General features: G+C 41.5%; 50 protein-coding genes, 1 pseudogene and 1 riboswitch (1 of these 52 running past the window's edge). Of the genes and pseudogenes, 15 read left to right on the top strand and 36 right to left on the bottom strand.

The annotated features are described in order from the left end of the window. Both E4T79_RS07125 and E4T79_RS07120 read left to right on the top strand, forming a co-directional pair. On the top strand, positions 1-261 hold the 3' end of the coding sequence (locus E4T79_RS07125; protein ID WP_135029001.1) for a hemolysin III family protein. Its footprint begins 390 nt before the window's first position; the window shows 261 of its 651 coding nt (coding positions 391-651); the start codon falls outside the window, past its left edge; it ends in the stop codon at positions 259-261. Between the two features lie 390 nt (positions 262-651). Further along, on the top strand, positions 652-1,917 hold the full coding sequence (locus tag E4T79_RS07120; protein WP_135029021.1) for a PLP-dependent aminotransferase family protein: 1,266 nt from the start codon (positions 652-654) through the stop codon (positions 1,915-1,917). 686 nt (positions 1,918-2,603) lie between these two features. On the opposite strand, the gene E4T79_RS07115 is transcribed toward E4T79_RS07120, so the two are convergent. The 3 genes from E4T79_RS07115 to E4T79_RS07105 form a co-directional block, all read right to left on the bottom strand. After that, positions 2,604-3,029, bottom strand: coding sequence for a GNAT family N-acetyltransferase (locus E4T79_RS07115; protein ID WP_135028999.1), 426 nt, complete (start codon positions 3,027-3,029; stop codon positions 2,604-2,606). Positions 3,030-3,051: 22 nt separating this feature from the next. Continuing rightward, positions 3,052-3,534: a rhodanese-like domain-containing protein gene (locus E4T79_RS07110; protein WP_135028997.1), complete on the bottom strand. Its 483-nt coding sequence runs from the start codon at positions 3,532-3,534 to the stop codon at positions 3,052-3,054. A gap of 67 nt (positions 3,535-3,601) precedes the next feature. Then, positions 3,602-4,447, bottom strand: coding sequence for a DegV family protein (locus E4T79_RS07105; protein ID WP_135028995.1), 846 nt, complete (start codon positions 4,445-4,447; stop codon positions 3,602-3,604). A 169-nt stretch (positions 4,448-4,616) separates the two neighbouring features. Between E4T79_RS07105 and E4T79_RS11325 the strand changes: the two are divergent. Then, positions 4,617-4,874 (top strand): annotated as a pseudogene (locus E4T79_RS11325) (TetR/AcrR family transcriptional regulator); the annotation flags it as partial. A 404-nt stretch (positions 4,875-5,278) separates the two neighbouring features. On the opposite strand, the gene proC reads toward E4T79_RS11325, so the two are convergent. The 4 genes from proC to E4T79_RS07080 all read right to left on the bottom strand — a co-directional run bounded on the left by proC (position 5,279) and on the right by E4T79_RS07080 (position 11,674). Further along, positions 5,279-6,061 carry a pyrroline-5-carboxylate reductase gene (gene proC, locus E4T79_RS07095; protein WP_135028991.1) on the bottom strand — a complete coding sequence of 261 codons (783 nt, stop codon included), beginning with the start codon at positions 6,059-6,061 and terminating at the stop codon, positions 5,279-5,281. Between the two features lie 12 nt (positions 6,062-6,073). Next, positions 6,074-7,312 carry a glutamate-5-semialdehyde dehydrogenase gene (locus E4T79_RS07090; protein ID WP_135028989.1) on the bottom strand — a complete coding sequence of 413 codons (1,239 nt, stop codon included), beginning with the start codon at positions 7,310-7,312 and terminating at the stop codon, positions 6,074-6,076. Positions 7,313-7,329: 17 nt separating this feature from the next. After that, on the bottom strand, positions 7,330-8,406 hold the full coding sequence (gene proB, locus E4T79_RS07085) for a glutamate 5-kinase (protein WP_135028987.1): 1,077 nt from the start codon (positions 8,404-8,406) through the stop codon (positions 7,330-7,332). Between the two features lie 802 nt (positions 8,407-9,208). Further along, positions 9,209-11,674: a bifunctional DnaQ family exonuclease/ATP-dependent helicase gene (locus E4T79_RS07080; RefSeq protein ID WP_135029019.1), complete on the bottom strand. Its 2,466-nt coding sequence runs from the start codon at positions 11,672-11,674 to the stop codon at positions 9,209-9,211. A gap of 367 nt (positions 11,675-12,041) precedes the next feature. On the opposite strand from E4T79_RS07080, the gene E4T79_RS07075 reads away from it, so the two are divergent. Further along, the gene (locus E4T79_RS07075; RefSeq protein ID WP_135028985.1) at positions 12,042-12,677 is read left to right on the top strand and encodes an MBL fold metallo-hydrolase; all 636 of its coding nucleotides are present in this window, start codon (positions 12,042-12,044) and stop codon (positions 12,675-12,677) included. 154 nt (positions 12,678-12,831) lie between these two features. Next, positions 12,832-12,999, top strand: coding sequence for a hypothetical protein (locus E4T79_RS11065; protein ID WP_167752648.1), 168 nt, complete (start codon positions 12,832-12,834; stop codon positions 12,997-12,999). A gap of 313 nt (positions 13,000-13,312) precedes the next feature. On the opposite strand, the gene ftsX is transcribed toward E4T79_RS11065, so the two are convergent. The 10 genes from ftsX to E4T79_RS07025 form a co-directional block, all read right to left on the bottom strand. Then, positions 13,313-14,242 (bottom strand): permease-like cell division protein FtsX, encoded by a 930-nt coding sequence (ftsX, locus tag E4T79_RS07070; protein ID WP_167752647.1) that lies wholly within the window; start codon positions 14,240-14,242, stop codon positions 13,313-13,315. After that, entirely contained in the window at positions 14,235-14,927 is a 693-nt protein-coding gene (ftsE, locus tag E4T79_RS07065) for a cell division ATP-binding protein FtsE (protein WP_135028981.1), read from the bottom strand. Before ftsE ends, ftsX begins: the two co-directional genes overlap by 8 nt. A 36-nt stretch (positions 14,928-14,963) precedes the next feature. Further along, positions 14,964-16,059, bottom strand: a protein-coding gene (gene prfB / locus E4T79_RS07060; RefSeq protein WP_135028979.1) for a peptide chain release factor 2 whose coding sequence is annotated in 2 segments (ribosomal slippage) — positions 14,964-15,986 and positions 15,988-16,059 — 1,095 coding nt in all. Because the reading frame shifts where the segments join, the coding sequence is not laid out codon by codon here. Between the two features lie 33 nt (positions 16,060-16,092). After that, complete coding sequence (gene queG / locus E4T79_RS07055; protein WP_135028977.1) at positions 16,093-17,220, bottom strand: tRNA epoxyqueuosine(34) reductase QueG; 1,128 nt, start codon at positions 17,218-17,220, stop codon at positions 16,093-16,095. Between the two features lie 38 nt (positions 17,221-17,258). After that, positions 17,259-17,756, bottom strand: coding sequence for a VanZ family protein (locus tag E4T79_RS07050; protein WP_135028975.1), 498 nt, complete (start codon positions 17,754-17,756; stop codon positions 17,259-17,261). A 167-nt stretch (positions 17,757-17,923) separates the two neighbouring features. Then, positions 17,924-18,289 carry a TM2 domain-containing protein gene (locus E4T79_RS07045; protein WP_135028973.1) on the bottom strand — a complete coding sequence of 122 codons (366 nt, stop codon included), beginning with the start codon at positions 18,287-18,289 and terminating at the stop codon, positions 17,924-17,926. A 322-nt stretch (positions 18,290-18,611) separates the two neighbouring features. Further along, positions 18,612-19,016: a TM2 domain-containing protein gene (locus tag E4T79_RS07040; RefSeq protein WP_135028971.1), complete on the bottom strand. Its 405-nt coding sequence runs from the start codon at positions 19,014-19,016 to the stop codon at positions 18,612-18,614. A gap of 213 nt (positions 19,017-19,229) precedes the next feature. Continuing rightward, positions 19,230-21,926: a cation-translocating P-type ATPase gene (locus E4T79_RS07035; protein WP_135028969.1), complete on the bottom strand. Its 2,697-nt coding sequence runs from the start codon at positions 21,924-21,926 to the stop codon at positions 19,230-19,232. 190 nt (positions 21,927-22,116) lie between these two features. Further along, the gene (locus tag E4T79_RS07030; protein ID WP_135028967.1) at positions 22,117-22,503 is read right to left on the bottom strand and encodes a DUF1934 domain-containing protein; all 387 of its coding nucleotides are present in this window, start codon (positions 22,501-22,503) and stop codon (positions 22,117-22,119) included. Further along, positions 22,500-23,393 (bottom strand): sulfite exporter TauE/SafE family protein, encoded by an 894-nt coding sequence (locus E4T79_RS07025; protein WP_135028965.1) that lies wholly within the window; start codon positions 23,391-23,393, stop codon positions 22,500-22,502. The genes E4T79_RS07030 and E4T79_RS07025 overlap by 4 nt, the downstream gene beginning before the upstream one ends. Before the next feature lie 105 nt (positions 23,394-23,498). Here E4T79_RS07025 and E4T79_RS07020 point away from each other — a divergent pair, with 105 nt between their 5' ends. Genes E4T79_RS07020 through E4T79_RS07005 form a run of 4 tightly spaced genes read left to right on the top strand, consistent with a single transcriptional unit; the run spans position 23,499 to position 27,998 of the window. After that, positions 23,499-24,806: an HD domain-containing protein gene (locus tag E4T79_RS07020; protein ID WP_135028963.1), complete on the top strand. Its 1,308-nt coding sequence runs from the start codon at positions 23,499-23,501 to the stop codon at positions 24,804-24,806. Continuing rightward, positions 24,803-25,612, top strand: a complete 810-nt coding sequence (gene yidA, locus E4T79_RS07015) for a sugar-phosphatase (RefSeq protein ID WP_135028961.1) — start codon at positions 24,803-24,805, stop codon at positions 25,610-25,612. The genes E4T79_RS07020 and yidA overlap by 4 nt, the downstream gene beginning before the upstream one ends. After that, positions 25,612-26,826 carry an aminoacyltransferase gene (locus E4T79_RS07010; RefSeq protein ID WP_135029017.1) on the top strand — a complete coding sequence of 405 codons (1,215 nt, stop codon included), beginning with the start codon at positions 25,612-25,614 and terminating at the stop codon, positions 26,824-26,826. Before yidA ends, E4T79_RS07010 begins: the two co-directional genes overlap by 1 nt. 11 nt (positions 26,827-26,837) lie before the next feature. Continuing rightward, positions 26,838-27,998: a peptidoglycan bridge formation glycyltransferase FemA/FemB family protein gene (locus E4T79_RS07005; protein WP_135028959.1), complete on the top strand. Its 1,161-nt coding sequence runs from the start codon at positions 26,838-26,840 to the stop codon at positions 27,996-27,998. A gap of 417 nt (positions 27,999-28,415) precedes the next feature. Here E4T79_RS07005 and E4T79_RS07000 read toward each other — a convergent pair whose 3' ends face one another. From E4T79_RS07000 to E4T79_RS06945, 12 genes are all read right to left on the bottom strand, one after another. Next, complete coding sequence (locus tag E4T79_RS07000; protein WP_167752646.1) at positions 28,416-31,232, bottom strand: GBS Bsp-like repeat-containing protein; 2,817 nt, start codon at positions 31,230-31,232, stop codon at positions 28,416-28,418. Between the two features lie 101 nt (positions 31,233-31,333). Beyond that, positions 31,334-32,086 carry a triose-phosphate isomerase gene (tpiA, locus tag E4T79_RS06995; protein ID WP_135028955.1) on the bottom strand — a complete coding sequence of 251 codons (753 nt, stop codon included), beginning with the start codon at positions 32,084-32,086 and terminating at the stop codon, positions 31,334-31,336. A gap of 150 nt (positions 32,087-32,236) precedes the next feature. Next, a complete protein-coding gene (gene tuf / locus E4T79_RS06990; RefSeq protein WP_067089207.1) occupies positions 32,237-33,433 on the bottom strand; it encodes an elongation factor Tu in 1,197 nt (398 codons plus the stop codon). Between the two features lie 123 nt (positions 33,434-33,556). Continuing rightward, entirely contained in the window at positions 33,557-34,525 is a 969-nt protein-coding gene (locus tag E4T79_RS06985; RefSeq protein WP_135028953.1) for an anti sigma factor C-terminal domain-containing protein, read from the bottom strand. Beyond that, positions 34,506-34,976 carry an RNA polymerase sigma factor gene (locus E4T79_RS06980; RefSeq protein ID WP_135028951.1) on the bottom strand — a complete coding sequence of 157 codons (471 nt, stop codon included), beginning with the start codon at positions 34,974-34,976 and terminating at the stop codon, positions 34,506-34,508. Before E4T79_RS06980 ends, E4T79_RS06985 begins: the two co-directional genes overlap by 20 nt. Positions 34,977-36,147: 1,171 nt before the next feature. After that, the gene (gene ppc / locus E4T79_RS06975) at positions 36,148-38,844 is read right to left on the bottom strand and encodes a phosphoenolpyruvate carboxylase (protein ID WP_135028949.1); all 2,697 of its coding nucleotides are present in this window, start codon (positions 38,842-38,844) and stop codon (positions 36,148-36,150) included. 37 nt (positions 38,845-38,881) lie between these two features. Next, positions 38,882-40,102 carry an FtsW/RodA/SpoVE family cell cycle protein gene (locus E4T79_RS06970; RefSeq protein WP_135028947.1) on the bottom strand — a complete coding sequence of 407 codons (1,221 nt, stop codon included), beginning with the start codon at positions 40,100-40,102 and terminating at the stop codon, positions 38,882-38,884. A gap of 969 nt (positions 40,103-41,071) precedes the next feature. Further along, on the bottom strand, positions 41,072-42,562 hold the full coding sequence (lysS, locus tag E4T79_RS06965; protein ID WP_135028945.1) for a lysine--tRNA ligase: 1,491 nt from the start codon (positions 42,560-42,562) through the stop codon (positions 41,072-41,074). Positions 42,563-42,690: 128 nt separating this feature from the next. After that, on the bottom strand, positions 42,691-43,164 hold the full coding sequence (locus E4T79_RS06960; RefSeq protein ID WP_135028943.1) for an aminoacyl-tRNA deacylase: 474 nt from the start codon (positions 43,162-43,164) through the stop codon (positions 42,691-42,693). Further along, the gene (locus tag E4T79_RS06955; RefSeq protein WP_135028941.1) at positions 43,164-44,006 is read right to left on the bottom strand and encodes a DUF368 domain-containing protein; all 843 of its coding nucleotides are present in this window, start codon (positions 44,004-44,006) and stop codon (positions 43,164-43,166) included. The genes E4T79_RS06960 and E4T79_RS06955 overlap by 1 nt, the downstream gene beginning before the upstream one ends. A 323-nt stretch (positions 44,007-44,329) precedes the next feature. Further along, entirely contained in the window at positions 44,330-44,887 is a 558-nt protein-coding gene (gene thiT, locus E4T79_RS06950) for an energy-coupled thiamine transporter ThiT (protein WP_135028939.1), read from the bottom strand. Between the two features lie 64 nt (positions 44,888-44,951). Further along, positions 44,952-45,047, bottom strand: a riboswitch (TPP riboswitch). A 26-nt stretch (positions 45,048-45,073) separates the two neighbouring features. After that, positions 45,074-45,919: a glycoside hydrolase family 25 protein gene (locus E4T79_RS06945; protein ID WP_135028937.1), complete on the bottom strand. Its 846-nt coding sequence runs from the start codon at positions 45,917-45,919 to the stop codon at positions 45,074-45,076. A gap of 131 nt (positions 45,920-46,050) precedes the next feature. Between E4T79_RS06945 and E4T79_RS06940 the strand changes: the two genes are divergently transcribed. Together E4T79_RS06940 and E4T79_RS06935 are read left to right on the top strand one after the other, a co-directional pair. Continuing rightward, on the top strand, positions 46,051-46,560 hold the full coding sequence (locus E4T79_RS06940; RefSeq protein WP_228063813.1) for a hypothetical protein: 510 nt from the start codon (positions 46,051-46,053) through the stop codon (positions 46,558-46,560). Then, positions 46,541-46,912 (top strand): DUF4430 domain-containing protein, encoded by a 372-nt coding sequence (locus E4T79_RS06935; protein ID WP_135028935.1) that lies wholly within the window; start codon positions 46,541-46,543, stop codon positions 46,910-46,912. Before E4T79_RS06940 ends, E4T79_RS06935 begins: the two co-directional genes overlap by 20 nt. Positions 46,913-47,077: 165 nt before the next feature. Here E4T79_RS06935 and E4T79_RS06930 read toward each other — a convergent pair whose 3' ends face one another. From E4T79_RS06930 to E4T79_RS06920, 3 genes are read right to left on the bottom strand one after another with little or no spacing between them, the layout of a single operon-like run. After that, complete coding sequence (locus E4T79_RS06930) at positions 47,078-48,322, bottom strand: ABC transporter permease (RefSeq protein WP_135028933.1); 1,245 nt, start codon at positions 48,320-48,322, stop codon at positions 47,078-47,080. Beyond that, positions 48,323-49,018, bottom strand: coding sequence for an ABC transporter ATP-binding protein (locus tag E4T79_RS06925; RefSeq protein ID WP_135028932.1), 696 nt, complete (start codon positions 49,016-49,018; stop codon positions 48,323-48,325). It abuts the gene before it with no gap. Continuing rightward, positions 48,981-50,156 (bottom strand): efflux RND transporter periplasmic adaptor subunit, encoded by a 1,176-nt coding sequence (locus E4T79_RS06920; protein ID WP_135028930.1) that lies wholly within the window; start codon positions 50,154-50,156, stop codon positions 48,981-48,983. The genes E4T79_RS06925 and E4T79_RS06920 overlap by 38 nt, the downstream gene beginning before the upstream one ends. Positions 50,157-50,392: 236 nt before the next feature. On the opposite strand from E4T79_RS06920, the gene gorA reads away from it, so the two are divergent. Continuing rightward, on the top strand, positions 50,393-51,742 hold the full coding sequence (gorA, locus tag E4T79_RS06915) for a glutathione-disulfide reductase (RefSeq protein ID WP_135028928.1): 1,350 nt from the start codon (positions 50,393-50,395) through the stop codon (positions 51,740-51,742). A gap of 997 nt (positions 51,743-52,739) precedes the next feature. Further along, on the top strand, positions 52,740-53,264 hold the full coding sequence (locus tag E4T79_RS06910; protein ID WP_135028926.1) for a biotin transporter BioY: 525 nt from the start codon (positions 52,740-52,742) through the stop codon (positions 53,262-53,264). Positions 53,265-53,881: 617 nt separating this feature from the next. On the opposite strand, the gene E4T79_RS06905 is transcribed toward E4T79_RS06910, so the two are convergent. Beyond that, entirely contained in the window at positions 53,882-54,094 is a 213-nt protein-coding gene (locus tag E4T79_RS06905) for a YdbC family protein (protein WP_135028924.1), read from the bottom strand. 99 nt (positions 54,095-54,193) lie between these two features. Here E4T79_RS06905 and E4T79_RS06900 point away from each other — a divergent pair, with 99 nt between their 5' ends. After that, on the top strand, positions 54,194-54,508 hold the full coding sequence (locus E4T79_RS06900) for a hypothetical protein (protein WP_135028922.1): 315 nt from the start codon (positions 54,194-54,196) through the stop codon (positions 54,506-54,508). A 271-nt stretch (positions 54,509-54,779) separates the two neighbouring features. On the opposite strand, the gene E4T79_RS06895 is transcribed toward E4T79_RS06900, so the two are convergent. Beyond that, positions 54,780-56,066, bottom strand: coding sequence for a U32 family peptidase (locus tag E4T79_RS06895; RefSeq protein ID WP_135028920.1), 1,287 nt, complete (start codon positions 56,064-56,066; stop codon positions 54,780-54,782). Positions 56,067-56,077: 11 nt separating this feature from the next. After that, positions 56,078-57,007, bottom strand: a complete 930-nt coding sequence (locus E4T79_RS06890; RefSeq protein WP_135028918.1) for a peptidase U32 family protein — start codon at positions 57,005-57,007, stop codon at positions 56,078-56,080. A 154-nt stretch (positions 57,008-57,161) separates the two neighbouring features. Between E4T79_RS06890 and E4T79_RS06885 the strand changes: the two genes are divergently transcribed. Then, entirely contained in the window at positions 57,162-57,482 is a 321-nt protein-coding gene (locus tag E4T79_RS06885; protein WP_135028916.1) for a DUF3270 domain-containing protein, read from the top strand. A 34-nt stretch (positions 57,483-57,516) separates the two neighbouring features. Here E4T79_RS06885 and E4T79_RS06880 read toward each other — a convergent pair. After that, positions 57,517-57,671, bottom strand: a 155-nt coding sequence (locus tag E4T79_RS06880; RefSeq protein WP_194183744.1) for a transposase, incomplete at its 5' end; no start/stop codon positions are given.

Below are 57,671 nucleotides of genomic sequence, written 5' to 3'. Positions count from 1 at the left end.
ATCTTCACACCGACAATCAACAATCGCTTCAGTCTTGCTCTCTATCTCATAATGGGCTGGTTTGTCGTCCTTATCCTACCGTCAGTCATTAGCCAAACAGGACCTGCTTTCTGGTTTCTCATGTTGGCAGGAGGAATTGCCTATAGTGTAGGGGCAATCTTCTATGCTAAGAAAAAACCTTATTTCCATATGATTTGGCACTTATTCATTATACTAGCCAGCTTCTTACAATATTTGGCCATTGTTTTCTACATGACCTAATGCGCAGTATCCATAAACAAACAAGTTTTACAACGGCTTCGTTTCTTTTTACACAGCTTGTAGTCTGTATGCAATTCATTTGCTTTTTATTTGCATTGAGTACTAGCTCCCCTTACGGAGCTCCCGATACAGTGTCCCTGCTCTATCTAGAAAACAAGGAACATTAACATTCAGCAAGCATACATTCACGTTATAGTCTTTTCGTTTACTTTTAGTACTAGGCAAGGAGCTGCAGGCTATACTGGAGTACGGCAAAGTGGGTGAACGAAGTCATAAAAGATAAACGAAATGACTATAAAACATGTTCGTATCTTTGTTTATCCTGGGCAGTATCAGACTTGTCTATCAGCTCAAAAGGCGCTATACTATTTTGGAGGGGGGAGAGATATGATCAGTAAATACCAACAGATTATTCAAGATATTGTCACAGGCATTGAAGAACACCGTTTCAAACGGGGAGAAAAACTGCCCTCTATTCGCAAATTTAGTGAGCACTATCACTGTAGCAAGGATACCGTTCAAAAGGCTATGCTAGAATTGAAATATCAGAATCGGATCTATGCAGTAGAAAAAAGTGGCTACTATATCCTAGAAGATCAAGATTTTCAAGATAAAACTGTCTCACTCAATCCTGAAGACTTCTTGCAACTCCCATACGAGGATTTTAGAACCTGCGTTCATGAAAGCCTGATTGGTCGGGAAAATTATCTCTTTAATTATTATCATCAACAAGAAGGATTGGAGGAATTGATTGCCTCACTCCACCAACTACTCATGGATTACCATGTGTATTGTCAAAAAGATCAGCTGGTTATTACAGCTGGAAGCCAACAGGCTCTCTATATTCTAAACCAGATGCAGATAGCTGCTGGCAAAGAGGAGGTCTTGATCGAAGAGCCAACCTACTATCGGATGAAACATTTGTTGGATCAACAAGCACTCCCCTACCAAACCGTTGAACGAACTCTGGATGGGGTTGATGTGACCCAAATCGAGCACATCTTCCAAAGAGGGAAGATTAAATATTTCTATACCATTCCTCGCCTCCATAATCCCTTGGGAACAACTTACACTAGTAAGACCCAACAAATCATTCTCCAACTGGCTGAAAAATACGATGTCTATGTGATTGAAGATGATTATCTAGCAGATTTTGACAGTGCAAAGACCCTGCCACTTCATTATCTAGATAACCACGACCGTGTCATCTATATCAAGTCCTTTACACCGACCCTCTTTCCCGCTCTGCGCTTGGGAGGCGTTGTCCTGCCTCACTCCTTACGTGAAAGCTTCTTACAACATAAAAACTTGATTGATTACGATACCAATCTCATCATGCAAAAAGCCTTGTCACTCTATATCGACAATGGCATGTTTAGACGCAATACACGCCACCTCCACCAACAAAAAGAGAAACAAGCAGCAGCAATGAGAAAGAGCCTATCCCACTATCAACTTCCCTATCCCTACCACCTCTCCCACGAACAACTAACCATTCAACTTCCCAAAAATAAAATAACCGCTCACCTAAAGCATAGTATAGCAAGTGGAAGCATCATCCCAGGACTATCCTACGACTACTTCCAACTCCCCTATAGCAAATCATTCGAGAACGAATTGCAAGCTATCAGTGAAATATTCAAAAAGCTCAGCTAGGAGGAAATCCCTAGCTGAGCTTTTGTCACCTTATAGTCTTTTCGTTTACTTTTAGTATAGCCGTTTCGTTTATTTTTAGTACTAGGCAACGAGTTGCAGGTAGTACTGGAGTACAGCAAGACGAATTAACGAAGGAATAAAAATATAAACTACATGACTATTACTAGGCAAGGAGCTGCAGGCTGTACTGGAATAAACGAAAGAACTATAAAACATGAGTAGCGCCTTCTTATTCCCAGGAGGCTGGACAAAAAGTTCGCATCACTATCTCAGTGAAGTGCTTGATTGCGTCAACGACTAATCATACCATTGAAAGTTGGAAATGAAGCACTGCTTCTTTTTGTTTCAAGGGAATAAGCTAAAAACTCCATTAGAGCTGTTCACTCCTATTTGTTCACTTTTTAAACTCAAAATCTGGATTAATCAACTCTGCATGTGGGAGCGAAACAGTCTATTCCCAGAATGTTTCAGCCCCGAACCTAGAATGTAAGAAGTTAGGAAAGGCCGAAACTCTTTTTCTACCTATCGCATTCTTTCCCGCTCCCGTTTCCACTTCAAAAAATAATCTGTAATAGAGTAGAGGGGCGTTTCTTACATACGCAATTACACCTTTTCTAACATCCATGACCCACACTGCAGCAATAATGTGCCTCTCTTTTTTAGTGGACCTACTATATGACTAGCTTTTATTCCCTACGCATAAACAGATAGCCATTTTCAATGTTATCAGAAAGATGAAAGCCTTGTTTCATCCAAAATCTTTGAGCTTCTATGTTCTGGACATGAACGGGGAGTGAAATACGGGTTGCTTGGTATTTTTCTTGTAAATAGTGAATAGATAGTGCCGCAGCCTGTGTCCCATAACCCAGACCTTGAAAGGCATCGTCAATTAAAAAGTTAATAATTTGTGGATTTTCCCTCCCTACATACATAGACACAAAGCCGATAGGCTGGTCTGTATGATAAATCGCAAATACTTCCATGCAATCTCTATAGAGCCAAGCTTCTGCTAACGAATATAAGACAGAGTCTACAAACTCCTCCTCGACGTTCACTACCAAACGGATACAAGCTTCAAAATTTTCTTCATCAATGGTTCTTAATGCAATCATTCTTTCTTCCAACATTTACTATTTACCACCATTCATTTAGGACCGCACCGATTGCCTTGACCTGATCCAGACTGCCCAAATCATAGACATATTGAAACCCCTCATCACGCAAGAGTGTCGCAGCCTGGGCAGATGAACGACTGTCTGAACTATAGAGATAAATGGGGACCTCGTGAACCAAGGCAGGAAACTCCTGCCGGCCTAATGTCGCTAAAGGATAATGTTCTGCGACCTCTACATGACCAAGCTGGTATTCAATAAAAGAACGAACATCATAGCATTTAGCCCCATTTTTTACAGCCGCAACCACCTGCTCAAAACGAATCTGGTAGGTCTGCGAATCTTTACTCGCTTCTAACCACTTGATATCCCTATTCGCACGATTAACTAGCTGCTGGCCTGGTGTTCTTTTCACCTCCTGTTTGGTAGCTGTTCCCACTTCCTGATGAGCCAGCAAACCAAGCACACTGGCAAAACCTAGTAGGATAATACTCTTTTTCTTCATTCATTTCCACTCCGATAACCTACAAAAAGGCAATCAAGCAAAGTTGAATAGCCCCTTTTGTTTATTATTAAATTTCATACCCCATGAGAAGACCATTTTCTTCTGCATAAAAACTACAGAGGCCAGATGTTGGCAGGGCTTCAATCAAAGCATCGGGATACATATTGCGCACCAATTCAGAGAATTGCTGACAGAATTTATCATTATTCCGGTGAGCAATCACGATCCGTCCACCCTTGTAACCTGCCTTAAGAATTTCTTCAAAAGCTGTTGTGACAGATTTCTTATGACCGCGCGCTTTTTGTAGTAACTCAAGCTTGCCTTCATTACTTGCTTCACCAACCATACGGATATTGAGAAGTCCAACGACTGCTCCAACCAACTTGCTCAAACGCCCATTTTTAACTAGATTATTCACCTTGGCAAGGACAAAAAGCAACTTGGTCTTCTTTTGATAGTCAGTAATAGCAGATACTACTTCATCATAATCCAAACCTGAAGCAATCAAGCGGTTAATTTCTCCAACTAGCAAATCCATCTCTCCACCAGCAGAAAGGGTATCAACCAAGTGAATATTGACATCTGGATGTTCTTCTAAAAATATCTCTTTCGCAACGCGAGCACTGTTATAACTGCCAGACAAGGAACCCGTCAACGTCAATACAATCACATTTTCAGCGCCCTCATAAGCTGCTTCATAGGCCTGTGGGCTAGGACAAGCTGAGCCGGCCGCATCTGATGAAGCATACATAACTTCCATCATCTGGTCAATATCAAGGGAGGCATCATCCAAAAAGATTTCCTCCCCAATGCGTACTGTTAACGGAACGATTTCAAATAGTGTAGCAGGTGCGATATTTACTAGTTCTTTGTAGTCACATCCTGAATCTGTGACAATTTTCCATTTAGCCATAAAGGTATTTCCATTCTATTTAAGTAATAAGGCTAAGATTTTTATTTGACAAGCAAACTATCTTGCTTTACAATTATATCATGAAACCAGACGAAGTGAAAGCATTTTCTTTCGGCTGTCACATCCCGGACGCAAGAAGAACTCGACTTCATTTTGGGAAAGGAAAGCTATGAAAAAACGGACAATTTCTCCTAAATCGTTAAAAAATTTATCCCAATCCAATAAAGAAATCAATCAACTAACTCGTGAATCCATTGAAACAGCTCTGCTTTTTTTATTGGAAAAAAAGGATATGCGTCAAATCTCTATTTCTGAATTAGTCAGAAAAGCAGGGGTTTCCCGCAACGCTTTTTACCGAAATTATAAATCAAAAGAAGAAATTTTAGAATTAGCTTATGAAAGAACTTCGCACAATCTTATGGACAAGTGGCGTCAACTCCAAAAGAAAGTCCACGAGGATGGGATTCAGCAAAGTTTTTCAGAATTTATCCAGCAGCAAAAAGACAAGGTTGAAGATAGTAAAACCTTGTCAAACATTAGCCAGTGGATTAAAGACAAGACCAATCAGTTGAACAACAGATAAAACAAATCAGCAGGAAAAGAACCCCTGCTGATTTGTTTATAGCTAAGTATATACTATTTCTGATTTTGTCTTATATAGCCTCTTAGTTTACTTTTAGTACTAGGCAAGGAGCTGCAGGCTGTACTAGAGTACGGCAAAGCGAGTGAACGAAGTAACAAAAGATAAACGAAATGACTATAAAGCAAGTAACCACTGCGTCAACATCATTCGGTTCATAAAGTGAGAAAGCTGGGACTGTTTGTCCAGCTTCATTTCCCCAACTGCTTTGTTCGTTTGATGGCTGCCTTGATAGCAGACATAATAGCATAGCGAAAGCCCTCTTTTTCAAGCTTGACGACACCCGCAATAGTTGAACCAGCTGGTGATGTGACTTCTTGCCGTAACTGAGCTGGGTGTTTGTCGCTGTCTAAGACCATTTGGGCAGAGCCCAGTAAGGTCTGAGCGGCTAAGTACTTGGCATCGTCAGCAGTCAATCCCTGTGCCACTCCTGCATCCATCATGGCTTCAATCCATTGATAGACAAAGGCCGGACCACAGCCTGCAAGAGCTGTTGCAGCATCAATCAACCTTTCTTCTACCCACCTAATCTGTCCTGATTTAGATAGGAGCTGCTCGGTCAAAGCGACTAACTTAGGATTAACTAGAGTACAAGTTGTCATTCCTTGACCAATCGCAACGGGAGTATTAGGCATGATCCGTACGATTTGACTAGCTGGTAGATGCTGAGCCAACTGCTCTAGGCTAATACCTGCTGCCATGGAAATCCAGATTGCAGAAGGATTTGCCGTAATAGCCTCTGCCATACTTTCAAGAAAGGGAAAGACCTGATACGGTTTGATTCCTAAAAAGATCACATCTGCTTGCTCAATAATGACCGTATTTGCAAGAATACGTCCACCAGTTTTTGCCTGCACCTCGTCTGCTTGAGCTTGATTGTGATTGCTGAGAAGCACTTCTACTCCTTTTGTCTTCGAAACGGAAAAAGCGATAGCCGATCCCATATTTCCTAGACCGATAAAGCCAACTTTCATCAGTATTCCCTCCTAACGCACCTGCCCAGTACCTGTAATGATATATTTGTAGGTAGTCATTTCGCGCAAGCCCATCGGACCACGGGCATGCATTTTTTGTGTAGAAATGCCTAATTCACAACCTAAACCAAATTCACCCCCATCTGTAAAGCGGGTAGAAGCATTGACATAAACAGCCGCAGAATCAACTATTTGCGTAAAATAGGCCGCAGTGTCTGCATCTTCAGTTACGATTGCTTCGCTATGCCCAGTTGAATATGCCGCAATATGAGCGGTAGCTGCGTTCACATCAGCAACTACTTTCACAGCTAGGATATAGTCCAAAAATTCTGTATGAAAATCATCTTTGCCTGCTGATTGGGCTTGATGCAAATAAGCAAGTGCCCCCTCATCTGCCCGCAATTCTACCTGACCTGCCAATCGCTCTTCTAGCATAGGCAAAAATTGGGCTGCGATATCCTGATGAACGAGTAATACTTCCGCAGAATTACAGACGGATGGGCGACTGGTTTTGGCATTGACCACAATCGTAAGCGCCTTTGCCAAATCTGCAGCTTGATCCACATAGACATGACAAATCCCTGTCCCCGTTTCAATGACAGGTACTGTTGCCTGCTCAACCACTGCTTGAATCAACCCTGCTCCTCCTCGTGGTACTAACAGGTCAATCTTGCCTTTAGCAGTCATCAGTTCCTGCGCTGAAGCTCGACTTGTATCCTGTACCAATTCGATTACTTCTGGTGCTATTCCTACTTCAACCAGCCCTGCTTTTAAGGCGGTAACAATGGCTTGATTAGAATGAATGGCTTCCTTTCCTCCACGCAAAATAACTGCGTTTCCGCTCTTAATAGCAAGTGCCGCTGCATCTGAGGTCACATTCGGTCTGCTTTCATAAATCATTCCGATTAGACCAAAAGGAATAGACTTTTTCTGAATCTGAAGACCGTTGACTGCTTGGTAGTCATTGAGAATAAGACCGACAGGATCTGGCAGAGCAATCAAGGAGCGAATCCCGTCTGCCATAGACTTCACCCGTTCTTCTGTCAAGAGTAAGCGATCCTGCATCACAGGGGCAATCGTTCCTTGAGCCTGTTCCATATCACGAGCATTGGCTACTAAAATCTGTTCACAACTTGCTTCTAACTGCTCTGCCATCGCAGCCAATGCTGCATTTTTTTGCACGGTAGTTGCCAAATTGATGGCAGCTTTGTGCGCCAGGAGGCTGTCTACTAAATCCCTGGTTGCTATCATAACTTCTATCGTCCTTTCTATAAGCTGACCCAATCATTTCGATGGATAAAGATTCCTTCTGCTTTTTCGGTGGCTAATTTCTGCCCCAATTCCTCTGAAGAAAGCTTGACCCGACCTTTTCCAATAATACGGTGTTCTTCCTGACTATAGACCGATACAATATCTCCTGCTTGGAAAGTCCCCTCCAACTCCCTAATGCCTGCAACCAACAAGCTCCGTCCATGGCTGAGCATGGCTTCAGCTGCTCCTTTATCAATCTCCACAGAGGCCTCTGTCCTAGCGTAAAAAGCCATCCATTGCTTACGCTGATTCATAGCCTGTCTATCTGCTAGAAAAAGAGTCCCTTTATTACTCTGGGTAACTGCTTGTAGGAGAGCCGTATCCTCTTTTGAAGAACAAATAAAGACTGGAACCCCTGATTTAGTAGCAATCTGGGCTGCCTGTAATTTAGTAGTCATGCCGCCCGTTCCATTGGATGAACCTGCTCCTGCTGCCATGGTAAATAGGTCTTCACTCATCTCAGCAATTTCTGCCAGATGTTCTGCAGTAGAGTCTGTATTGGGATTAGCAGTATAAAGACCATCCACATCTGTCAATAATACCAACAAATCAGCTTTCAAGAGCGATGCAACTTGAGCAGATAAGGTATCATTATCTCCAACCTTGATTTCTTCAATGGCAATGGTGTCGTTTTCGTTGATAATGGGAATGGCATGTTGATGCAATAAGACCTGCAAGGCTTGAGAAGCATTCTGATAACGCCTAGCATCTGCAAAATCCTCTTGAGTTAGAAGAATCTGGGCTGACACAATCCCAGCTTTCATCAAATTCTGCGTATATTCCTCAATCAATAATCCCTGGCCAACCGCCGCACTAGCCTGCTTTTCAGCAATCTTAGTCGGCCGTTTATCAAAGCCCAAACGACGAAAACCTGCTGCGATAGAACCTGAGGTCACCAACACCAACTGGTAGCCCTGCTGATGAAGTTGAGCCAGTTGTTGGGTAATGCGAGCAATCTTAATCCTATCCAAACTACCATTTTCCTGCGTAAGAGAGCTTGTACCTACCTTAAATACAATTAGCTTATCTTTCATCAAATCTTCCCATTTCCTAACTAGATAAGGAAAAGTATAGCATATTTCTTATATTTTGACCATTGATTTTGCCCTCTGTTCAGGACAAACACATGAAGAAAATGAGGCTAGGCAAAAAGTCCTAGCTTTCTCACTTTATGAACCGAATGACGTTGACGCAGTTTAATAGCTATCATGCCCTTGAATGTTGGAAACGAACTGCTGCTCCTTTTTGCTTTAAGGGAACAAGCTAAAAAGCTCCACCGGAGCTTTTGATAGTCTTTTAGTTTGCTTTTAGTTTGCTTTTAGTATAGCCGTTTCGTTTATTTTTAGTACTAGGCAAGGAGTCGCAGGTAGTACTGGAGTACAGCAAGACGAGGTAACGAAGTAATAAAAATATAAACGAAATGACTATACTAGGAAACAAGCTGCAGGTATAACTAGAATACGGCAAAGTGAGTGAACAAAGTAATAAAAGATAAATGAAACGACTATACTCATATTTGTTCGTGTTTCACACTCCACATCTGACCTCTAGAACTGCTGCGAACTCGTTGGCTTCAGTTCCAACCTCCAACACAGTCACTACTCTGACTGTTGGAGCTATGCGGGGGGGGGAGTGAAGCGGTCTGGGGATAGACCGTTTCAGCCCGAGGCTAGCATGCAGGAAATAAGGTAAAAACCAAACGCTTTCTTATATCTTTTGAGTTCTTTCCCACTCCCATTTTTAACACTATCTTCCTAGCATTTACAGTTCAACGTAGCCAATCCCATGTTCAAGACTATGAGGTCATATTTTCCTAAAAGAAATCAAGGACTAGCTTTAGTTTTCTTTGAAAAATTGCTCTATTTCCTCTATCACACACGTTGACTTAACTTGCCCTAGCTGATATTCTGTCTCTAAAAAATGCTTAATCTGCTGGCCATACTGCATATCGTTCAACCGATTATCTAGTAAAAGAACACAGGACTTTTGGTTCATTGAGCGACTACTCCGTCCGATAGCTTGCTTTAATTTCAACATCATCATTGGTAGATGATAGTCGTAAAAGGGATTTTTCTTCTCTGCTTTCAGACGTCGATTTACCTTATGGACAAAACGGTCATTAGGATTTTCAAATGGCAGTCGAGGAATCAACTGAATCATTTGGGTCTGACTAGCAAAATCTACTCCCTCCCAAAAAGCTCCTGTCCCTAATAAAATCGGTACTTCTCCTTTATCAAATCGGCGTTTAAGCGACATCTCAAGACCATGACGATGCTGGGCTAAGTGAGGAATCCCAGCTTTCTCCAAGATTTGTGACAGTTCCAAAAGCACATTAATCGAAGTTAGTAAGACCAGAATTGGTCTATCAAGAACGAGTAAGTCCTGAATCTGCTGGCCAATAAATACTGCATGCTCTTCCTTTTTTAAGGTTAGTAAATGAGGTAACTGACTGGGGATTATAACCATTTGATGACCCAACTGCTGACTAGGAAGTCTATCAAAGGTCACCTCCTCAAAGCCCAGCAAATCTGCTACATTCACCTTTTTACTAACCTCAAGGGTAGCACTGATACAGCATATTTTAGGATTTGGCAAAAGACTTGCTACATCCAACATCTCTTCCTGACTGGTCCTTAAGAAACTTAAGCGCTTCTCATCAATATAGCGTTCCTCCAGCCAAAAATCTCGCTTCTGACTGAGGAGATAGAGCCAATCTTCAAGCTCGCTATCCCCCAACTCTTCCAGATTTTGCCTGAGGGCTTGAAAGTCTTCTGTTATCAATTCCCGCCTGCCGGTCGCTCGAAATTGTTCCAATAGATGTGTCAATTCAAAGATACAGGCCTCTAGTAATCGCCTCTCAAGGAGATGCGTAGACTTATCTAGCTTACTTTGCAGCAAGGCCAAACAATCTGAAATCGATAATTCTTGACTGGCATATTCTTCTGCTGAGAGAACCAATTTTTGTGCTTCATCAATGATTAGGAGACGATTCTGCATCCAGACATCTTTTTCTATATGCTCCAAAAAGTAGGCATGGTTGGTCAGAGTGATGTGACTTAGCCGAGCAGTTTCCTGTGTCCGCCTCCAAAAATCCCACTCTCCAAACAGGGAGTGCTCAGACACATGAGCATCATGTTGTAATTCATCAAAATATCCTTGATAACGCTGCTTCTGCTTGAGTTCATCCATATCCCCTGTTGCGGTTTCACAAAGCCAGACCAAAAGGTGCATTTTGTAGCGGTTCACGAGCCTATTATCATCTTTCCGCTCCAGGGTTCGCCAAAAGGTATCCAACTTGAGATAGTGGCGCGGAGACTTAATTGAAGCTAGGGATAGATGAAAGACTTCTGATAACCTCCTACCTTCATTTTCCATAATCTGCTGTTGTAAAATCTTAGTTGGAACCACTACAAGAACAGGCTGACTGCTATGAACGAGCGCTGGAAGCAAATAACCATAGGTCTTGCCGATTCCTGCTTGTGCCTGAATAAAGTGCACACGTACATCCTCCTCCTGCAAACGCTCTTCTATCATGTGGGCAAATGCCTGCTGTTGTGGACGCTCATCAAGTCCTAAGAAAGCTAGGTTGGTCGCAAAATCATCCGATAGATGATCAGCATTTTTTTCTACAGCTGGTCTCTTTAAACAAATCCCATTGACTGAAACTAGGTCTTCGGGCAAATAGTCTGATAGAGTAGGATATATCTCATCAATAACTATGCGGGATTCGTAAAGCAAATGATCTGCAAATTCGAGAATATGCCCAACGGTCTGCTTAGGCAATCGCTGGATTTTGTCTTGAATTTTCAACAGTAGCCTTGCAGTTGCAGTCGCATCTGAAATGGCAGTATGGGCCTGCTCCAAGTCAAGTTCCAACTCCTTGGAGAGATTGCTCAAACTGTACTTATCCAAGGTTGGAAAAAATAACTGTGCCAACTCTACCGTATCAACCCGTGGCGTGTACAAGTCATAGCCTTCAAAAAAGAGAGCCTCAGCCAGTAAATTGGCATCAAAAGAGACATTGTGAGCCACAAAAATCGTGCCCTCTAATAAATCATAAATCACTTTTGCTACCTGACTAAAATCAGGTGCTATTGCTAGTTGCTGGTCGGTAATCCCTGTCAATTCGCGGATATGGTAGTCCAATTTTTCATAGGGATTGATGTCTGTTGCATAGGTTTCGACAATCTGCCCTGCTTCCACAATGACTATCCCAATCTGGATGATCTTAGCATAACTACTACTGTTAGTCGCTTCCAGGTCCACAACAGCATACCGATTTGCTTGTTTTTTCTCTGTCATAACAGTAAAATTATACCATATTTCCCCTAAAATCTGCATTCATAGCACAATACTTCCATTCCAGACTGCTTTTTAAACTACTCATTGTTTGCTTTTTCAATACAATCTACATTCTTTCAAAAAACACCTCCTAAATCGACAGCCCCACTCATGCTCCAGGCTCTAAAAGTATCATTTTTTAGTCCTTTCTGATAAGAAAAAACAGACAAATATCTCATTTTTTGCTAGACTAGAAAGACATCATAGTCATTTCGTTTATCTTTTATTACTTCCTTAACTCGCTTTGCCGTACTCTAGTACACCCTGCAGCTCCTTGCCTAGTACTAAAAGTAAACTAAAAGACTATAACTACTCAAGGAGACATTTGATGAAACTGCACAAAACTGTGAACCCTGTTGCCCATGAAAATACCTACTATTTAGAAAATACGTCACACATCATCGTAGTAGATCCTGGAAGTGACTGGGAAGCTATTCGGCAAATGATTGAAAGGCTCGGAAAGCCAATAGCTGCTATTCTCTTGACCCACACGCACTACGATCACATTATGAGTTTAGACTTGGTACGGGATCATTTTGGTGCGCCACCTGTCTACGTGGCTGCCAGTGAAGCAAGCTGGCTTTACACACCTGAAATGAATCTCTCTGGTCTAGCCCGCCATGATGATATGGACAATATCGTCTGTCGACCTGCGGAGCAAATCTTCCAGTACGATAAAGAGTACCATATAGATGGCTTTATTTTTTCCGTGGTAGAAACACCAGGGCATTCAATCGGTGGCGTTTCTTTCATCTTCAAAGAGCAAGAACTGGTCATTACAGGAGATGCCCTATTCAGAGAAGCCATTGGCCGTACGGATCTACCGACTAGTAATTTTGAACATCTGCTAACAAGTATCCAGACCCAGCTCTTCACCCTACCTAGTCATTATCAGGTCTATCCTGGACACGGAGCCTCTACTACCATTTCCCACGAAAAAGCCTTTAATCCATTTTTTAGCTAGTAACGAACAGACATTTATTTTGCAATTTTTTATAACTCTTACCTCCTTTATCTTTTTATAGCCATTTCGTTTATTTTTAGTACTAGGCAAGGAGTCGCAGGTAGTACTGGAGTACAGCAAGACGAGTGAACGAAGCAATAAAAATATAAACGAAATGACTATATTAAAAAAAGAGTTGGATTATCAGCAAAAAGGGGGGGTGCTTTTACACCAACTTTATAACATGCTTGGGGACAATAAAAAGGGAGTGGGGAAAGAACTCAAACCACATAAGAAAGCGTTCGGTTTTTACCTTATTTCCTGCATGCTAGGTTCGGGCTGAAAAGGTCTATTCCCAGACCGTTTCAGCACACCCCCACATAGCTCCAACAGTCAGAGTAGTGACTGTTGGAAGTTGGAACTGAAGCAAATTCGTTCGCATCAGTCATAGAGGTCAGATGTGGAGTGGGAAACACGAACAAATATGAGTAAAAAACTCCAGTGGAGCTTTTGAGCCTGTTCCCTTAAAACAAAAAGGTGCAGCAGTTCATTTCCAACCGTCAACGGCATGATAGCTATTAACCTGCATCAACGTCATTCGGTTCATAAAGTGAGAAAGCTGGGACATAAGTCCCAGCCTCTTTTATATATATAGCTTAAATCCTTAAAAATCGTCTCATTGAAATCACAGACCCCAAGGCACCAATCACAATTCCTACTACAAATAGACTAGCAATCATAGCCGGGACAAAGACGTTCATCCGAATCAAGGAAAGATTTTGTGATGATAGGGAAGCATTGACAGATGTATAGAGCATCTGATAAGCAAAGTAGACCAATGCAGACGGTACAATCGCACCTAGCAAACCGACCCAAGCTCCTTCAAGCAAGAATGGTCCGCGGATATAGCTGTTTTTCGCCCCTACTAAACGCATGATTTGAATTTCACGACTACGCGAGATAATCGTAATCCGAATGGTATTAGAAATCAAGAAAACCGCTGTAAAGAGCAAGAGTCCTGTTGCTGCAAATCCCCATGTTTTGACAAGGTTATTCAGCTTGAAAATTCGCTCTGTTTCAACTTCACCATCCCGAACTTCTGTCACACCATCGATTTTAGCAATCTCTTTTCCAACAGTCTTGACATATTGAGGTTCTGTTGTTTCAATGATGTAAGCATCATAAAGTGGGTTTGCATCTCCTTTAAAAAGGTTCCAGGTCTCGCCTAAGGTGGCTGTCAAATGTTCCAACTGCTCTTCTTTACTGGAATAATCAACACTTTTAACATTCTCCAAAGCAAGAATCTGTTTATAGATGGACTGATAGTCAGGATTTTCAACCGTCTGCCCTTGATCATTGACAATCATTGGCGCATTATCTGTCGAATTCGCACGCAAGTAGACATTGATTCGAACATTATTGGTCAAGTCAGCTGTCAGCTTGGTTGCATTTAAAATCACAGAAGCGAAAATACCAACCAAAGTCAAGGTAATCGTCACGGATGAGATGGCTGCAATCGTCATCCAGCCATTTCGTTTAAGGCTCTTTAAAGACTCAATAAAATGTCTAAGAAATCGTCTAATCATCGTATCCATATTCTCCTTCTACTTCATCACGCACCACTCGACCGTCTTCGATTGCGATAACACGATGGCGAAGTGTATTTACGATTTGACTATTATGGGTTGCCATTAAAATCGTGGTTCCTTGGAGGTTAATCCGCTCTAAAAGACTCATAATTTCCCATGAATTTTCAGGATCTAAATTTCCTGTTGGCTCATCAGCAATCAAGACTTTTGGATTATTAACAATAGCACGAGCAATAGCAATCCGCTGTTGCTCACCACCTGAGAGTTCATTGGGAAAGGAGCGAATCTTATGCTTCAAGCCAACCAAATCCAAGACTTCCATGACACGCTTTTTGATATGACGCGGTTTTTCACCAATCACTTCCATCGCGTAGGCAATGTTTTCAAAAACAGTCTTCTTCGGAAGCAATTTATAATCTTGGAAGACAACCCCGACACTACGGCGCAACATTGGAACATCTTTTTTCTTGATTTTTTCAAGATCAAAGGCTCCAAGCTTGAGCGAACCTTTGTCCAACTTTTCTTCACGATACAAGAGCTTGATAAAGGTTGATTTCCCAGCACCAGAAGGTCCTACAATATAGGCAAATTCCCCTGGTTCGACATTTACGGACACACCTCTTAATGCTGTTGTTCCGTTTCCATATTTTTTGGAAACGTCTTTCATTTCAATAATTCCCATAAGGTATTCTGTCTATGACAGTCCTTTCTTTTTATTTTAGCTAATACGCCATTTGAGATAGGCATCGATAAATCCTTCAATATCCCCATCCATGACCTTGTCCACCTGAGCGACTTCGTAGCCTGTACGGTGATCCTTGACCATGGTATAAGGGGTAAAGACGTAGGAACGAATCTGACTGCCCCAAGTAATTTCTTTTTTATCTCCTTTGAGCGAATCGACCTCAGCTGCTTTTTTCTCTTGCTCCAACTGGTAGAGTTTTGCTTGCAACAATTTCATAGCCCGCTCCCTATTCCCATACTGGGTCCGGTCAACGGTCGATTGGGTGACAATTCCTGTTGGAATGTGGGTCAAACGAACCCCTGTTGACACCTTATTGACGTTCTGTCCACCAGCACCACCACTGCGGAAAGTATCCATTTTGATTTCATCATCGCGGATATCAATCTCAATTGTATCATCCAATTCTGGCATGACTTCAACTGACGTAAAGGAGGTATGGCGACGTTTTGCTGAATCAAATGGTGAAATGCGCACCAAACGATGCACTCCCATTTCCGACTTGAATAAGCCGTAGGCATTCGGACCTGTAAAACTCAAAGTAACAGACTTAATCCCTGCCTCATCTCCAGCTTGATAGTCTAGTGTTTCCACCTTAAATCCTTTAGCATTTCCAAATCGCGTATACATGCGTAAGAGCATCTCACCCCAGTCTTGTGCCTCTGTTCCACCCGATCCTGGGTGAATTTCCAAAATGGCATTGTTGCTATCGTAAGGCTCTGATAAAAGAAGGGTCAACTCGTAGCTGGTCATCAGTTTGTCCAACTCTAGTAACTTTTCTTCCAGCTCATCTTTGACGGAATCATCTTCTGCTAGAAATTCCATGAGAATTTCTGTTTCATCTAACAACTCCAGCATCTGATGAAAGTTCTGATAGGTTGCCTTTAATTCATTTAGCTCCTGCGATGTTTTTTGAGCAGCCAAATTGTCATTCCAAAAGTCTGGTTCAGTCATCTTATTTTCTAAGATGGCGATTTCTTCTTCCAAACCCTCTAAGTCAAAGAGACCCCCTGAACGAGTTCAATTTGGTTTCTAGCTCTTCTATTTTTTGACGAATTTCTGCTATATCCATAGGTACCTCATTTTCTGTATTCTTTTTATTATATCATAGTTGTAGCTTTTTGGCGAATGATAGAAAGGCATCACGCTCTACTATTACATCTGGATGATCACTCTGTATATTTTCGATGAAAACAATCAATTCCTCATTGGGCTCTTTCACGAGCTGACTAAGCGCCCAGATAGCTGTTGCCATATGAATGGGATTTTGCTTCTTATCAATGATTTCCAAAAGTTTGGGAATGCTAGAGCGATCATTGGCATTGGCAAGGGCGATAATGGCATTTCTTTGAAGAATATTTTTCCCACGCCAACTTCCTGCGATCATGCCAAATTTCTCCTTGAATTGCCCATTTGAAAGATCTAAAAATGGAATCAGCTCAGGCTCCGCCAAATCTGGGTCAATGTCCACAACCGGCGGGCTATCAACTCCTTTATTATAAGGACAGCAAATCTGGCAGATATCACACCCATAAATGACCGTCTTTATTTTCTTACGAAACTCAAGATCCATCATCCCCTTATCCTGAGTCTGAAACGATAGACAACGCCTCGCATTCATGGTTCCGTCTCCAAGCAAGCAAGAGGTCGGACAAGCCGTGATACAACGGTTACAATCACCACAATCATAGTCGACTGGCTGATCAGGCTCTATCTCTAAATTTGTAATCAATTCGCCTAGAAACATATAGGAGCCAAATTCTTTTGAGATGACAAGTCCATTTTTTCCGATAAAGCCGATACCCGCCCGCCTTGCGACTGCTGTATCGACCAAGGCACCTGTATCAACCATGCCCTTGTACTCAAAATCAGCTGTCATCTCTTCAATACCACGCGCTAAGCGTTCTAGCTTATCCTGCAAGATGTAATGATAATCAAGCCCCCACGAGTTGGGTGTCATCTTCCCTCGTTTATACTGGCTTTTCTGAGGTTTTTGTGGTAGTCTCCGCGGATAGGCAATCGCAATGGAGATAATCGTCTTAGCAGAAGCAAGACTCAACTTTGGCCTGATGCGTTCCTCAATATTTTTATGTTCAAAGCCGGATGTTCGTCCTTCTTCAACTGCGGCTCGTAGAGATTTCTCCAAGTAAGCAAAATCAGCTGCTGTCGTAAAGCCAATCTTTGAAATCCCAATTTCCTTTGACAATGCGATGATTTGTTCTTTTAAGTTCATTTCTTTTATTGTAACAAAAATAGGAAAGTTTGCAATATCTAAATGAGTAAAAGTAGACCCGCTACGATAATTGTCAATAGGAGGGCTATTTTATTAACCCGCTCGTAGGCTTTTTCATACCAGATACTGGTCAGAATATACATGATATTGATACCGATTGCACCACCCAAGCCATTAGCCAGGACATCGGTAATGTCTGCAACACCGATTCCAAAGATATATTGCACCGCTTCATAGGCAACACTAACTGCTAACATCAAGGCTAAATTCTTAACCCAGGTCGCCTTTTTATCGAGCACCTCCATATAAATCCCAAAAGGAATGAAACAAAGAACATTTAGACCGATTTCTTTATAATCCATTATTCCATTATAAACAGCTGTCCCTGCAAAGGGAATCAAATTGATGCTGCGTCCCATTGAGTTATAATAAGCCATCTGGAGGGTGGAGAACACATCCAACTTAAACAGGATAATCCATGTCAGAAATGAGAAATAAATTCCAAATAAAAAAATCGTCATTTTACGAGATTGCATCCTATTCCCTCCCTTACAAGCATTTTACCATTATAACAAAAAATTTCCTCGAATACGTTACGCCTTGATGACAAATTTCCTCGCGTGTTACAGATTATTTACAGGGGTTATGGCCAGTATACGATGAACACACCAAAAAGGAGAAACGCTTGTTCCTCCTGCTGTCTTTATGTTGACTTAACGGCTGTTTCCGCCGCTATTAAAGCCATGTTAATTTTCTCAAGGTTGGCACGTTTGGTTGCTCCCATGATTAAGAACCAGTCAACCAACTGCCAGATTCCAAATGTCAGCCATGACAAGACTAATTTTGCCACGCCCAGTCCAATTTGACCGATATAAAACCGATCTGCACCTAAAAAACCTAGTAAAATTGAAAAAATCAAGGCAGTCGTTGGATTTTTTAACTCTGTCGCAAGGATATACGAACTCTGAGACTCATCCAAAGCCTCCAGACGTTGACGTAAGATAGGAATAGCTTCTGCTGGGAAATTGCTAGCATTGGCCGCAATGTAAGAATCAGAAAATGTTGACATAGAATCTCCTCTTCCAAAAATAGTTTGTTCTCTATGAATAGTATAATTTGTCTATTTGTAAAGCACCATTTTCATCATCTAGCAGTTTACTTAAGGGATATTGCTATAAAAAATGAGATGCGGTGTTCTTGCTTTTTAGAAAACAAGAAATAGTAAGGTTCAAAAAATGCAAGTTACATGCTAAAGAAACTCGGTGGGGCTATCCTGACATCGTCTTGAATTTCAAGCTCTTATTCGGACATTTCCTCTTCGTTTACAGCGGGCATTTCTGCACTTCCGCATTTTCAACCACTGTCTCCAACGGAGTTGAAGCCGATTTAGTTCACGACTGCCGGATCATTTTTACTTGATTGATTTGCCACATAAAGCGCTCAAAATTCGCCTGCTTACAAGCTTTCATAATCAAGAAACAATCAATCACTTTCCAGATGTAGGCACCAAGTAAAAGGAAAAAACCAACCATAATAAACAGGGTTACATAACCAATAATCGTCAAGGCAAGCTTGGCAATCCCTAACTCCTTATTGCCGGTGTAAAAACGATCCACTCCGAATTCTCCAAGAAAAATGGCAAATAGCAAAGCCGTAACCGGACTTTTGATGTCGGTCATCAGTAGCATCGTGATAGATTCCTCGTCCAACCGTTCCAATTCCTCTTTGATAGTAGGCAGGGTTTCGGGTGGAAAAGCATTCATATTGGCCATTAAAAAACTTTGAGCGTAGTTCATATGTTCTCCTAACTTATTGAAAAACGACTTTCGTCTTTCTATTGTATTCCCATTATTCTACCATTTTCTAGCACCTCTTGTCCACAAATATTCCCTCTTCTATTAAAAATTCGTTCTCATACAAACCAGCCTGAATAACAGGAATAATCTATAAATACAAATGCGAAAATAGCTGCCTTTCGGCAGCTAGTACATCTTAATCTGAGACTCAAGTTAGATTGCGTTTTTATCCATCCCTAATTTTCGTTGAATGAATTTGATTATTTCTACAATAATAATCATGGAGAAGCTTCCGATAAGGACAACAGCCCATTGGCTAAGATCCAGATGAGTCACATGGAAAATCGCTTCTAATGGCTCAATCACAATCGTTGCTGCCAAGAGAATAAAGGAGACAAGAATGGACCAGTTAAAGGTTTTAGACTTAAATGGACCAACTGTCAAAATAGACTGGTAAACAGACTTGACGTTATAAGCATGGAAGAGCTGAATCAAGCCGAGCGTTGCAAAAGCCATAGTAAGCGCATCAGCATGAATCGCCTTATCAGCCATATGGACTGGATTAGCAATCGCATAGCCATACACTCCAAGTACCAAGGCACCTTGTAGCAATCCTTGATAAATGATCGAACTCATCACACCGCCTGAGAAGAAACTTGACTTACGTCCACGAGGTTTATGGCTCATAACACCAGGTTCAGCTGGCTCAACACCAAGAGCAATAGCTGGGAAAGTGTCTGTCACCAAATTGATCCATAAAAGATGAACGGGTTGAAGAACATCCCACCCCAAAAGGGTGGCAAGGAAAATGGTCAAAACTTCTGCAGTATTCGCTGAAAGGAGATATTGAATGGTTTTTTGGATATTGGAGAAGACTTTCCGTCCTTCTTCAACGGCTACGATAATAGTTGCAAAGTTATCATCAGCAAGAACCATATCAGACGCACCTTTTGAAACCTCTGTACCTGTAATCCCCATACCGATACCAATGTCCGCTGTTTTAAGAGCTGGCGCATCATTTACACCGTCTCCTGTCATAGCAACAACCTTTCCTTGGTTTTGCCATGCTTTAACGATACGCACCTTATGTTCAGGCGACACGCGCGCATAGACCGAGTACTGACCGACAACCTTTTCAAATTCTTCATCGGACAAGTTGTTTAACTCAGCACCTGTCAAGACGTGGCCCTCTGTATCATTAGCCTCAATAATGCCAAGACGTTTTGCAATGGCTTCTGCTGTGTCTTGGTGATCACCTGTAATCATGATTGGACGGATACCTGCTTCTTTTGCAACACACACAGCTTCTGCAGCTTCTGCACGTTCAGGGTCAATCATCCCAATCAAACCAGCGAAAGTCAAATCACTTTCAAGCGTTTCGGTTGTGATTTCTTCTGGAATACTGTCAATAATCTTATAAGCACCTGCAAGGACACGGAGGGCTTGATGAGCCATTTCAGAGTTGTTGGCCTTAATAGCTGTTGCCACTTCCTCCGTCATTGGGCGAACTGTTCCGGCTGTATCCACCATGCTTGAGCGATGTAAGAGTTGGTCTGGCGCACCCTTGACTGCCACAAAAAATTTTCCATCTGGCAATGGATGAACTGTTGACATGAGCTTCCGGTCTGAATCAAATGGTAACTCTGCCACACGAGGGTATTGGGCTAAGAAGTCTTTGACATCATATTCCTTATCAAGTGCGTATTGGACAAAGGCTGTTTCTGTCGGGTCCCCAATCAACTTACCGTCCGCATCAATCTTAGTATCGTTAGCAAGAACGACTGCTCCGAGAAGGGGCAAATCAAGACCAGCTTCAATCACTACTTCCTTGGCATCAACCAAGCAATCGTTGTAATAAAGTTTTTCCACCGTCATCTTGTTCATCGTCAAGGTACCAGTCTTATCAGATGCGATAATCTCAGTGGATCCAAGTGTTTCTACCGCTGGCAATTTACGAACAATCGAATTTCGTTTGGCAAGCACCTGTGTTCCGAGCGACAAGACAATGGTTACAATCGCTGGTAAGCCCTCTGGAATTGCTGCTACCGCAAGAGCAACCGAGGTCAACAACCCTTTCAGTGGATGCTCCCCACGGACAAAGACCGCAACAGCAAAAGTAATAGCTGCAATAACCAAAATCACATAAGTCAAAACTTTAGACAAGTTGTTCAAATTTTGCTTAAGTGGTGTGTCCGTTTCATCCGCTTCCTGAAGCATGCCTGCGATATGACCGACCTCAGTAAACATCCCCGTATTAACTACTACACCAAGTCCACGACCATAGGTCACATTAGAATTTTGGAAAGCCATATTGACACGGTCACCGATTCCTGCATCTTCTGCTACTAGCACGCGGACATCTTTTTCAACAGGAACAGATTCTCCAGTCAAAGCTGCTTCTTCAATCTTCAAGGAGTTGGCTTCAAGCAGACGCATATCTGCTGGCACAACATCTCCTGCCTCCAGACTGACGATGTCTCCTGGTACCAAGTCTTTTGACTCAATCTCTGTCATATGACCATCCCGCAAGACACGCGCAGCTGGACTAGACATGGACTTGAGTGCTTCAATAGCTTCTTCAGCCTTGCCTTCTTGATAAACACCAAAAATAGCATTGATGATAACCACAGCCAAAATGATAATAGCATCTGCAATATCCTCACAGCCAGATGTCACGACGGATAAAATCGCCGCAATCAGCAAAATGATAATCATCATATCCTTAAACTGGTCTAAGAATTTAGTTAAAAGCGAGCGTTTTTCTCCCTCTTCTAGTTCATTGCGACCATAAACTTCAAGACGTTTCTTCGCTTCGCTGCTGGACAAACCTTGCTCGTTCGCATCTAGCTCACGCAAAACATGATCTGCATCTTGGGTGTAAAAAGCACGACGCTTTTGTTCTGTTGACATGTTCTTCTCCTTCTTGTCCCTTTTTGAAAACACAAAAAGAGACTTGTTTTATTCAAACAAGTCTCGCTATTTCATACAAGGCCGGAAATTTCTTTCGGATTGACGACCTTGTAACGGATACTTCCGTCAGCTACTCCCTTGATATGTTGAACATTATAGCAAATGTTGAACCTATTTGCAAGGATTTTTTCTAGAAACTCCCCCATTTTATCTTCAAATGATAGCGGGCTAAATCTTGCCCAGTCTGAGGAATTTGAAGCGCATAGCGAATAACCACTTGCTCCCCCTCTTTTTGATAGGTGTCTGTCACTACATTAAGAATTTGAATGCCGACTGGTGTTGCAATCCGAGTCGTTGTTATTCCCTTATCACTAAACCGCATGACAGACGTAGGCTCAGAAAAGCGTGTCATAGTGCAATCCTTGTCACTAATTTTCAAAACGACACTTTCCTTTTCTTCGTTTTGATAAGTCAGATAGAGAACATCGCCTTTTTCAACGACTTCAACATCACGAATTTCCTCCACCACTTCCACTTCACCGTCAAGATTGATGTTATTTTGAATGACTAGCTTCATTTTTTCTCCTTTATAGGTGATACAAATGATGAACTCAACAAGGACAAGCCTGTATAAGATGCAATAAAGACCACGAGCATTTTCAGATTATTGACATCTAAGCTACTCAAAAACTTAGCCGCTAATAACACGCCAAAGACGCCTCCAACAATAATCCCAAGAACACCCGGCCAATGAACTCGACCTGACTTGATGAATTGCTTGGCTCCTGCCGTCATAATCATAGCCGCGTTTACCATCATAACAGGCAAGGCAATAGCTGGACTGATTCCCATGAGTGAAAAGAAAATCAACTCAGGAGCATAATTGCCCAAGCCCATACTCATCAACATACCAATGATAAAGTCAAAAATAACTCCAACCAATAATTTCCAGCCTGATAAGCCATGCACATCATCGGTCAAATCAGCTCCAGGATTGGTCACCATACGATAAACCATAAAAAAAGCTGCAATGACTAGCAAAATCCCTAAAATCCGCTGAACTTTTTGAGTGTCCCAATGCTGGGTCACTCTTGCTCCAACAAAAGCCCCCAAAAAGGCTGCCGTCGCCATGGCTACCAAGGTCTGCAAATCAACCTGGACAATGGTGACAAAAAGTAAGGCTTCCACTAAAACGGGAATGATATGGGCTGTTGTCATAGTCGCAGGAATCTTTCTATCATCTTCCACTAGCTTGGTCACCTTAAAGAGGGTTGTAGTGGTCGCAAAAGTCCCGATTCCCAAAGTATCTAGTAAATCAGTGATAAAGCCGATACCAAAACCTGTCCAAAAACGTTCCCGAAGATCAATTCGGTATTTTTTAGCATAAGAAAAGATAGTCCAAGCTATCCATACTATCAGCCCTACCAACAGAAACTGAATAAAACATACGATTATCTGATTTGTCATAGTTCTATTATAATATGAAACCTTTCTTTCGTAAACAGCTTTTGACTCGAAACCATCAAATAGTTCACAACAGCACAATCGTTGTTTTTTTGATATAATAAAAGAATGAGTGAGAAAGTATTTCGTGACCCTGTTCATAATTATATACTTGTAGATAATGAATTTATCTACAACTTAATCAATACTAAAGAATTTCAACGGCTACGTCGCATCAAGCAACTAGGAACGACATCCTATACCTTTCATGGTGGTGAACATAGTCGCTTTTCGCATTGTCTGGGAGCCTATGAGATTGCACGGCAAATTGTCTCCACTTTCGAGAGCAAGTACGCAGCAATCTGGGACAGCAACGATTCGCTCTTGACCATGGTTGCTGCTTTGTTACATGATGTAGGACACGGAGCTTATTCACATACCTTTGAGCGATTATTTGATACAGATCACGAGGAGATGACCTGCCAAATCATCACACATAATGGGACTGAAATCAATCATCTATTACAACAAATTGCCCCTGATTTTCCTGAAAAAGTAGCCAGTGTCATCCGCCATACCTATGCCAATAAGCAAGTGGTACAGCTGATTTCCAGTCAGATTGATGTCGACCGTATGGATTATCTCCTCCGTGACTCCTACTTTACAGGAACCAATTATGGGCAATTTGACCTCACACGGATTTTACGCGTCATTCGTCCGACAGAAAACGGGATTGCTTTTAAAGAATCCGGCATGCACGCAGTAGAAGACTATGTGCTCAGCCGCTATCAAATGTATATGCAAGTCTATTTCCACCCTGCCAGTCGCTCTATGGAGGTCTTACTGCAAAACCTCCTCAAACGAGCAAAAGTCCTGTATAAAGATCAGCAAGATTTCTTTAAACTATCTTCTCCACGGTTGATTCCTTTCTTTGAACAACGGTTTGACTTAAACGACTATCTGTCCTTAGACGACGGTGTCATGAATACCTATTTCCAATCGTGGATTGATGGTCCAGACAAGATTTTATCCGATTTAGCCCAACGCTATGTGAACCGCAAGGTCTTCAAATCCATTACCTTTGATCCCCAGACCGAAGCACATCTTTCCATCTTAGAAGCGATTGTCAATCAAGTCGGCTTTGAACCTAGCTACTATACAGCCATTCATCACAATTTTGACTTGCCCTATGACATTTATCGACCAAATGCCAAGAAAAAACGGACCCAGATTGAAATGGTCCGCAAAGACGGTAGCCTGATTGAGCTTTCACAGCTCTCTCCTATTGTCCATTCTTTGGCAGGAACGGTTCACGGCGATAGTCGCTTCTATTTCCCGAAAGAAATGCTGAGAGAAAGTAGCATCTTTGCCCCACAAAATGCCACTTTTTTAAGCTATATTCACAACGACCAATTTAGTTATGGAGAACACAGATGAATATAAAACTTATAGCCATTGACATTGATGGCACTCTATTAAATAGCAAACATGAAATCACTCCCGAAGTGTACCAAGCCATTCAAGATGCCAAACAAGCAGGCGTAAAAATTGTCATTGCTACTGGACGCCCAATCTCTGGTGTCAAACGCATTTTAAGCCAATTAAACCTCTTAGACAAGGGAGATTATGTCATCACCTTTAACGGTGGACTAGTCCAAGAAACAGCGACAGAAAATGATGTCATCAAAGAAGGCTTAAGCTACGAAGACTATCTGGAATGGGAATATCTGTCACGCCAACTAGAACTTCCAATGCACGCAAGCTTAAAAGACGGTCTGTATACAAGCAACCGCAACATAGGAAAATATACGATTTATGAAGCCCAGTTAGTTGATTCACCTGTCTTTTATCGAACACCAGAAGAAATGGCGGATAAGGATATTATCAAGATGATGCTAGTGGACGAGCCTGAAAAGCTTGATGCTGCTATTGCACAGATTCCAGTTGCTCTTACGAAACGCTTCAATGTTGCAAAATCAGCACCTTTCTACCTAGAAATAACACCTAAAACCGTTAACAAAGGGGAAGCTATCAAGCAACTCAGTGCCTTACTAGGACTAACCTTAGACCAGACCATGGCTATAGGCGACCAAGAAAATGACCGCTCCATGCTAGAAGTCGTAGGCACGGCTGTCGTGATGGAAAACGGTAGTCCTGATATCAAAAAAATCGCGACTCACATTACCAAATCAAACGATGAACATGGAGTTGCACATGCTATTAGAGAGTGGGTATTGAATTGATGTACACATACAAGATAGGTATCTCGGCAGAGGAACACGACGCTTTTGTTAAACAACATCCGCAAAACAATCTCTTACAAAGTAGCTCTTGGGCGAAAGTAAAGGATAACTGGGGCAACGAACGCGTTGGTTTTTATCAAGACCAGACACTTGTTGCAGTTGCCTCTATCCTCATCCAACCCCTCCCATTGGGCTGGACCATGATGTATATCCCCCGCGGTCCGATTATGGATTATACAAATCAAACATTGGTTCGCTTCGTCGTAAAGTCATTGAAACAGATTGCTAAAAAATACCGCAGTGTTTTTATTAAATTTGATCCCAATCTCCATTTAAAGCAATATCATATCGGTGAAACAGTTGATGAAAAACAAGAAACCTTGACTGCAATTAACTCTCTGATAACAGCAGGTGCTACTTGGAGCGGCCGCACACTTCAGATTCAAGACAGTATTCAGCCACGGTTTCAAGCCAACGTCTATACCACAGAGCAGATTGTAAATACCTTTCCCAAACATACCAAACGCTTGATGAAAGATGCACAGACACGAGGCGTCATCAGTTACCGCGGTACCAGTGCTGATTTAAAAGAGTTTGCTGCAGTCGTTGCCCTAACTGAATCACGTAAAGGGGTATCTCTCCGAAATTACGATTACTTTAAAAAAATGTCAGATATCTATCAAGATGACTTGTATCTTCATTTAGCAAAGGTCAATATCACCAAACGACTAGCAGAATACAAAGAGCAGTTAGCTAGCATTGAAACAGAGCTAGCTACAACCGAAGCACATCAGAAAAAACGCTTAACCAAGCTCAACCAGCAAAAGGCATCTGTCGAGAAATACATCAAGGAATTCGAGGGATTTGCCTCCATACATCCTCAGGAAGTCGTGATTGCAGGAATCTTATCAATCCGCTTTGGCAACGTCATGGAGATGCTCTATGCTGGGATGAATGATGATTTCCGAAAATTCTATCCTCAGTATTCTCTTTATCCTACTGTATTCCAAGAAGCATTTGAAGATGGGATTGTCTGGGCCAACATGGGAGGCGTAGAAGGTAGTCTCGATGACGGCTTGACCAAATTCAAGTCCAATTTTAACCCAACTATTGAAGAATATATCGGTGAATTTAGTCTAGCTACTTCACTTCTCTCACCATTGTTTCAACTTGCCTATACCATTCGTAAAAAAATACGTAATAACCATTCCTAGAAAGGAGATACATGTCGTTTACAATACTGACAAAAGAAGAATTTATCGCTCATACCGCCCAGGCATCACGTCTCTCCTTTATGCAAACTCCTGAAATGGCAGACCTATTTGCCAAACGTGGAGCAGAAGTTGACTATGTAGGCTATCGCGCTACTACAGGCGAGATTGCTGTCTCAGCCCTTGTCTATACACTTAAAATGGCAGGAGGGCTCCACATGGAGATCAATGCTGGTCCTGTCTCTACTGATGCGACCTACATAAGGCCCTTTTATCAAAAACTAAGGTCCTATGCTAAGACAAAAGGAGCCTTAGAATTAGTAGTTAAGCCATACGATATTTATCAACAATTTGATAGCTATGGAACAGCAGTCAGTCCTGAACAGACAGACCTAATAGCAACCCTGACAGACTTGGGCTATCAATTTGATGGACTGCAAACTGGCTATCCCGATGGAGAGCCAAGTTGGCACTATGTCAAGGATCTCTCAAGCCTTGATACCCAGAGTTTATTAACTTCATTTAATAAAAATAGCCAGCGTAATATCAAAAAAGCCAAACAATTAGGCATCAACGTTCGAGCACTCAAACGCCATGAATTGGATACATTTGCCCAACTCGTACAAGAAACTGGAAAGCGCCAAGGCTTTTCAAGTAAGGATCATTTGTATTACCAACACTTTTTTGATAGTTTTCAGACCAAAACAGCATTTCTTGTTGCTGAGATTCAGTTCACAGAAGCAATCAAACAGCTCCAAGTAACTCTTACTACTGCTAGCAGTAAGCAAGAAAAGACCAGTATCGAAAAAGCAATTACCTTGCTAAAGCCCTTTGCAGAGCACTACGGAGATGAAATTGTCCCACTTGCAGGTGGCCTTATGATTTACCTTCCATCAGAAGTAACCTATCTATTTGGCGGATCAGCTGCCAACTTTCAAAAGTTAGCAGCTCCTTTCCTCCTGCAATATACTGCCATGCTCCAAGGCATTGAAACTCAAGTACCGACTTACAACTTCCTTGGTATTAGTGGTCTCTTTGATGGATCAGATGGCGTCTTGCGTTTCAAACAAAACTTTAATGGAGCAGTCTTTCGTCTGACGGGAACTTTCCGTTATTACCCACATCCACTCAAGGCTAAATTCCTAACCCTGGTTAAAAAAATACTAGGTAGATAAAAAAGACAAGAGTATGGCTGAAGTCGTCATTTGATAAAAATCGACTTCCCTCACTCTTTTATTTTGTAGTTCTAACTAAGGAAGATTCGCTGGGGGACAATCGATACTCCATGAAAAATCATACTCATTTATAGTCCTTTAGTTTATATTTTTTATTGCTTCGTTAACTCGTCTTGCTGTACCATTGAGAAAAGTTACACTTTTCTTATCTGTCACTTGAAATAGTTATCAACTATTTCAACTACCTGCGACTCCTTGCCTAGTACTAAAAATAAACGAAACGGCTATAAAATCAAAAATAGCAAAAATCGCTTCATATCAAGGTCTTTCAACCTTTGATTTAAGCGATTTTTCGTTTGTATATTTTCAAATTCAGGCTTTTTAATCTGCCTATTTGTCACCTTGTTTTTAAAAATCCTAATCTGTAAAACGACCAGTATAGTCAATATTCACATCAAAGACATGTCGACTTGGTAGTAACTGGGCTGTTGAAGTATACTGCCAAGCTGCTGTACCAGCATGTAATCTCATACTTTTGGCTTGGTCAAAGGTCATAGTTTGATAAGGATATTGTGCTACCCAGAAATTGCGAAGTCCAAATTGCCCTGTCTGAATCGGTCCAGCATATCCCAAGGTATTTACATCAATCCAACTAGCACCCGTATAATGAATCAAATTATCGTAACCCAGACGGCGCATCTCTGCTTCCCATTCTTTCATATTGGCATTGATATTCTTGCGAGTCTTTTGCTCCTCAATATCATTGACCATGACAGTATTAGCTGATAGACCAAAGCGCTTAGCTGCTGCAACAAAGTATGCAGCCTCGGCTTTAGCTTCTATTGGAGTTGTGAAATGGGAATAGTGATAGGCTGATACTTTCAAACCTGCTTGTCGTGCATTGGAAATCTGAGAAGAGGCATAGGGATTGGTATAAGAAGTTCCTTCTGTTAACTTGACGACAACCCCACGAATTCCTTGATTCTTTAGATGTTGATAATCTGACACACTCAAATAGCCATTATGGCTACTTACATCAATGAAAGCCGTATTGGATCGACGACTCACGTTCAACTGTGTCTTGACTCCGCCTACTCCATAATGCTTTCCTTGATTCAAAATATAGACATGCGCATGATAGGTCCCCTCTTCAAACTGGTGATTTCCCGCATAGACCGCCACCTTGTAGGACCCATCTACTTGCTTAGTAGCCTCATACCAGATAATATCGTTTTGTCCATTTACCTCAGCCCAAACAGGTACATAGACAGCATCTACAGTAGCAGAGGCACGGAGATTAGAGATATGAACCTCAAAGCTTCCCTCTACTTGATTCAACTTTTGAACCGCTATATCTGCTCGTGCTACTACATTCGTTATGCTAACTGTTGTCCGAGTTGTGCCAGCGCCTACTCGTACGCCATCTGTGTACTGAACATGCCAGTGAACATGGTAAACACCTTGATCATAGCCATGGTTGCTCGGATCGATCGAAACCCTATAGAGTCCATCTCCTACCTTGGTAGCTTCATACCAACGAAGATCGTCTCGTCCACCTTTGGCAGACCAGACAGGTACAAAAATACGTTGAATTTCTTTGGGACTTCTCAGGTTGGAAATGACTACATCAAAGCGGCCATCTGCTCCATTTTGATTTTCAATAGCAATCGTTCCACTAGGTTTAGTAGGCAGAGGAAGATCAGCTCGTGCTGTGCCGACCCCCTCTTGGCTACCGTCTTCATAGCGATAGTAGTAATGCACATGGTAGCTACCTGTCTCACGATTGTGGTTCTCATTGCGAACCTTGACATAATAAGTCCCATCTGCTTGTCGACTTGCCTCATACCACCGTAAATCATCTTGACCATTTTTACTGGTCCAGACAGGAACACGTACGCCTTGAACTGCTTTCGGAGCACGAATATCACGGATGACTACATCAAAGGTCCCGTTATTGGCATCAATCTGCTGGATTTCAATCTTACCACTAGGTTTGGTAAGCAGAGGAAGATCAGCTCGTGCTGTGCCGACCCCCTCTTGGCTACCATCTTCATAATGATAGTAGTAATGCACATGGTAGCTACCTGTTTCACGATTGTGGTTCTCATTGCGAACCCTGACATAATAAGTCCCATCTGCTTGTCGACTTGCCTCATACCACCGCAAATCATCTTGACCATTTTTACTGGTCCAGACAGGAACACGTACGCCTTGAACTGCTTTCGGAGCGCGAATATCACGGATGACTACATCAAAGGTCCCGTTATTGGCATCAATCTGCTGGATTTCAATCTTACCACTAGGTTTGGTAGGCAGAGAAAGATCAACTTGAGCCGTACCGACCCCGTCTTGGCTACCATCTTCATAATGATAGTAGTAATGCACATGGTAGCTACCTGTCTCACGATTGTGGTTCTCATTGCGAACCCTGATATAATACGTCCCATCTGCTTGTCGACTTGCCTCATACCACCGTAAATCATCTTGACCATTTTTACTGGTCCAGACAGGAACACGTACACCTTGAATTGCTTTCGGAGCGCGAATATCACGGATGACTACATCAAAGGTCCCGTTATTGGCATCAATCTGCTGGATTTCAATCGTGCCACTAGGCTTTATTTCTGCTGCTTCAGCTAACTCTTGTCTCAATTCTCGAGGAAATCTCCTAAGAACTGGAGCTTTCTCAGACTCCGTTTCTTTCTCAAACTGAGGCAATTCTGGCTGATTCAACTCAGGTTGACCTGGAACTTGAGATAAGTCTGGGCTAGTATCTATTTGACCAAGACTAGGATCCGCCTTTGTTTCTCTTTCTTCGGGATGATGAGACCATTCAAAAGAATACTGCCCCACTACATCTTGCTGACCATCTTCTTTCTCTGTTCGGATTTCTATATAAGAAAAAGAACCAACTTCAGCAGGACCTGTCCTACTTAAGAGAGCTTCATAAGTTCCTGTTTCAGTCAAGGTAAAATCAACTGTTTCTGCCTGTTCAGATTGTTCAGCTTGATTCCAGACATAACCTTTTAGCTTAAGATCGACTTCTGATACATCTGCTACTACAATCTTGACTTGCTCTCCTACCTGCTCTAGCTGCACTCGCCCTTCTCTTTCCCCAAACTTAACTGCTAAATCTTGGGTTGGTTCCAAACGAAGAGTTTCAGCAGCTATTGACGGAATGGCAGCAAATCCTAAGAAGAAAGCCATTACAATCAGTATCGCCTTATATTTCATTTTTATTCCCCTATATTTATCATCAAAAAAAGAGTTGGATGTTCGCTCTTTCTTCTTACGAAAGCGCCACATTCCAACTCCTCAACGATTGTGATGCTCTTTTAAAACTCAAGCAAAGCAAGGAAACTTTCTGGATCGAGTGAAGCTCCACCTACAAGTGCACCATCCACATCTGGACAAGCCATATACTCTGCTACGTTCTCAGGTTTTACAGAACCACCATATTGAACACGCACTTTGTCAGCTACATCTTGACCAAAGTCTTTTGCAACCACATCACGAACTGCTTTACACATTTTTTGTGCATCATCTTGAGTAGCTGATTTACCAGTACCAATCGCCCAGATAGGCTCATACGCAAGTACCAATGAAGCAACTTGTTCACCAGTCAAATCTTTAAGTGCAGCGGACACTTGTGCGCCTACAAATTCTTCCGCTTTCCCAGCTTCGTATGTTTCAAGAGACTCTCCACAACAGATGATTGGAGTCATACCGTTTTTAAAAATAGCATGTGCTTTTTTGTTGATGTCTTCGTCTGTTTCATGGAAATAGTCACGGCGTTCTGAGTGACCAATAATGACATAATCCACTTCAAGTGCTGCAAGCGTTGCAGGGCTATTTTCTCCAGTAAAGGCACCAAAATCTTCAAAATAGCAGTTTTGTGCTGCAACTTTCAATTCAGTATTGTGAACACCTTTTTTCATCCCCTCAATGAAAAGAGCTGGCGCACCAATGACAGTTTCTACGCGTTCACCTGACGGAATTTTTGTTTTCACCGCTTCGATAAATGCACGCGCCTCTGCTGCTGTTTTATTCATTTTCCAGTTTCCTGCGATAATTGGTTTACGTGACATTTCACATACCTCTTCTACTTTTATTTTCAGTGTATATTCTATCACAAATTACAAGAGAAATAAAGCGTTGAGCGATAAAAAAAGAAAACCTTGCTTCTGCAAGGCTTTCGGTGTCTGTTTATAATTGTTATTTCTGGGAACGTAATCGAATTAAGCTTCGATTTCTGTAACCATACCTGAACCAACAGTACGTCCACCTTCACGGATAGAGAAAGTAGTACCTTGTTCAACGGCGATTGGGTGGATCAATTCAACATCAATAGTTACATTATCACCAGGCATTACCATTTCAGTACCTGCTGGCAATTTGATTGAACCAGTTACGTCAGTTGTACGGAAGTAGAACTGTGGACGGTAGTTGTCAAAGAATGGAGTGTGACGTCCACCTTCTTCTTTAGTAAGGATGTAAACTTCACCTTTAAATTTAGTATGTGGGTTGATTGAACCTGGTTTAGCGATAACTTGTCCACGTTCAATTTCGTCACGTTGTACACCACGAAGAAGAACCCCAACGTTGTCTCCTGCAAGACCCTCATCCAATTGTTTACGGAACATTTCTACACCAGTAACAACTGCTTTAGAAGTTTCTTCTTTGATACCAACGATTTCAATTTCGTCATTGACACGAACAGTACCACGATCGATACGTCCTGACGCAACAGTACCACGTCCAGTGATTGAGAACACATCCTCAACTGGAAGAAGCAATGGTTTGTCAGTGTCGCGTTCTGGTTCTGGAATGTACTCATCAACAGTGTTCATCAAGTCCATGATGATATCTTCAAATGCTGAATCACCTTCAAGAGCTTTAAGAGCTGAACCTTGGATAACTGGAAGGTCATCACCTGGGAAATCGTATTCTGAAAGAAGGTCACGGATTTCCATTTCAACCAATTCAAGCAATTCTTCATCGTCAACCAAGTCCACTTTGTTCATGAAGACGATCAAGTGTTTAACACCAACCTGACGTGAAAGAAGGATGTGCTCACGAGTTTGTGGCATTGGTCCGTCAGTTGAAGCTACTACAAGGATAGCTCCGTCCATTTGAGCAGCACCGGTGATCATGTTTTTAACATAGTCCGCGTGTCCTGGAGCGTCGATATGCGCATAGTGACGTTTTTCAGTTTCGTACTCAACGTGTGCAGTATTGATAGTGATTCCACGCTCGCGCTCTTCTGGAGCAGCATCGATAGAAGCATAATCTTTTGGTTGGTTAACTGATGAAGGCAAGCGACGTGCCAATACAGTTGTGATAGCTGCAGTCAAAGTAGTTTTACCGTGGTCAACGTGTCCAATTGTACCAATGTTAACGTGTGGTTTACTACGATCGTATTTTTCTTTTGCCATTTTGGTAAAAGCCTCCAATAAAATATATTTTATAGATAGACAGTAGGCAATACAGTCTAACTTTACCTTACTATTCTATCAAATTGTAGCAGAAATGCAAGTATTTTCTAACTTTTTTCTGATTTATCCCGCATCAAGCTGATAATATGGCTGATTGGGGATAGCTACACCAATACTTGATGCAAAAATCCAATCTTGATTTTCAAGCTGTGCAAAGTCCTCTGCTTTACCGGTTAGGATAACCCCACCGAAAGTTGCCTTTCCAAGCTCTCCCTCTGAAGCAAGGTGCACTCTCACATCTTCTACTAGCTCCTCCTGCCCCATCTCTTTAAATTCTGTACTGCGGCTGAATTCTTCTAGTAATTCATAGAATTCCTGATAGGACGGCTCAAGCCATTGTTTTCTTGGAGTCCAACCAAATAGATGACTAATTGCTTGATGTGTACTATCTAAATTACTGGCACTACCAATCCAATACCAGTTTGCCTTTAGATTTTTCGGTAATTTTTCTTCTAGCTCTGCTAAGGTATATTGCTTGTCAAAACTGATAGCCACTTCTACCAACTGTCCTTTCATCTGAGCCAAATAAGGTAATTCTTGAGCAGGTTTTCGGATAATAGCTTCTGGATTATAGTTAGCCTTAGGATTGAAAAATAAGGCAGCCTTTTGATGAGATTTATAACTATAGGCTATCTCTGTACTATCTTGCTCTACAGAGGCTGGACGTACAAAAGTTGCCAGAAAATCAGGCTTCCATTTCATGACCGAAAAATTCGCTTCAATCTCTTCGTATTTAACGGAAATCCCGTCTACATCCTTTATCAGATTCGCTTCATAATTTCCGCCAAAAGGATTAGCAGATGTTACTCGAATATGATCTCGTTGCATGTTCGGAAACGCAATGGTTGTCTGTCGGTGATAATAATCATCAAGCTGATGATGCTGTTTTACGGATAAAAATGCTAAACCTAGCCAGATGAGAAAAACAGCTCCACCAGACAGCAAAATAGAACCGAAGCTGATTAAAATGGTCCTTTTCTTCCATTCTCTTCTCTTCTTCTCCGCCAATACTTCAAATGTTTCCATGGTCATATCCTTTCTGTTTAAGAGAATTTTTTAACTTTTGACGACTGCGATGTAGACGAACCTTGACCTTACTGACAGAATAAGAGAGAAGCTGTGCTATTTCAATAATCGAAAACCCTTGAAAATAAAAGAGATCCAAGAGGAGGGCATCCTTTCTAGGCAACTTCTCTACTTCTTCTAGTAAAAAATCATAATGGTCAACCTCAAAGGGAGAAAGTTCTGAGGTCTTGAAAAACTCCTGCCTTATGATTTCCATGTAACGTCTATCCCTGCGGTACTTATCGATATAGCGACGAATGGCCGAGCGATACATAAAGGCTCGGATTTTCTCACCAGGTATGGCAACAGGCATCTCCAACATCTTAACAAAAACATCCTGTACTACGTCTTCTGCCTGTTCTTTAGACACTCCTGATTTGATCAAGTAAGAGATGACATCCCTAGCAAAACCAATCAAGACTTTTTCATAATCATCTAGTTTAATCGCATCTTCCTCCCTTCTTCATTAATAAAACGAAACTAGGCCTGGAAAAGTTACAGACCTAGTGTTATTTTATCATATCTATAAAAACATAGTTTGTCAGTGAGAAACCCAAGGACAAGCCTCACACTGACAAAGCATGGCTGGAGTAGAGCTGATTGTTGCTATCACAACAATCTAGTTGCCTTTGTAGGGGTGCACGTCGAAATTGCAAGTAACTGCTGTTCGGCCGAAACGCGGTAGCTAGCTCTACTCCCTGCTTGTCTTTGGTGACGAGCCTAGCTAGCCTCCAAGGGGAGCATGTCGAAGTTGCTCGCAACTGCTGTTCAGCCGCAATGCGGTTGCTAGCTGCTACTCCCTGCTTTCTTTCGTGACGATCCTGGCTAGCCTCGCAGGGGGAGCATGTCGAAGTTGCTCGCAACTGTTGTTCGACCGCCTATTTTTACCTTGAGTTTTTGACGGGCTTGGTATCTTATGGAATTGAACTCGGGCTAAAATTCTAGTGAAAAAGAGAATTTGTCTCGTGTCCTAAGACACAACAACAATTTCCTATTTTCATACGAATTTTTACGCCCTCATATCTTGTGGAATTGAACTCGGGCTAAAATTCTAGTGAAAAAGAGAATTTGTCTCGTGTCCTAAGACACAACAACAATTTCCTATTTTCATACGAATTTTTTTACGCCCTCGTATCTTGTGGAATTGAACTCGGGCTAAAATTCTAGTGAAAAAGAGAATTTGTCTCGTGTCCTAAGACACAACAACAATTTCCTATTTTCATACGAATTTTTTTACGCCCTCGTATCTTGTGGAATTGAACCCGAGCTAAAATTCTAGTGAAAAAGAGAATTTGTCTCGTGTCCTAAGACACAACAACAATTTCCTATTTTCATACGAATTTTTTACGCCCTTGTATCTTGTGGAATTGAACCCGGGCTAAAATTCTAGTGAAAAAGAGAATTTGTCTCGTGTCCTAAGACACAACAACAATTTCCTATTTTCATACGAATTTTTTTACGCCCTTGTATCTTGTGGAATTGAACCCGCCCTAAACTCTGCGTAAAAAAGAGAAGCCTTTGCTAGACGAAACGTCTTCGCAAAGTTTCCTATTTTTACCTTGAGTTTTTGACGGGCTTGGTATCTTAGTTTACCCTGAGTTACGGAGACCGGTCGCAACACCATTGATCGTGATATGGATTAGGCTTTCTTGATCTGTACTTAGTTCACCACGACGCAGACGATTGATCAATTCAATTTGGATATAATTCAACACGTTGAAGTAAGGCATGCGATAGGCAAGACTGGATTTCAACAATGGCAATTCAGCCAGTAATTCGTCCTTTTGTTCAATTTCAAGAATGATATTCTTGGTCAGTTGCCACTCATCCAAAATCGTATAAAAGACAGAGCGTACTTCCTCATCTTCACACATTTTTGCATATTCAAAGGCAATATTCATGTTGGACTTAGATAAAACCATGTCAACATTTGATAAGAGCGATCGGAAAAATGGCCAGTTTTCATACATTGTCTGTAACTTCGTCAAATTTTCTGAATCCTTATCAATAAAACGTTTGAAGCTAGAGCCGACCCCGTACCAACCCGGTAGCATAATCCGATTTTGTGACCAAGAAAATACCCACGGAATAGCACGTAGGCCACCGATTTCTGTAATAGTCTTACGAGCTGCTGGACGCGAACCTATATTGAGGCTGGACACCTCACGAATCGGACTTGCTGCAAAGAAGTAGTCATAAAAATGAGGATTGCCAAAGACCAACTCACGATAAATATGATAGCTATCTTCGACAATACCATTCATCACCTCACGGTAGTCATCAATCTCATTGGCATCAACAATCATCTGGGTTACCATACGATTCAAGGTCGCAGATACCAGCATTTCAAGATTGTAGTATGCAGCATCCTTATTTCCATATTTATTTCCAATCACTTCTCCCTGCTCCGTCAAACGGATGCGATCGTTAATCGAGCCAAATGGCTGAGAAGTAATCGCATCGTAGGATGGTCCACCACCGCGACCAACTGTTCCACCACGACCATGGAAAAACGTAATTTTTACCCCATATTCTTGACCGATTTGAGTCAATTCATTCTGAGCCTTATAGAGGGTCCAACTAGAGGACAAATAGCCGCCGTCTTTATTGGAATCAGAGTAGCCTAGCATGATTTCTTGATAATTGTTGTGACCTGCAATCCACGACTTGGCAACATCCAACTGCAAGTATTTGCGCATGATGGTAGGGGCATTTTCCAAATCTTCAATCGTTTCAAAGAGTGGCACAATCTGCACTCGCGCGCGCTCAGCATCAAGTAAGTCAACTTCTTTTAACAATAAAGCCAGTTCCAGGAGGTCAGATACTTGCTCCGAATGAGAAATGATATGCTGCTTGATGACTTCCTCACCTAGCTTGTCTTTCAATTCACGTGCCGCCGCAAAAATTGCCAATTCCTTTTCCAACTGCTCTGATTTTGGAATATGGGTCGCAGATAAGATACGCGGATCTTCAACCAATTCTTTGAGTAAGACCTGACATTTTTCCTCTTCTGACAGGCTACTATAGTCTTCCACAATCTTTGCAGAAGCTAGTAATTCAGCTACACTTGCCTCATGAACGCTCGAATCTTGGCGCATATCGATACTTGCCAAATAAAAGCCAAAGGCTTCAATAGCCTCTAACAACTCTGTCAAGTCTCCTTTTAAGAGAGCGCTCCCCTTATTTTCTTCCAAAGATTCTTTGATAGCTATAATATCTGCCTTAAATTCGCGAACATTTGCATAACGAACATCACTTTTCTGGTCATGAATCAAGTAATCACGGGTATGAGCCAATTTCATCTGGATATAATGAAAAGCTTTTCGGTAAGGTTCATGTTCCCGATACACAGAAGTATCTGTTGATAGATCGGCCAAGGCCTGTACAGCAGGGCTAACCGCCACAACCTTGGTAGATAAAGAAAAATTGCGGTAGAGTTTTTCCAGTTGTGCGTGGTAGTAATTCATCATTACCTCACACTGAGTAAAAGCTGACAATTTCAAGGTCTCAGCCGTAACAAATGGATTGCCATCCCGGTCTCCCCCAATCCACATCCCCATGGTAATCGGATGGGGATTTATCAGCTTAATCCCTCGCTCCTCTGCAAGAGTTTTATATTCACGCTGCAATTTAGTGACCGCTTTGATAAAAGAGCTCTTGTAGTAATCCATGACATTCGTGATTTCATTGGTTACCTTCAGTTTTTTCTCACGAATCATTTCGGTCTGCATGATAATTTCTACGTAACACCGCAATTCGTCCAGCCACTTGGTTCGGTTCATAAGCCCCCGTTTGACATCCCGATAGCGGCGGAGCAATTCATGGATATTCTTGGTCAAATCAAGCATGGACTGGCGCTGTACTTGGGTCGGATGGGCAGTTAAGACTGGTACCACATTGAGATTTTCTAGAATTTCAGCCGCGTCTTCGCGCTCTGCTACCATATCAATCGTTGTAGAAATTTTTCCAAGATAATCCTGTCCCAAATTGTTTTGATGATTGATTTCATAAGCCAAATCGACATCTTCTGAAATGTTAATCAAAAGTGGTAGAACTGCGAAATAATGAGAAATAACTGCCAATTCATCATTGGTTAATTGGCTGATAATTTCCATCAACTGGCTGTAATCATCTTGTTTTGAGAGATTTCCGAGTTCGATAATCTTATCAAAGGTTTCCTCAGACATCAGTTGACGAGCTACATCTTGCAAAATATCCGTCAGAATTCCTACTTCTTCTTTGATACTCTCTTTGTTATGATAGTTTTCTAATTTTTGAATTACCATATCTTTCCTTTCTACTAGTTGTATTTCTATAGTCTTCCTACACCATTGTTCGTTCAATCTCTTCTCGAATCAACTCGCGTCTTTCGTTGGCATCGATATTCAGCACAAAGGCAATTCCAATGGAAATGATAAGCAGGCTATTTCCTCCTTGAGAAATAAAAGGAAAGGTCACTCCTGTTGCTGGAATCAAACCGGCAATCCCTCCAATATTGACAAAGGTCTGAACCAGTAACATACCTGCAACCCCAAATGCCATCATGGCATTAAAGGAATTTCTAGCCCGAATTCCCACTACAAGAATTCGCAAAATCAAAAAGAATAAGAGAGCCAAAATCAAACTTGCCCCCAAAAATCCTAATTCTTCAATCACAATCGAAAAGGCAAAATCAGTATGGGCTTCTGGTAAATAGCCATTTTTTTCAATCGAATTTCCTAAACCTCTGCCAAACCAGCCACCGTTGCTCATGGCATAGTAGGAATTGGTCAGTTGTAAACCTGATTCTGTCGCATTCTCAAAGGGATTGAAATAAGCTGAAAAACGTCTGGCAATATACCCAAAGAGTGGAATCTTGGCTACCACTTCTACACCGAGTAAGCGAATAGACCCTAGTAATACAGCAGAAGCTGAGACAATCGCTAGCAAGGCCGTCGAAAACCAGCGATAGCCTATGCCACTACTCGTGACCAAAATCATCATAATCAGGGCTACGATCACCGCATTCCCTAAGTCAGGAAGAGAAGCTACCAGACCGAGAAAGATTAGACTAACCACACGCCAATCATTGAGTTTATTAGGAATCCAGCGTCCCTTTGTCAAGGCTTGGTAATCATACTTGCGAATCTCTCCTTGAATCTTAGCAAACTGATGCGCCAGATACCAAACAATCAGCAATTTTAAATATTCAGCTGGTTGCAAACCGATGATTTTATTAGGACCAAAACGAATCCAACCGTGAGCTCCATTAACAGGAGTAAAAAAATGGGAAATGACCAGTAAGAAGCCCTCAACCAGTAACATGAGAGTGATAAAGCCCGGTTTACGTAAAAAACTCAATCTCATGCGATAAATAATATAGATTGCTACCAAACTAATAATCCAATAGCCCACTTGACTGAGCAAAAGTTTAAAAGGATTTCCAGCATTTTGAACCTGTAAGGCACTGGTCGTTGAATAAATCATAATCAAGCCAACGATAGACAAGATTAAATACGGAATTAAAATAGAATAATTCAGCAAATGCTGTTTGTCAATTTTCATCTATTCTCCTAAGCATCTTCTAGAGTATTGCTCTCATTATACCATATTTCCCTAGTGAATACGGAAAAATCTGACAATTTTAGGGAAAAGCGTTTCCACAAGTTGCCCTTACCAAACAGCAAAAACTTCTACTCTAATATTCTAGAAACATCAAGACCTAACTAGGGAGTGGGGGAAGAACTCAAGACACATAAGAAAGAGTTCGGTTTTTCTACCTGCCGAGTTCTTTCCCACTCCCTGTTCGCCCACCTATTTTCACCTTGCTCGCTTCACCAGTCTAAAATGACCGTTGAAGGTGGGAAATAAAACGGGTGAAACTTGTGTCAAATGCTCTCGTATCTTAGTGTAATTGAGCTCGAGCTACGAGCTGTGCAAAAAAGAGATACAGATGTTCTAGCTTTAGCTAGTTACAGCTATGGCTACCTTTAGATATAGTTTTCCTAGAACTTAAACTTCTGCGTCAAAATTCCTATTTTTTCAACAGTCTTGCTAGACCGTTGAAGGTGGAAAATAAAATGGGTGAAACTCATGTCAAACGCTATCGTACCTTATTTGATTTTCGCAGAGTAGACAACGGAAGAATTGATCTTGGACGGATAGTTGATAGTTGTTACATACCGAACGATTTAGCCAAAAATAAACAAAAAAACCAGCATGCATATGAACCACTCCCCTACCGTTTCCAGTGAACACTTTTGTTTTTTCACCGTCTACTTATTCAAGGGAGTATCTCAAGATACTACTGGAGTTTTGATGTCTATTCTACTCAATTCAACATGCTACTTTGTCAACCTGTCTGCGTGAACGCCTACTCTACTGTCTACGTCGCTTCCTCGCCTCTTTTTGATATTCATTCAGGACTATTATAGTCTTTTCGTTTGCTTTTATACTAGGCAAGGAGCTACAGGCTGTACTAGAGTACGACAAAGCGAGGTAAGGAAGTAATAAAAGATAAACGAAATGACCAGATTACTTCATCGTGGGAAAAAGAAGCACGTCACGGATAGTCGTTGTATCCGTTAGGAGCATGCAAAGACGGTCAATTCCGATACCAAGTCCACCTGTTGGTGGCATACCATATTCAAGAGCTTCTACGTAATCGTAGTCGATACCAGTTGCTTCGTCATCTCCCAATTCTTTGGCCTTGGCTTGCGTTTTAAAACGTTCCAATTGATCAATTGGGTCATTCAACTCGGTAAAGGCATTTCCGTACTCCTTGGTCATGATAAAGAGCTCGAACCGATCTGTAAAGCGAGGATCGGTATCATTTTTCTTAGCAAGCGGGGATACAGCAACAGGATGACCATAGACAAAAGTTGGTTGAATAAGAGTATCCTCAACAAATTCTTCAAAGAAAGCATTGATAATATGTCCAACTTCAGTATAATGTTTTTCAACAGGTACCTTATGTTCACTTGCTATCGCTTTTGCTTCTTCAAAGGTCATGTCCTGCCAGAAATCAACACCCGTTTGTTCCTTAATGGCTTCAACCATATGAATCCGTTTGAATGGTAAGTGAATAGCGATTTCTGTACCTTGATAAGTGATAGGTCCGTCTCCAACAACGGCTTTTGCAGTATGCTGAATAATCCCCTCCGTCAAGTCCATAATATCAAGATAGTCTGCATAGGCTTGATAGACTTCAATCGATGTAAATTCTGGATTGTGAGTGGCATCCATTCCCTCGTTACGAAAGATTCGACCAATTTCATAGACCCGTTCCATACCACCGACAATCAAACGTTTCAGGTGCAACTCTGTCGCAATTCGCAAGACCATGTCAATGTTTTGAGCGTTGTGGTGGGTGATAAAGGGACGCGCGGCAGCACCACCAGCTTCATTATGAAGGACAGGAGTTTCTACCTCTAAAAATCCAAGACCATCCAAGTAACGGCGAATTTCTGAGATGATATTGCTACGAGTGACAAATCTCTCAAAACTGTCACGATTGGAAATCAAATCCAAGTAACGTTTGCGATAGATGGTTTCAGTATCTGTAAGACCGTGGAATTTTTCTGGCAAGGGTCGCAGAGCCTTTGACAAATGGGTCAATTTGCGGGCATGAATGGATAATTCGCCCATGTTGGTCCGCATCACATCTCCTTCAACCCCGATAAAATCTCCAAGATCTGCCTTGTTGAAAAGTTCGTAGTTTTCCTCTCCGATATCATCCTTACGAACATAGATTTGGATTTGGCCTTCGCGATCTTGAATGTGAGCAAAGCCTACTTTTCCTTTTCCACGTTTGGTCATCATTCGTCCTGCAATAACAGCGGTAGCACCTAATTCAGCGAGGTCTTCCTTGGATTTATCTTCATACTGTGCCTTTAATTCTGCTGAATTTGCAGTACGGACAAAGCGCTTTCCAAATGGATCAATCCCTTTCTCACTGAGGGCTACCATTTTCTCACGGCGAACCAACTGTTGATCATTTAATTCTTCAAAATATTCATTTGACATAATCGTTTCATTCCTCCAAAGTCTATCCCATTTATTCTAGCATAAAACATTAAAAAAATCAGCTAGGATAGCTAATTTTTCTCACAAAGACACACGAAAATATAAGATGTCAAGAAAGGCTTCTCTGCTTATTTGACGGTTAAATCAGCAAATGTTGCGTCTACAAAATCAGCCAAGGTTTGACTATCAATGCGAATAGAGCGTCCAATTTCCCCAGCAGAAACAATCATCTCTCCTAATTCCATAGCGGATTGGTCGATGTAGATAGGAAAAGAATGTTTCTGGCGAATACCAACAGGATTGTTGGCACCATGAATATAACCAGTCGTCTTTTGCAAATCTTTCTGCGGAATCATAGTAACTTTTTTATTGCCTGAAATCTTGGCCAAAGCTTTTTCTGACAGATGTTCTGTAATAGGAACAATGCCGATGAGCGGACCTGTCTTATCACCTACCAAGGCTAAGGTCTTGTAGATGTGATCTGCTACTACATCTTCTGGGAGCTTGCCTTCAATAGCATTGATTTCAAGGCTATCATGGACAATCCCTGCCTTGTCTAAGATTTGATCCACCAAGGTTTTCTTGGTTTTCTTCTTGCTCATTATTTATACGTTTCCTCCAGTTTACTCATCCATAACCCGAGACAAACACCTAGGCCAAAGAGAAGCAAGGCAGAAATCCATGTACCGATTCCTGTACCAGCGTAAGAAATAGATTCCTCATTTCCCGCCTGTGGAATGAGAATCAAAAGGGTACTGGATAGGACAATCCCAATAATGAAATGATAGACCCGAGAATGGTAAACCTTAAGTGCATAATCCATCGCTTTTGAGAAAGCCAACATAGCAAGAACACCACCTATGGCAATTGGCAGGAAAGTTCCTAACAAATCAAGCGATTTAAAGCCATTGAGCATGGGAGTATAAATACCTAAAATGAGGAGCAGATTAGAGGGGCTAAGGCCCGGTATTAAAATTCCCAAAGCAATCAAGGCACCCGCTAAGACAAAGCTAGCAAAGCTAGCAGGTAGGGTTCCGACAAGATCATTGAGAAAATAAAGAACAAGCCCAGAAATCACAAATGTTCCACATAGCCAAGCAAGATCAATCGTGTCGCGTTTACCATACTGGGTCGATTCCTTGACTAGGCTTGGAATCGTTCCGACAATCGCCCCTGCAAAGCTCCAAAGAACAACTACTTGATAGTGTTCAAGGAGATATTCAACAGGATAAGAAAAGAGGGCAATACCTAAAATACCACCGATTCCCACTGGAATGAAAAAGAGAGTATTTTCGATAAAATTCTCCCGAAGATGCGCAAGAAAATGGATCATCCGCTCATAAATTCCCAAAATCGCAGCCAAGACACCACCCGATACACCCGGTAAGATAAATCCTAAAGCGATTATCATTCCTTTTACTATTCTTGCAATCCAAGATGCCATAAGTTCCTCCATAAAATAAACTATAATAGTGTAATGTTGCATTACCTAAGGACCAATGCTACTCATTCTAACGTCCCATTTCTAAGAATTTTTTGGTCAGAGGTAGATTTTGATAAGTATAGTCTTTTAGTTTGCTTTTAGTACTAGGCAAGGAGCTACAGGCTGTACTTAGAGTACGGCAAAGCGAACTAACGAAGTAAGAAAAGATAAACGAAACGACTATAACAAATAAAGGACGTTCAAAACGCTTCTATTATATCATATTTTAAGAAAAGCAGACAGGACTTTACTGTATCAAAGACAGGAATGAAAAAGAGTGCTCCTCATTTATTTGGTAAGAAAAAACGTGGACTGGTAGGAAGTAATATCCCCAGGACAATGAGCACAACAACGAGGGTCAAACCTCCTGCCGTTCCATTCACAATGAAAGAGTACCAGTAAGCAGACATCCCCTTAGGAGCATAGCTAGACCAGAAGATAACACCTGCGATGTAGTGAATGAGATAACGCACAAATACAGCAAAAATAGCCGCTAGAAAAGCATAGCCCAACGCTTGGCCTTGTTCTTTGGTCTTCAATGCCTTTTGAAACTGAGGAGCTAAACAGCCTGCTAGTCCCATTGCCATAAAAGCAAGGATATATTCAAGAAAGACTTGAACGACAGATAAGTAGTAGACCTTGAACAGAACAAAATGGAGCAATCCCCAGATCAAACCAGCCAATAAGCCGTATTTTGTACCTCGACGCAGGGAAATCAGCACCAAAGGGATGGCACCAAAGGAAGGATTAAACCACCCCATAAAATCAGGGATAAGGGACAGGGTCATAGCAAGAGCAGCAAAGAGAGCCACTTCAACAGGGGCATTGAGGTTTTTGGACATAAAGAAAGACTCCTTTTCTTCACAAAAGGAGCCATTGGTTTTAATCATACCAGTAATCAACAAGTATCATTTCAAACACAATCCCTACGCTAGTGTTAACTAGATCAGGTTCGAGGATTTCGCAGGTGCGATCTCAGCCGAAGCACTCCTTTGTGATGGATATTTAATTACGTTTAGTATAGCATATTATTCCGGGCTTGTAAATAACTTTTGATAGACTTCATTTGGATCTTTGAGAGTGGTGATTAAATTGAGGTCTAAATGATGTGCAAAGCCATTAAGAGAGCCTACTGATGTGTATTGGTGCAAGTCATAATCTAAATCAGTGTTGGGAGCCGCATTGTAGTAACCTGAATTATTTCCGTAAGTCGGAATCCAAAGGGCAGTAAACTTATCTACAGAAATCTGGTGCTCTTCCATGAAGTAGGTTCCGATGTAGATGCCAATATTTTTAGCCCCCAGGTTCTGTAACTCTTGGCGAAAGGCTTCGACACCGGCATTCATGTCATCCATTGTTTTATCCTCAACATCCAACCAATAATAGGTCGGTTTAAATTTGTAGGAAGCTTCGTAGAAAGATTTTGCCTCCTTTTTCATGGACTCCACACTATTTCCAGTAACATAGGCATAGACCGCCACAGGGATACCACGTGCTTGAAATTCCTTGATGTGAGTCTGATAATGCTTATCGATTCCTTTTTCATCAGATGCATTGTTATCTTTTCGTGTGTGTGAACCACTCTGTACACGAATAATCGCACCAGATATGTTGGAAGAAAGAGTATCGTAGTCAATATCAGATGGGCGTTGCCAGCCAGATACATCAATGATGGGTTTCATATCCAGCGCGTTTGTAATGCGGACGGTACTAGCATGGTAACTAGGTGCGGTCGATTTATTTTCACCAAGCTGTTGAATTGCTTCTTGCTTGTCTTTTTCTTGTTCCTGATTCGTTGCATTTATCGTTAGGATAATGCCTGCGAAAAATAAGAAGAACAAGGCAACAAGGACAGGATGTATTTTCTTTCTCATTGCTCCTATTTTATCCTAAATAGAGAGAAAAATCAAAAAAAATAAGCTAAAAGGAGGAGAATTTATCTTGACAGCAAAGGGAGAATCCGTTACCCTAGAAGAGGAAATAAAATAGAAAGTGCCATGCATGTATGATGTCAACAAGACGAATCAGCCAGATTATCATTCTTGCAGCCTTATCCATTACATTGCGATTTGCCTTTGCTGCCTTGCCAAATATCAAGCCAATTTCAGCTATCTTTTTAGTCAGTCTTTGCTTTCTTCCTTTGAATGACAGCCTCTGGATTATGGCTTTAACCATGTTAGGAAGTAGTCTTCTATTTGGATTCAGCCTAGTGGTTTTTTGGCAGATAGCTAGCTTTGCCATTGTAATGCTTTTGTGGCGTATCTTTGTAACTCCTTTTATCCGTAAAGGGCAACTGGCGTTAACGTTACAGAGCCTACTTGCAGGAATTATCTTATTCTTATATGGTTTTTCAATCAGTCTTCCAATTGCGTGGCAATATGGGACAAATCCGATTGTCTATTGGCTAAATGGCCTGTCATTTGACATCTTACACAGTGTTTCAACTTTTTTATTCTATCCCATTATTTATTCTATATTTAGGAGATACTACCCTTATGAAAAAATTAGTCCTTAGCGTTTTGTCGATTATTGCAGGTATTTTTTTAGTAGCTTGCCAACCGCAAACAGCTTCAAAAAACGAGCAAACTCTCACAGCCACATTAAAAATTACCTTCCCAGACAATAAAGTTGTTGAGAAAACTGTATCATTCGAAAAAGATGACTCAGTGATGGATATTTTAGAAGAACATCACAAAATCGAAGAAAAAGATGGACTGGTAACTTCTATTGATGATGTTGATCAGAAACCAGAGAAAAACACCTATTGGATGTATGATGTCAATGATGAGTTAGCTCCAAAAGGTGCTAAAGAAATGCATCTCTCAGACGGTGACACAGTTGCCTTCTACCTTCAAACTTTCCAATAAAAATCGAATAGAGAGGACACAAAAAGTCCGAGAATAGTAAAAATCGCTTAAATCAAAGGCTAAAAACCTTAATTTAAAGCGATTTTTATTATACTATTGTTCTAGCTTTAGCTAGCTCCTCACTGCTTTTCATTTGTGACCAGCCTAGCTATCCTCGCAGGGGTCTTATTCATGACGAAGCGCTTCAATTGGATTGAGCTTAGAAGCCTTGTTGGCTGGTAAGACACCAAAGAGCATGCCGACTGCCGCCGAAAAAGCAAGACTGCCAAGCACGACTGGAATAGAAATAACAGCCGTAATTTCCCCACCTAGCGCCTTGGTTACATTGATAGCAGTAACAGCTAATTGTGCGATTCCAAGACCAAGTAGACCACCTAGACTGGTCAAAACCATAGCTTCAATCAAGAATTGCAAGAGAATATTGCTACGAGTCGCCCCAAGGGCTTTCCGTAAACCAATCTCACGCGTACGTTCTGTAACAGATACTAGCATGATGTTCATGACACCGATACCACCGACAAGGAGAGAGATTCCTGCAACCGAACCGATAAATAGGGTCATTCCTGATAGTTGAGCATTGAACGTTTCTAAAAATTGGGAGAAATCTTGAATATCATATTTCGCCTCTCTAAGATGAGTAGCCCTAGTCAAATAAGCTGCTGCTGCTCTCCCTACTTCTGAAGACCGTGAAATATCTTTTACATGCACATAAACTTGAGCATTTTCAGAAGCTCCATTTTCTGCAGCAACTTGAGTATTGGTCATCAAGGCTGCACCTCCAGCACCAAAACTAAGGATACCACCCTCACCTTTTTCTTTGTAGACACCAACCACCAAGTAAGCCTTATTGGCTAAACTGATTGTCTGGTTGAGGGCAGATGTCGCATCACCAAATAATTTACTAGCTGTTTGTTCATCCAACATAATGATGCGAGCGAATTGAGTATAGTCATTTGCAGTAAATTTACGACCTGCTATGAGCGAGATATCCTTTACATCAAAGTAGTTTTTGCTGACTCCTGTAATGAAGACACTATCCACTTTTTTTGCACCGACGCTAATTTCACCATTGTTACTATTAGTTGTATAGTAATTGCTGACACCGTCGACTTCAAGCAAGCCTTTCAAAATCCCGTCTGTCAAAGTTGGCTCTGGTTCATCAATCATTTGTGATTCGGTAAAATGAGTTGCAAAGCCATCTTGAACCGTTTCAGTAACCATATTAGAGAAATAGAGTTGCACATTATTGCGATCACCGGCTAAGGCGTCAGATAAGCTTCTTTTAAACCCCTCCCCCAAGGCCACAATCACAACAACTGAAGCAATACCGATAATAATCCCAAGCATGGTTAAAAGCGACCGCATCTTGTGGGCAAGGACAGATTTTAAGGCAAATTTGACATTTTCCATTTAGTTCCCCTCCTTGCGAATATCTTCAGTAATGACACCATCACGGAGGACGATGCGACGTTTGGCGTATGCAGCGATTTCTGGCTCATGGGTTACCATGATAATGGTCTTGCCCTCCTGGTTTAGCTCTGTTAAAAGCTCCATAATCTGTTCACCTGTCTTTGTATCAAGAGCCCCTGTTGGTTCATCGGCTAGAATAATGGACGGACTGTTGACCAGGGCACGTGCAATCGCAACCCGTTGTTTCTGACCACCTGATAACTCAGACGGTAAATGCGCCATCCGTTCGCCTAACTCAACCTTTTCTAAAAATTGCCGCGATAGCATCTTACGCTTGCTAGCAGGCACTCCTGCATAAATCAAGGGTAATTCTACGTTCTGCAGAGCATTTAACTTAGATAGAAGAAAGAACTGCTGAAAGACAAAACCAATCTGCTTGTTCCGAACATGAGCCAGCTTCGTTTCTGAAATCTGACTGACTTCTGTATCTTCTAGAATGTACTCTCCTGCTGTTGGACGATCCAAAAGACCGATAATGTTCATGAGCGTTGATTTACCTGAACCTGACGGTCCCATAATCGCAAGAAATTCCCCTTCTTCTACTTCCAAATCAATATCTTTTAAAACGCGTAGTTCTTGCTCTCCATTTTTATAGCTCTTATTGATGTTGGTCAGCTTGATTAGTCGTTTCTTCATTCGCTTCTACCTCTTTTCCATCTTCTAGGCTATCGTTTGGATTGGAGATGACGTGGTCGTCTACTTTTAGACCTCCTGTTACTTCTTGATACATTGCATCTGAGTTACCGAGAGTAATTTCAACTTTCTTAGCTTTTCCATCAGCAATGATCCAAACAAAGTTTTTATCTCCTTCTGGAACAACTGCACCAATTGGCACAAGAATTGTTTTACTATTATTGACAACTTCAATATTGACAGAAAATCCTTGTTTCAATTCTCCAACTTCGCTTGTAATTGCTACTTTGAATGGATACTTAGAACTTGAAACGCTTCCTCCTGAACCAGGGAGAGCTGTTGAGGTCTGACCATTTCCTGGGTAGTTTGAAATATAAGAAATCTTTCCAGTCCATACTTTATCAGGATAAACTTTTGAAGTAATCTTCACTTCTTGATCAACTGAAATATTTGCTAAATCATACTCAGAAAGTTCACCTGTCACCTGCAAGCTACCTTGATTAACAATATGAACAATCGTTTGATTGGTACTTGTATTCGATTTTGAAACGGATTTGTTGACCTCTACAACAGTTCCTACAACATTACTTGTCACAGTCGCCTCATTAAAAGCAGATTGCGCCTTAGCTACTGCTGCTTGTGCATCAGCATAAGCATCGTTCAAGTCCTGCATCTGCATGTCCACTGTCCGTTGTGCAGATGCAGTTGATTTGCTATCAACCGAAGCATCGCCTGTCAAATCAACAACCTGACCATTTGTACGCAAGTCATCAATTTGACGTCCCACCTTATCACGAGCTCTCACAGCCGTATCGTAAGCTGCCTGCAATTCACCTGTATCATACTGAACAAGTGGTGTACCGACCTGTACCTGGTCACCTTGGGCAACCAACACAGCACTCAAGTCACCTTTTGAAGGATCGTAATAAACATATTGCTCATCAGCTGCAGCAACCGTTCCTGATAATAGCGTTGAAGAGGCAATGGAACCTTCTTTAACTGCTGTATACGTTAGGCTTTGAGGAACAGCTGGCGTCTCTGTCTTGCTCCCCCCTAATAATAGTCCTCCTCCAATCAGCGCAGCTGCTGCTACCCCTAAGCCGGAAAACAAAATGATTTTGCTTTTCTTTGTCTTTAACATATCTTTTCTCCTTTTATACCAAGTGAACAATATTGTACTATATACATAATACAAAAATGCAATCAAGAATGCAAGTACTTCTGATACTATTTTACAAAAAAAGAGATTTTCTTGCCAGCACTCTTACCAACAATTTTCTTACAGTTTTGTAAGATTGAACAAACGTAGCCAATTTTTGCAGGAAGCCAAAAAAAGCGCTACAATAGAAGAAAACATGAAATCAGAGAGGATAATCTATGAAACGATATGATATGATTGCTATTGGGGGAGGTTCTGGGGGTATTGCTACTATAAACCGTGCCGCAGAACACCATGCTAAAGTTGCCGTGATTGAGGGAAATCTCCTCGGTGGTACCTGTGTCAATGTTGGCTGTGTGCCAAAGAAAATTATGTGGTATGGAGCTCAGATTGCAGAAGCCTTTCATCAATATGGATCTGAATATGGTTTTTCAGCAGATACCATCACCTTTGATTTTGAAACCCTAAAGAAAAATCGTGATGCCTATATCGAACGCTCAAGAAATTCTTATAACGGAACTTTTGAACGAAATCATGTTGATGTGTTCAAGGGGGTTGCCCGTTTTGTTGATGACCACACTGTAGAAGTCAATGGTGAACATATCTACGCAGATAAGATTGTCATTGCAACAGGTGCAAAGCCTATCTTGCCGAACATTCCCGGCGGAGAATATGCAAGTAGCTCAGATGATGTCTTTTCCTGGGAGAAACTCCCTCAATCTGTAGCCGTTGTCGGAGCTGGCTACATTGCTGTTGAAATGGCTGGTGTCCTCCATTCACTCGGTGTACAGACAGACCTCTTTGTTCGTCGCGATCGCCCTTTGCGGCGATTTGATTCCTATCTTACAGATGCTCTCATCGCTGAAATGGAACGAACTGGACTATCCCTTCATTCCCATAAAATCCCTCAGCGAATTGACAAAAATGTAGATGGTAGCTTGACTATTTCCTTTGAAGACGGTAGCCAGCACACTGCTGAAAAAATCCTCTGGGCAGTCGGTCGAAAGGCTAATATTGAGCACTTGAACTTAGAAGCTGTTGGAATCGGCGTTACTTCATCTGGACATATCGCGGTCAATGAATTTCAAGAAACCAACATCCCTCATATCTATGCCCTGGGCGATGTAACCGGTGAAAAGGAATTAACGCCTGTTGCGATTAAAGCTGGTCGCATACTGTCTGAACGCCTCTTCAATGGTAAAATCGATGCAAAAATGGACTACCAATTTATTCCAACTGTTGTCTTTTCTCACCCCGCGATTGGTACGATTGGCTACACGCAAGAAGAAGCAATAAGAAAATTTGGAGCTGAGAACATCAAGACTTATACTTCTACCTTTACCTCCATGTATACCGCTCTTGGAAGCAACCGACAAGCTGCCAAATTCAAACTGGTGACGGCTGGAGCAGAGGAAAAAATCGTTGGACTTCATGGAATTGGTCATGGTGTTGATGAAATGATCCAAGGATTTGCAGTAGCCATTAAAATGGGAGCTACCAAAGCCGACTTCGATGCAACAGTTGCCATTCACCCCACAGGCTCAGAAGAATTTGTCACCATGCGGTAAACCAAGATATGAGGGCGTAAAAAAAGCGAATGAAAAATAGGAAATACGACGAAGAAGCTCCTGCTTCTAGAAGTATTTATCTTTTTTCCGAGCTTTTAGCCCGAGTTCAATTAAACCAAGATACGAGGGCGTGAAGAAACTCCTGGACAAAATAGGCAATCGAAGCAGATTGCTTTGCAACCAATGAGATTGGTCTTTTTGTCAGAGAGTTTTAGCCCGAGTTCAGTTACATCAAGATACAAAGCCCGTTAAAAACTCAAAGCGAAAATAGGAAATTTGACGAAGAAACGTTAGTTTCTAGGAAAATTTATCTTTTTCGCACAGAGTTTAGGGCGGGTTCAATTAAACCAAGATACGAGGGCGTAAAAAAGCGAATGAAAAATAGGAAAGACGACGAGTGAAAAGCTCCAGTGGAGGTTTTCAGCCTACTTCCCAGGGAGTGCTTGCACCACAAACATCTATTTCCTTGCTTCAAAGGTATGCTATATCTTTAGAGCAAGGAAAATCTATACCTAAGGGTAGCTGTAACCATAGGCAACAACGGCTTTGTCCCCCTAAAGGGAGCCGTATCCGTAAGCGAACATAGTTCGCAACGGCTTCGTCTCTTTTTTTCCGAGCTTTTAGCCCGAGTTCAATTACACCAAGATACAAGGGCGTGAAAAAAGCGAATGAAAAATAGGAAAGACGACGAGTGAAAAGCTCCAGTGGAGGTTTTCAGCCTACTTCCTAGGTAACGTTTGCTCTGCAAACGTCTATTTCCCGCCTCCAAAGGTATACTATACCTTTGGAGCTAGGAAGATTTGTACCTAAAGGTAGCCGTAACCACAAGCTGATTGGAATCTGGTGGGATTAGACTGCCTCGGTTTCTACTGGATTGTTGGAGAGTGTGCCATAACAAATCTTCATTTTCCTGTGACAGCTGATAGAAAAAGGATTGACTTTTCCCGTCAATCCTTTTATAATCTCATTACTTCTTGCAAACTGAAAGGATCACAATATGAGTTCTTCATACACTAAATCACTCGTCTATCCTGCTATTGGAGCAGGAGTAATCGTTGTCTTATCTCAAATCATCATCCCGCTTGGACCTGTGCCTTTTACGCTACAGACGCTTGCAGTAGGACTAATTGCCAGTCTCTATCCTCCAAAAGAAGCTATCACCAGTATCGTCCTCTATCTCCTACTAGGTGCCATTGGGTTACCTGTCTTTGCAGGATTTTCAGGGGGCATAGCTAGCCTTTGGGGACCAACTGCGGGCTTTCTCTGGGGGTTTCTACTCTACGCAGGTATGACCGGACGACTTACATCACCTCAATCAACTCTCACCCAAGTCTTTCTTGCTAATCTTTTGGGCGACACCCTCTGCTTTGGATTAGGCAGTCTTGTTTTCTCCCTCATAACTCAGAGTAGTTTTAAAAAAACATTTGCTCTAACTGTACTTCCTTTTCTCATTCCTGATCTCGTAAAATTACTAATGATTACCATAGCCTATCAACCGCTCAGTCGTATCTTTAAAGGATAATGAAATAATCATCCAGTGGGTTATTTGCAGAATGTCGACATCCTCTCTAACATAAGAATTGGTGTGAAACCACACGATTCATACTCTGTGAAACTCAATATAGTCATTTCGTTTATCTTTTTATTACTTCGTTCACTCGTCTTGCTGTACTCCAGTACTACCTGCGGCTCCTTGCCTAGTACTAAAAATAAACGAAACGGCTATATCTGATTAGCAAACTGTGAAAGCTTGAGGGCAAGGATAGCAAGGCTCCCCTCCCTCTCAACCAAAGATAGAATGGGATATTCAGCAAGATGAGCTAACGAGGAAGAAGTTGATTTTTGATAGGTCTAAACGCTTAAAAAATGAAGCAAGCCCCTCTGAATGGGCAATAAAAAAGTTGAAGAAACCTGTCCAAAATAGACTTTTTCTTCAACCCGACCAACAGTCCTGTGGACTGTTTTTAGTTGGACCTGGGAAGTAAAGAGCAACTTAAGTCAGAAGAGTGATTGTTCTCACTTCTCTTCTATAGTCATTTCGTTTATCTTTTACTACTTCGTTAACTCTCTTTGCCGTACTCTAAGTACAGCCTGCAGCTCGTTGCCTAGTACTAAAAGTAAACTAAAAGACTCTATCTCTCAACTCCGAAAGGCATCGAGTAACACCTGGAATTCTTCATTAGATAAGGTAATTCCCTTGCCCATCTTGCTATGATCTGGACTCCATGTCCGTATATCGTACTTGGCAGGTGCACCATTAAAGCTCACCCGATTCAATTCCTTGGTCCAACCTTTCTCGTTTTCGGACAAAACAAGTAACTTTTCTTCAATTTTAAATGTAAATTCTGCCATTTTTCCTCCTCAATACTCTATTCGTAAAAATTTGTAAAAACTTGTCTTTTCTAAAAAATTCCGATATGATAATTGTATCAATCTTTGGAGCATTTTACCATGAAAAAGTTTCTATCCATTCTCCTTTATCACCTCAATGTCTTTTTAGGCAACCAACAGCCCCATAATGACACGCGAGAAAATGAAGATTCACCTCATCTAGATATGATTCAGCTGGCTCTCTATAAAAAAGCAGCTATCCACATCATCTATGCAGATAAGAGCTTTACAGGCGAAATTGTCAAATTTGACCCTGACGAGAACCGAATGATTGTCAAAAACTTCAAACGAAATGTGACCAGTATTATTACACTCAGTGATATTCAGCGAATTTCTCTTGTACCAGATGGGATTCGCCAATCACAAAAACAATAAATTAGCTGCCTGATGAATGAACATCAGGCAGCTTTTTCTCTCCATTCCATACAACCTCAAGAGGGATTAGGCAAACAACAATGATTGCCACAAAAGCATGCACCAACTGCTAAAAAACTCAGTGGGAATAAAGCATATCAAAATCCTTTAGCTTAGGACCTGATGTTGAAAAATAGGGGTATCTATCGAAAAAGCGGGCAATACTGGCAAAAAGCACGTTTGAATGAACGACGAAAATGATGAAGAGAGATTTTACTCCCCTATAATAGTATTAAGTACGAATAGTCAAGGATTGTCCGTCTTCCTGATACAGGTTAATAAGTCCCGACTTACAGGCACGTACCATATCTCCAGGATAAACTTCCTGCGGGAGGCTAATGGTTAAAAGTTCCATTGGGCGATTAGCACGATCAATCGGGTGACCGTCTGAATCACGCAAGTCCGTAATAGTCGTTTCAAAATGACGGAAGCCTGGTCCGTAGAACTCGACCTCATCTCCTTCATTGATAACATTGCGCTGACGAATGGTTGCCGTCATGGTTGCTTTATCAAAGGCAACAACTTCCGCGATAAATTTATACTCAGGAATCTTACGACGAGCTCCGAATAATTGCTCATTTTCTGTCGGTGGGTTGTAGTAGAAACCTGTTGCCAGTTCACGCTGGGCTACTTTCCACATCTCATCAATTAGCTCTTGCTTAATCGCTTCAAATTTTTCTGGGCTCTCCAAGTAAGCATCGACTGCTGCCTTATAACAGTTGGTCACAGTGGACACGTAGTGAACGGACTTCATCCGTCCTTCAATTTTCAGGCTGTCAACTCCATTTTCAATCATATCTGGGATATGATCAATCATACACATATCAACAGCTGACATAGAAAATTCTTCAGGTACTTGTCCTTGGATACTTCTGCGTTCTTCCCCAAATGGCAAATCATAAAGATTGTATTTCCAGCGACAAGATTGTGAACATCCTCCACGATTGGCATCGCGGTTACTCATGTGATTGGACAAAACGCAACGTCCAGAATAAGAAATACACATCGCCCCGTGAACAAAGGCTTCAATCTCAACGCTAGTACGCTTGCGAATTTCAGCCAATTCTTCCATGGTTACTTCACGTGCCAAGACAACCCGTGTTAAGCCTAATTCTTTCCAAAATTCAAAGGTTTCATAGTTGGTTGATGAGGCCTGCGTTGACAGGTGGATCTCCAGACCTGGTGCTTCTGTCGCACAAATCACAATCAAGGCAGGATCTGACACAATAACCGCATCAAGCCCCATATCCCGTAATTCACGAAACCAAGCTCCTGCTCCTACTTCGTTACCCTCGTGGGTCACCATGTTAGCCGCTACATAGACCTTGGCACCATGTGCATGAGCATAAGTAATCCCCTCTTTCATTTCCTCCATCGAAAAATTTCCGGCACGACTACGTAAACCATAAGCTTGACCGCCAACAAACACGGCATCTGCTCCGTAATCAATAGCTACCTTTAATTTTTCCAAGGTTCCAGCAGGTGATAAGACCTCCGGACGTTTTAACTCTCTCTTCATTATACCGTTTCCTATTTTACCTTATCTCTATCGTAGTCGTAAAAGCCTGTATCCAGCCCTCTCTCCTTTGGATGTAATTTGCGGATCTGTTCATCCAGCAAAACAGCCCGATCGTAAGTCAGTTTGCCCACTTCTGCTAAGTTTCTTGCTTCAACAAATAATTTGACAATTTCTACAAAACGTTCACCTGGGCAGTAAATCCCGTCTAATTTCCAGTGCAGATAATTGTGCTCAACTAGCTCGTTCAACTTCATCATCATATCAATATCGTTGTTGATGAAAATATGCGTTCCATGCTTGTCCTCGTAAATCGAATAATGACTATCTGGATTGCTTGGTTCTGCTAGGAAAAGTCCACGCTCTCGTGACAAATCTGTTTCCTCTGCCTTTGTGAAATGATAGTAATTCTGCAAAAGGGTTCGTTTAGAATGGTGAATAACGGATGCACCGTAAACCAAAATCTCCGCTGGAATTTCAAGATTTTTAGCAATATCAAAGAGTTCCTCAGAGGGAATCTCTCTAGCTAGTACCGCACCAACCGCACCATGATCTTTCCAAAAATTAATCTGACGGCTAGAAGTCACAAAGACAGATGTGTCGTAGATTAACTTAAAATGATAACCATCGCGCTTGTTGATATAAAAAATACCTGTGTCACCTACTACCAGATAGTCCACCTGAATTTCTTTCATCAATTCCATGAAAGGTTGGATGGAGTCCATCATATCTTGGTGCATAAGGGCATTTGCAGCAACGACCAATTCCTTACCAGCCTCATGTGTCAAGTGCGCAATTACTCTCAGCTCATCATAGGTAAAGGAATGGGGAATCCGCAAGGCGTAGTCCGCTTCTCCCACATAAATGCGGTCTACTCCCGCTTCTAATAGTTGTTTAACTTGTTCAATACTTTCAGCAGTTGCTGTAATAACAATTTTTTCCATGACGTCCATTATATCACAATCTTTTATATTCTTCAGCACTTCCCTCAATTTTAATGTTCAGACTTTTCTCATTTTTTTGTAATGAAAATGTAATAATTTTGTTACAGAAAACAAGCATTATTATGGTAAACTTGTTAGGCGCAAAGGAGACGATATGGCACTCAGACAATACCGGCCTGACCATTACGAGTATGACAATTCTATCCCGAAAGAGCAACAACAGGCCACCTATCAAGCATATCACGCAACCAATCCAAACAAAGAACGAATCAACGAATTTTTCTTTTTTTTGAACATTGCTATTTTTAGTGTGATTACCGTGATTGCTACTTATATTTATCTTTCAAACCACGTTCCTGTCTTTCTAGCTTTTATTTTAGCGATTGCAACAGGACTATTTGGACTAAAATTCATCCAATTTCTAATAAAGAAAAAACGTCATCAAATAAAAAAACAGAACCCAAATAAAAAATAATGGGTTCTGTTTTTTGTGTAGAACATATATATAATCAACTGAAACAAGAACAGGACAAAAGTGCCTCAATGAAAGTATGGGCATTTGGCAATACTTTTCTGAGGTGTTTTTTGATGTGAGCCCATGTTTTCTCGATGGGATTGTACTCAGGTGAGTACGGAGGAAGTGGTAAAATTCTATGCCCCTGCT

This window comes from Streptococcus sp. LYSM12, from assembly GCF_004569635.1.
GTDB lineage: Bacteria > Bacillota > Bacilli > Lactobacillales > Streptococcaceae > Streptococcus.
This window is presented reverse-complemented; position numbering and strand designations above follow the sequence as displayed.

Excerpts from the sequence above, each read along its gene's own strand:
- E4T79_RS07115 (WP_135028999.1), bottom strand. The coding sequence starts at position 3,029 with ATGATTGCATTAAGAACCATTGATGAAGAAAATTTTGAAGCTTGTATC.
- E4T79_RS07110 (WP_135028997.1), bottom strand. The coding sequence starts at position 3,534 with ATGAAGAAAAAGAGTATTATCCTACTAGGTTTTGCCAGTGTGCTTGGT.
- E4T79_RS07105 (WP_135028995.1), bottom strand. The coding sequence starts at position 4,447 with ATGGCTAAATGGAAAATTGTCACAGATTCAGGATGTGACTACAAAGAA.
- proC (WP_135028991.1), bottom strand. The coding sequence starts at position 6,061 with ATGAAAGTTGGCTTTATCGGTCTAGGAAATATGGGATCGGCTATCGCT.
- E4T79_RS07090 (WP_135028989.1), bottom strand. The coding sequence starts at position 7,312 with ATGATAGCAACCAGGGATTTAGTAGACAGCCTCCTGGCGCACAAAGCT.
- proB (WP_135028987.1), bottom strand. The coding sequence starts at position 8,406 with ATGAAAGATAAGCTAATTGTATTTAAGGTAGGTACAAGCTCTCTTACG.
- E4T79_RS07080 (WP_135029019.1), bottom strand. The coding sequence starts at position 11,674 with ATGACAGAGAAAAAACAAGCAAATCGGTATGCTGTTGTGGACCTGGAA.
- E4T79_RS07075 (WP_135028985.1), top strand. The coding sequence starts at position 12,042 with ATGAAACTGCACAAAACTGTGAACCCTGTTGCCCATGAAAATACCTAC.
- E4T79_RS11065 (WP_167752648.1), top strand. The coding sequence starts at position 12,832 with ATGACTATATTAAAAAAAGAGTTGGATTATCAGCAAAAAGGGGGGGTG.
- ftsX (WP_167752647.1), bottom strand. The coding sequence starts at position 14,242 with ATGATTAGACGATTTCTTAGACATTTTATTGAGTCTTTAAAGAGCCTT.
- ftsE (WP_135028981.1), bottom strand. The coding sequence starts at position 14,927 with ATGGGAATTATTGAAATGAAAGACGTTTCCAAAAAATATGGAAACGGA.
- queG (WP_135028977.1), bottom strand. The coding sequence starts at position 17,220 with ATGAACTTAAAAGAACAAATCATCGCATTGTCAAAGGAAATTGGGATT.
- E4T79_RS07050 (WP_135028975.1), bottom strand. The coding sequence starts at position 17,756 with ATGCAATCTCGTAAAATGACGATTTTTTTATTTGGAATTTATTTCTCA.
- E4T79_RS07045 (WP_135028973.1), bottom strand. The coding sequence starts at position 18,289 with ATGTCAACATTTTCTGATTCTTACATTGCGGCCAATGCTAGCAATTTC.
- E4T79_RS07040 (WP_135028971.1), bottom strand. The coding sequence starts at position 19,016 with ATGAACTACGCTCAAAGTTTTTTAATGGCCAATATGAATGCTTTTCCA.
- E4T79_RS07035 (WP_135028969.1), bottom strand. The coding sequence starts at position 21,926 with ATGTCAACAGAACAAAAGCGTCGTGCTTTTTACACCCAAGATGCAGAT.
- E4T79_RS07030 (WP_135028967.1), bottom strand. The coding sequence starts at position 22,503 with ATGAAGCTAGTCATTCAAAATAACATCAATCTTGACGGTGAAGTGGAA.
- E4T79_RS07025 (WP_135028965.1), bottom strand. The coding sequence starts at position 23,393 with ATGACAAATCAGATAATCGTATGTTTTATTCAGTTTCTGTTGGTAGGG.
- E4T79_RS07020 (WP_135028963.1), top strand. The coding sequence starts at position 23,499 with ATGAGTGAGAAAGTATTTCGTGACCCTGTTCATAATTATATACTTGTA.
- yidA (WP_135028961.1), top strand. The coding sequence starts at position 24,803 with ATGAATATAAAACTTATAGCCATTGACATTGATGGCACTCTATTAAAT.
- E4T79_RS07010 (WP_135029017.1), top strand. The coding sequence starts at position 25,612 with ATGTACACATACAAGATAGGTATCTCGGCAGAGGAACACGACGCTTTT.
- E4T79_RS07005 (WP_135028959.1), top strand. The coding sequence starts at position 26,838 with ATGTCGTTTACAATACTGACAAAAGAAGAATTTATCGCTCATACCGCC.
- E4T79_RS07000 (WP_167752646.1), bottom strand. The coding sequence starts at position 31,232 with ATGAAATATAAGGCGATACTGATTGTAATGGCTTTCTTCTTAGGATTT.
- tpiA (WP_135028955.1), bottom strand. The coding sequence starts at position 32,086 with ATGTCACGTAAACCAATTATCGCAGGAAACTGGAAAATGAATAAAACA.
- tuf (WP_067089207.1), bottom strand. The coding sequence starts at position 33,433 with ATGGCAAAAGAAAAATACGATCGTAGTAAACCACACGTTAACATTGGT.
- E4T79_RS06985 (WP_135028953.1), bottom strand. The coding sequence starts at position 34,525 with ATGACCATGGAAACATTTGAAGTATTGGCGGAGAAGAAGAGAAGAGAA.
- ppc (WP_135028949.1), bottom strand. The coding sequence starts at position 38,844 with ATGGTAATTCAAAAATTAGAAAACTATCATAACAAAGAGAGTATCAAA.
- E4T79_RS06970 (WP_135028947.1), bottom strand. The coding sequence starts at position 40,102 with ATGAAAATTGACAAACAGCATTTGCTGAATTATTCTATTTTAATTCCG.
- lysS (WP_135028945.1), bottom strand. The coding sequence starts at position 42,562 with ATGTCAAATGAATATTTTGAAGAATTAAATGATCAACAGTTGGTTCGC.
- E4T79_RS06960 (WP_135028943.1), bottom strand. The coding sequence starts at position 43,164 with ATGAGCAAGAAGAAAACCAAGAAAACCTTGGTGGATCAAATCTTAGAC.
- E4T79_RS06955 (WP_135028941.1), bottom strand. The coding sequence starts at position 44,006 with ATGGCATCTTGGATTGCAAGAATAGTAAAAGGAATGATAATCGCTTTA.
- thiT (WP_135028939.1), bottom strand. The coding sequence starts at position 44,887 with ATGTCCAAAAACCTCAATGCCCCTGTTGAAGTGGCTCTCTTTGCTGCT.
- E4T79_RS06945 (WP_135028937.1), bottom strand. The coding sequence starts at position 45,919 with ATGAGAAAGAAAATACATCCTGTCCTTGTTGCCTTGTTCTTCTTATTT.
- E4T79_RS06940 (WP_228063813.1), top strand. The coding sequence starts at position 46,051 with ATGATGTCAACAAGACGAATCAGCCAGATTATCATTCTTGCAGCCTTA.
- E4T79_RS06935 (WP_135028935.1), top strand. The coding sequence starts at position 46,541 with ATGAAAAAATTAGTCCTTAGCGTTTTGTCGATTATTGCAGGTATTTTT.
- E4T79_RS06930 (WP_135028933.1), bottom strand. The coding sequence starts at position 48,322 with ATGGAAAATGTCAAATTTGCCTTAAAATCTGTCCTTGCCCACAAGATG.
- E4T79_RS06925 (WP_135028932.1), bottom strand. The coding sequence starts at position 49,018 with ATGAAGAAACGACTAATCAAGCTGACCAACATCAATAAGAGCTATAAA.
- E4T79_RS06920 (WP_135028930.1), bottom strand. The coding sequence starts at position 50,156 with ATGTTAAAGACAAAGAAAAGCAAAATCATTTTGTTTTCCGGCTTAGGG.
- gorA (WP_135028928.1), top strand. The coding sequence starts at position 50,393 with ATGAAACGATATGATATGATTGCTATTGGGGGAGGTTCTGGGGGTATT.
- E4T79_RS06910 (WP_135028926.1), top strand. The coding sequence starts at position 52,740 with ATGAGTTCTTCATACACTAAATCACTCGTCTATCCTGCTATTGGAGCA.
- E4T79_RS06905 (WP_135028924.1), bottom strand. The coding sequence starts at position 54,094 with ATGGCAGAATTTACATTTAAAATTGAAGAAAAGTTACTTGTTTTGTCC.
- E4T79_RS06900 (WP_135028922.1), top strand. The coding sequence starts at position 54,194 with ATGAAAAAGTTTCTATCCATTCTCCTTTATCACCTCAATGTCTTTTTA.
- E4T79_RS06895 (WP_135028920.1), bottom strand. The coding sequence starts at position 56,066 with ATGAAGAGAGAGTTAAAACGTCCGGAGGTCTTATCACCTGCTGGAACC.
- E4T79_RS06890 (WP_135028918.1), bottom strand. The coding sequence starts at position 57,007 with ATGGAAAAAATTGTTATTACAGCAACTGCTGAAAGTATTGAACAAGTT.
- E4T79_RS06885 (WP_135028916.1), top strand. The coding sequence starts at position 57,162 with ATGGCACTCAGACAATACCGGCCTGACCATTACGAGTATGACAATTCT.